We start from the raw sequence: 57,671 nt of genomic DNA on the forward strand, positions 1-57,671 counted from the left end.
GGCATCAGCACTCGATTCGCCCCGTCGACGACGACGGTATCGCGACCCGGTTCATCGCCGATCGGCGACTCGGACACCGCGCTGATGACGTCTCCGTCGATCAGCACATCGCCACCGAGCAAGTCACCGGAGTGACCGTCGAACACGCGAACATTGCGGAATAGCAGACGTTTATCGGAATCCGGGGTTGCCGTCATGAGCCGGACGCTAATCCGCACATCCCCGGCGTGCGGCCGATCCACCCGGCCACACGAGGAATTCACCCCTCCACTTCACCCTCAACCCACTCTCCGCGGAGAACCTTTCCCGAACAGGGACTTTCGGCCCCAGTCAGGACTCCTGATACTCCGCGTGTCGTACAGCGCAGTGTTCTACACTGCCGCCATGCTGATCCGCCCGACCTTGCGCGTGCAGTCCTGGGGATTCGTTGCCGGCGCATTTCTGTTCGCGCTCGGTTCCGCGCCGGGAATTTCGAGTGCGCTGGGAACCGCGGGTGCAAATACTTCGTTCTTCGTCGGCTCGTGGTTCTTCACAGGCGCAGCGTTCGTCCAGCTGATGCTCAGCGGCGCCGCGACCGTGTCGGACAAGCAGGGCATCGGAATTCGTGCCGAATGGCTCTCGGCGCTGGTCCAGTTCCTCGGGACTCTTCTGTTCAATGTGAGCACCGGAGCAGCTCTGCACGCGCACACCGTCAAGGGCGAAGAGCATCTGGTGTGGAACCCGAATCTCGAAGGGTCGCTGTGCTTTCTCGTCTCGAGCGCGCTCGCCGTGCTGATCCTGTGGCGTGCGAAATCCTACTGGTCACCGCGGTCGAAGAACTGGCAGAGCGTATGGCTCAATATGCTCGGGTCCATCGCCTTCGGTGTGTCCGCGGCCGGGTCGTTCGTCCTCGATACCGGCAACACCCTCGACCCGAGCCTCGCCAATATCGGAACCTTCGTCGGTGCGCTGTGTTTCCTTGTTGCGTCGGCCGTCTTCCTCGGCAGGCAGGACGCACCCGAGCCGACGCGATCAGTGGCCACGTGACGACCCGTCGGCCGCCGGGATCAGGTTGCGGCGTCGTCGGGCGAACCGAGGACAGCCCCGGGCCCTTGCTCGAGAAGGACACGGAATGCGTCCTCCTCCAGAATCGGGATGCCCAGATCCGACGCCTTGTCGGCTTTGGATCCCGGATTATCACCGACCACGACGAAGGCGGTCTTCTTCGATACCGAGCCCGCCGCCTTCCCGCCCCGCGCGAGAATCGCTTCCTTTGCCTCGTCGCGTGATAGCCCCGCGAGAGTGCCGGTTACCACGATCGACATTCCCTCCAGGGTGCGCTCGATCGATTCGTCGCGCTCGTCCTCCATGCTGACGCCGGCGTCAGCCCATTTGTCGACGATCGCCACGTGCCAGTCGACGGAGAACCATTCGACGACGGCAGCGGCAATGGTTCCGCCGACACCTTCGACCGCGGCGAGTTCGTCGAGGGATGCCGACCGGATTCGGTCGAGGCTCCCGAACTCGGTGGCCAGGGCTCGGGCCGCGGTGGGCCCCACATGCCGGATCGACAGTGCGACGAGGACGCGCCAGAGCGGTTTCACCTTCGCTTTGGCGAGGTTCTGCAGCAGACGCTCGCCATTCTTGGACAACACACCCTTGCCGGTCTTGAAGATCGATGTGCGCATCAGATCGTCGGCGGTGAGCGAGAACAGGTCGCCTTCGTCTCCGATCGCCTCGGATTCGAGCAAGGCCGTCGCCGCCTCGTACCCGAGAGCTTCGATGTCGAAGGCACCCCGGCCTGCCACATGGAAGACTCGCTCGCGCAGCTGGGCCGGGCAATACTGCTGGTTCGGGCAGCGGAGGTCGACGTCGCCCTCCTTTGCCGGGGCCAGGGGGGTCGAGCATTCGGGGCACTCACTGGGCATCACGAATGGGCGTTCGCTGCCGTCGCGAAGGTCGACCACAGGCCCGAGCACCTCCGGGATCACATCCCCGGCCTTGCGCAGCACGACGGTGTCGCCGATCAGGACACCTTTGCGTCGGACTTCGGACGCATTGTGCAGAGTCGCGAGCGACACCGTGGACCCGGCGACAGTGACCGGCTCCATATACGCGAAAGGCGTCACGCGCCCGGTGCGCCCGACACTGACCCGGACGTCGAGCAACTTGGTGGTGACCTCCTCGGGCGGATACTTGTAGGCGATCGCCCAGCGTGGAGCACGTGATGTCGACCCGAAGCGACGGTGCAGTGCCATCTCGTCGATCTTCACGACGAGACCGTCGATCTCATGTTCGACGTCGTGGCGGTGCTCGCCCCAGTACTTCATCCGTTCGATCACCGCGTCGGCGCCGGTCACCCGCAAGGTATGCGACGAGACGGGCAGCCCCCAGGCCGCGAGCGCATCGTAGGCATCGGATTGGGACTCAGGACGGAACCCTTCGATCCGGCCGAGGCCGTGGCAGATCATGCCGAGTCGGCGCTTCGCCGTCACCGCCGGGTTCTTCTGTCGCAACGACCCCGCAGCCGAGTTCCGGGGGTTGGCGAACGGCGGCTTTCCCTCCGCGACGAGGCTGGCGTTGAGGGCCTGGAAATCTTCGAGCCGGAAGAACACCTCTCCGCGCACCTCGAGGACCGACGGAATCGGATATTCGTCTGTGCCGGTGAGTCGTTCCGGGATGGAGTCGATCGTCATGGCGTTGAGCGTGACCAGTTCGCCGGTGCGTCCATCTCCACGCGTGGCTGCACGAACGAGCCGTCCGTCCTCGTAGACGAGGTTCAGTGCGACGCCGTCGATCTTGACCTCGCACAGGTAGTGCAGGTTCGATCCCGCCTCGGATTCGACGCGGGAAAGCCAGGCGCGCAGTTCGTCCTCGTCGAAGACGTTGTCGAGGCTGAGCATGCGTTCGAGGTGATCGACCGCCGTGAAATCGGTGGCGAAACCGCCACCGACCAGTTGGGTGGGCGAATCAGGGGTGCGAAGGTCGGAGTACTCGTCTTCGAGCGCGTTGAGTTGCCCGAGCAGCTGATCGAACGCACCGTCGGAGATGATCGGGGCGTCGCGCACGTAGTAGCGGAACTGGTGCTCCCGCACTTCCTCTGCGAGCTGCTGCCAGCGCTCGCGCACTTCGGGTGGAGCTGTGTGGGCCACGTCCGTCGGTTCACTCACAGCTTGCAAGCGTAGTCGAGGGGACCGACGAACCTGTCAGAGCGATTCGGGGTCTTCTAAGAATGCTGCGGAGATGTCGCTCGCCAACCGGAGCGCCGTGCGGGCCCAGACGGGGTCGGCGCCGGCGAGACCGCACGCCGGCGACGCCGACACCGACCGTAGCGTCGTGCGCGGGAATCCCAGCCGGTCGATCAACGCGACGGCGGGCTCGGCCAGTTCCCTCCAGGTCGGAGTCTTCTCCGGGGCGACCGTCGGAACGAGGCCCATCAACAAAATGGTGCCCGAGTCGAGCAGTTCTCCCACTGGGTCGAGCTCTGCGCGTGTGAGCTGCGCGAGGTCGAACGAAACGGCTGCTGCGTCGCTGCGCCGGAGCAGGTCTGCGGGAAGCCTGCCCGAGCAGCAATGCACCGCCGCCGGGGAGCCGAGGCCGCCGAGCGTCGTATCGAGAACGTGCTGAATCTCTGGTTCCGGCACGGCAGGTACGGTTTCGAGCATGGTGCGCCCCTGCAGCGTGCCCGCGAGTACCGCGGGCAGGGCAGGCTCATCGATCTGAACGACGACGGAGACGCCCAGACGCCGGTGGAGCTCCGCCGAGTGCCGCGATACACCTTCGGCCAAGGACTCCGACAGGTCGCGAACCGCCCCGCGGTCGACGAGAGCACGTCTACCTGTCGCGAGCTCGGCATGCGCGGCAAGAGTCCACGGGCCGATCGACTGCACCTTGACGGTGCGATCGGCGCCGGCGCCCGCAAGCTCCCACGCTTCCTCGAATGCGTCGAGATCCTGCTTCATCAGGTCTTCGGCGATACGTGCGACTGCACCACGCCCGGCGCGCAGGCGGTAGCCGGTGGTGGTGGTGTCGAGGTGCATGTCGACGAGCAGAGCACTCGCACGACCGATCATGTCGGCACCGAGTCCCCGCGCAGGCAGTTCCACGAGGTGCGGCAGTGCAGGGAGTTCCCCGACGATCACCGCGGCGGCCTCACGAGCGTCGGTGCCCGGCCATGAGCCGATTCCGGTGGCCAGGCCTGCCCAGGGGTTCACGTGTTCCCGCGCTGCCGTCACTGGTCTCCGGTCGCTCGGGTCGCTGCGATGGTGCCGCTCCCGAGGACCATGTCGCCGGCCGGGTCCGGTCGATAGAGAACTGCAGCCTGGCCTGCCGCGACACCGGTCAGGGGTTCGCGAAGCGAAATGTCGATGCCGCCGGCGACGTCTTCGGCGACCGCTGCCGCGAGACCGCCGTGCGCACGGACCTGCACGACGCATTCGATCGGTCCGGCCGGCGCGGAACCCGATGTCCACACTGCCCGTTCGGCCCGGATCGACGACACCTGCAGGCGTTCGGCACTTCCCACCTTCACGGTGCCGGTCTCGGGTTCGATCTCGGTGACGTAGCGAGGGCGGCCGTCGGCACCGGGGCCCGCGATCCCGAGCCCCTTACGCTGGCCGATCGTGAAGCCGTGCACCCCTTCGTGTTCTGCGAGAACGTCACCCGAGTCTGCGTCGACCACAGCACCCGGTCGGACACCGATCCGCGCCCCGAGGAAGGCACGGGTGTCGCCGGACGGAATGAAGCAGATGTCGTGGCTGTCCGGCTTGTTCGCCACCGCCAGGCCACGCTCCGCGGCCTCTGCACGGATCTGCTCCTTCGGGGTGTCTCCAACGGGGAACATCGCACGCGAGAGCTGTCCGGCGGTCAGCACTGCCAGTACATACGACTGGTCCTTGTCTGTGTCGACTGCGCGACGCAGGACACCGTCGGCGAGTTGCGCGTAGTGACCGGTCGCGACCGCATCGAAGCCCAGGGCGACAGCACGATCCGCCAAGGCCGAGAATTTGATCTTCTCGTTGCAGCGCAGGCACGGATTGGGAGTCTGACCTGCCGCGTAGGCGGCAACGAAATCGTCGATCACGTCTTCTTTGAAGCGGTCGGCGAAATCCCATACATAGAACGGGATCCCGAGCACATCAGCGGCGCGGCGTGCATCCCCCGCGTCTTCCTTCGAGCAGCACCCGCGCGAGCCGGTACGCAGCGTGCCCGGCGCCGCGGACAGCGCCAGATGCACGCCGACCACCTCGTGTCCGGCATCGACAGCACGGGCCGCGGCAACCGCCGAATCCACACCGCCGCTCATTGCCGCAAGAATCCTCATTCTCGGTCACCTCCTCGTCCGCCGACGCTCGCCATCCCGGCGGCGCGCGCCCGCTCCACCACCTGCGGCAGCACCGCGAGCAGAGCATCGATATCATCTTGGGTTGTAGTGTGTCCCAACGAGAAACGTAAGGATCCGCGCGATACTGCAGGGTCGCACCCCATCGCTACCAGCACGTGACTCGCCCGCGCCACACCAGCAGTGCATGCCGAACCCGTCGAACATTCGATCCCGGCGGCGTCGAGCAACATCAACAGCGAATCGCCTTCGCACCCGGGGAAGGTGAAATGCGCATTACCCGCCAACCGATCGGCGCCGACAGGCCCGTTGAGCGCCGCGTCCGGAACGACCCGTTCGACACCGGAGATGAGCGCGCCGCGTAGGGATTCGAGTTCTGCGGTGCGCGAAGGCAATTCGGCAGTGGCGTGACGAAGCGCGGTGGCCATGCCCACGATCGACGCGGCGTCCTGCGTCCCGGACCGCACATCTCGTTCGTGGCCGCCACCGTGCGCAAGCGGCACACACGGCACTTGCCTGCCGAGCAGCAGCGCGCCGACGCCCTGAGGACCGCCGAACTTGTGCGCAGCCACCGTCAGGGCCGACAGCCCGCTCCCCGCGAAGTCGACAGGCAGGTGCGCCACCGCCTGGACCGCATCGCTGTGGATCGGGATACCGAAATCTGAGGCCACCGCAGCGAGCCCGGCGATCGGCATCACGGTGCCGACCTCGTTGTTCGCCCACATGACGGTGACGAGTGCGACCTCGTCCGCGTGGGCCTCGAGCTCGTCTCGTAATGTGCGTGGATCCACGCGCCCGACTTCGTCGACGGGCAGCCAGGTCACGTCCGCGCCCTCGTGTTCGACGAGCCATTCGACGGCGTCGAGCACGGCGTGGTGCTCCACGGCGCTCGCGATGATGCGGCGGCGCCGCGCGTCCTGCGCGCGCCGGCCCCAGTAGATGCCCTTGACTGCGAGATTGTCGCCCTCGGTGCCGCCCGAGACGAAGATCACCTCCGACGGACGCGCACCGAGATCCGCCGCGATCGACTCGCGGGCCTCCTCGATACGACGCCTGGCCGCACGGCCGGAACCGTGCAGGGACGATGCGTTTCCGACCGTCGCGAACACTTCCGTCATCGCCTCGATCGCCGCGGGCAGCATGGGCGTGGTCGCGGCGTGGTCGAGATAGACGGTGGTCTTCGAGGTGCCGGACGGACCGGCGGCGGGCAAGGTCATGACCGATCCAGGATAGCCGGTGGATCGGGCGACTGTTGCGGTCACCTGGGTGACGGTGCGCTCACCTCCGTGTCCGCGGTCGGCGTCTGCTCGGGCACTGCTGTCCGGACCAGGTGCGGGGCGCCGTCCCGTCCGGACGACCGTACCGCCCGTTCACACCGGGCAGCGAGGTCGCGACGATCGAAGCCCGGCCACTCGAGCGGTGCAACCGTCACCGACGCGACCAACCCGCGTGAGCGCACGAGCCGGGCGATCGAGGCTCCGATCGTCTCCTCACCCACAAACGCAGGCGCGGCGGTCCGCACGCCGGTGTGGTCCAGGTAAGCGAACCCGATCGGCTGCACCGGGCACTCCGCATCGATGGCGGCCTCGAACAGCGCCGATCGAAACCCCCCGTAGGCGCGACCACACCAGGTCGTCCCCTCGGGGAAGACCGCGACACGCTCACCGGCTTCCAATCGCGTGCGGACGGTGTCGACGACACCGGGCAGAGCACGCAGGCGTTCGCGTTCGATGGGAATCACGCGCATTCGCCGCGCCAGCGACCCGAGGGTGCCCCAGTCCAGCAGGTCGGCGCGAGCCACGAACCCCGCTGGAGAGACGGTCATGATCACCAGCACGTCGACCCACGACACGTGAGGGGCCACGACGAGGAGTCCCCCCTCGTACCCGCGCCTGTCACGAAGGTCCGTGACGGTCACGCGCATTCCCACGCACCGCAGCAGACCGCGGGCGCCCGCGCGCAGGACCGCCTCTCGCGCAGAGGCCGGGGCAAGCCGGGTCGCTGCGAGAATCGGGGCACAGGCGAGGAGCACCACGACGCTGAAGGCACGCATGACGACGGTCGGCCACGCGACGCGACGTGACGCCGAGGGGAGACAACCCTCGCCGCAGGGGCTCGCCGGCATCCACGCGTGCGCGCGTGCGGTCATGCTTCGCTGCTTTCCGCGGCGCTCCGAAGTCTGTCGAGATAGCGGATGTTCGCGTCGTGCAGACTCAGCATTGCGACGAAGTCCGCTACGCCGAAGCCGGGATCGTGTGCGGGTTCACCGCAGATCCGGGCACCGAGTCGTAGATATCCGCGCATGAGCGGCGGAACGGTCACTCGCGCGGGCTCGTCGACTTCGTCGAGGCATCGACCGTCGACGGCCACCGGGTTCAAGGGACGGACCCGTCGTTCCGGCTCGATGCCGTGGCGTTCGAGCACCATGTCGCGCACACCCCGGACGTTTGCTCCCACAGCCTCGCCGGGATGGAGCTGCATCGGCACCGAGACGCAACCGATGACCCGATCGTGGCCCGTCAGCTCCAGGTAGCGAAGAATCCCGGCCCACATGAGCGTCAGGACGGATCCGGAACGGTGGGCTGCATCGACGCACGCGCGACCCATCTCGACGGCACGCAGACCGTAGGGGCCGAGGGCGGTGAGGTCGAATTCGGTGGCGGTGTAGTAGCCGCCTGCCTCGAACGCCGCGCGCGGCGGCAGCATCCGGTAGCAACCGACGAGTTCGCCGGTGCGGCTCTCGTGCGCGAGGAGGTGGTCGCAGAAGTCGTCGAACGGGTCGGCGTCGAGGTCGCTGCCGTCCGCGGGTAGTGCGAAGCCGGGTTCGGCGGCGAACACTCGGCGCCGTAGTCGCTGCGCGGCTTCCCGGTGGTGTGCCTCGGTGGAAATGCTCAGGGAGTATCGCGGACCGGACAGCACCGGAACCGTGGATTCTCGCGTGTGTGACAGCACCGCTGATGTGGTCATGGTGCAGGTGTAGCGCGGCGGTGCGGCACGTCGGCAGCGGTGCGGTGTCTCGTTCGTGAACAGGGTGGAACAACCGCGCGGCCCCACCCCGGGAGTCCGGGATGGGGCCGCGCGGAGTACTACGCGAAGGACCTTCTCAGCCCTTGTGCTTCTTGATTGCCTCGGTCAGCTGCGGTGCGACGTTGAACAGGTCGCCCACGACGCCGTAGTCCGCGATCTCGAAGATCGGGGCCTCTTCGTCCTTGTTGACCGCGACGATGGTCTTCGAGGTCTGCATGCCTGCGCGGTGCTGGATGGCACCGGAGATGCCGAGCGCCACGTACAGCTGCGGCGAGACGGTCTTGCCTGTCTGGCCGACCTGGAACTGGCCCGGGTAGTAGCCGGAGTCGACAGCGGCGCGCGAGGCACCGACTGCGGCACCGAGCGAATCGGCGAGCTCCTCGACGACCGAGAACTTGTCGGCACTGCCGACGCCGCGGCCACCGGAGACGACGATCGACGCCTCGGTGAGCTCGGGGCGGTCGCCACCGACGACAGGCTCACGCGAGGTGACCTTGACAGCGTTCTCTTCCTGCGCCGGAACCTCGACGTCGACGCGCTCTGCCGCACCGGCCTGCGGAGCGGACTCGATGGCACCCGGGCGAACCGAGATGACCGGAACCTCGCCGTTCGCCTTGGCGTCCACGGTGTACGCGCCACCGAAGATCGAGTGGACTGCCGAACCGTCGCCCTTGACGTCGACGACATCGACGAGCAGGCCCGAGCCGATACGAGCGGCGAGACGGCCGGACACCTCCTTGCCCTCGACCGATGCTGCGGTGAGGACGGCTGCGGGGCTGGTGGACTCGACGAGGGCGGCGAGAACGTCGACCTTCGGGGTCACCAGGTAGCCGTCGACGAGGTCTGACTCGGCGGCGTAGACCTTGGCGGCACCGGCCGCGGCGAGCGCTTCCTGCAACTTGTCTGCGGTGCCCGCGGGGCCTGCGACGACGGCGGACGGCTCACCGAGTGCACGTGCGGCGGTGATGAGCTCGACGCTGACCTTCTTCAGTGCACCCTCGGCGTGCTCGACGAGCACGAGTACTTCTGCCATTGCTTGCTTCTCTCCCTAGATATGTCTGCTGTGTGCCGTGGGGCGCGATCAGATGATCTTCTGGCCGACCAGGTACGTGGCGATCTGGTTGCCGCCCTCGCCCTCGTCCGCGACGCGCTCACCCGCGGTGCGCGGGGGCTTCGGCGTGACACCGGTGACGGTGGTGGCAGCGTTGGCGACACCGAAGATCTCCGGGTCGAGACCGATCTCGGCGAGCGTGAGGGTCTGCACTTCCTTCTTCTTCGCGGCCATGATGCCCTTGAAGGACGGGAATCGCGGCTCGTTGATCTTCTCGGTGACCGAGATGATCGCGGGCAGCGGAGCCTCGATGCCGAAGAGGCCCTCGTCGGTCTCGCGCTCGCCGGAAGCCTTGCCGTCGGCGACGGTCAGCTTGCGCAGGTGGGTGAGGTGGGGCAGGCCCAGGTACTCGGCGATGATCGCCGGCACAGCACCCGCCCGACCGTCAGTGGCTTCGTTACCTGCGATGACCAGCTCGACGCCCTCGATCTGACCGAGCGCAGCAGCAAGCGCGTACGAGGTCTGGATGGCGTCCGATCCGTGGAGAGCGGGATCGTTGAGGTGGATGGCCTTGTCAGCACCCATCGACAGCGCCTTGCGGATCGCATCGGTGGCGCGGTCGGGTCCGGCCGTGAGGACGGTCACCTCGCCGCCGTCGCGCTCCTTGATGAGCAGGGCTTCTTCGACGGCCCGCTCGTTGATCTCGTCGAGCACGGCATCGGCTGCTTCACGGTCGAGGGTGAAGTCGCCGTCGGTGAGCTTGCGCTCGGACCACGTGTCGGGGACCTGCTTGATCAAAACGACGATGTTCGTCATGGGTCTACGTCGACCTCCTGTGTGTAGCTGCTTCGGATCGGAGAGGCGATGCCTGAACCGACTACTCGTGCCTTTCGCACGCTGCGTGCGTCAGGTTACCAAACGCTAAGTTACTGGGTGGTAACTTAGCGGAATTCACGGTTCACCATAACTGCAGACGAGGAGCGAGATGGCTGTGATCTGGACCACCGAGTCCGACGCCACACACGGTGGGTCTACTCTCGGGGCGGTGAGCGACTCCACCGTCCGCGCCGACGGCGCGCAACAGCTGCCACTGACCGGCGAACGGACCGTCCCCGGCATCGCCGAAGAGAACTATTGGTTCCGCCGCCACGAAGTGGTCTACCGCGACCTGCTGCCGCGATGCGCCGGCCGCACCGTCCTCGAAGCCGGTGCGGGCGAGGGTTACGGAGCCGACATGATCGCCGACGTCGCCACGCATGTCATCGGGCTCGACTACGACGAGAGCGCTGTCGCGCACATCCGCGCCCGCTACCCGCGCGTCGACATCCGTCAGGGCAACCTCGCAGAGCTCCCCCTCGACGACGCCTCCGTCGACACGATCGTGAATTTCCAAGTCATCGAGCATCTTTGGGACCAGGATCAATTCCTCCGCGAATGCCACCGCGTCCTGACACCCGGAGGCGAGCTGCTCATCAGCACCCCCAACCGCATCACCTTCTCCCCCGGGCGCGACACCCCGCTCAATCCCTTCCACACCCGCGAACTCGATGCCACCGAGCTCACCGAACTCCTCGTGGACGCGGGTTTCCGCGTCGAACTCGTCACCGGCGTCCACCACGGCAGTACTCTGCGCGCACTCGATGCCAAATACGGAGGCTCGTTCATCGATGCGCAGATCGAGCGTGCCCTTGCCGGTGAGCCGTGGCCCGACGAACTCACCACCGACGTCGCGGCCATCACCTCCGACGACTTCGCGCTCTTCTCCGAGAACATCGACGACAGCCTCGACCTGGTCGCGATCGCGGTGAAGGATCCCGCTCCATGAGATCCGAAACCGCACGCGAACCGGGGATGTTCGCCCTGGTCCTCCACTCGCATCTCCCCTGGCTCGCGCACCACGGACGGTGGCCGGTCGGCGAAGAATGGCTGTACCAGTCGTGGGCCGCGACCTACCTTCCCGTTGTCGACGTCCTGCGCCGCCTCGCCGACGAGGGACGTTCACGGCTACTGACCCTCGGCATCACGCCCGTGCTGGCCGCACAACTCGACGATCCGCACAGCCTCACCGGAATGCACCACTGGCTCGGCAACTGGAAGCTGCGCGCACACGAAGCGGCCGGAATGGCCGAACCGTCCTATCGCGCACTCGGCGCCCGTGAGCATCGCGCCGCCGACCGGGCACTCGAGACCTTCGAAACCCAGTGGCGCCACGGCGGATCGCCCGTCATCCGCAGCCTCATCGACGCCGACACCATCGAACTTCTCGGCGGACCGCTCGCACATCCGTTCCAGCCGCTGCTCGATCCCCGGCTCCGGGCGTTCTCGTTGTCCGAAGGGCTGGAGGACGCACGCCAGCGGTGGCAACACACCCCACGCGGAATCTGGGGACCCGAATGCGGATTCACCCCCGGTATGGAAAAAGGTTACGCCGCAGCCGGTGTCGAGCACTTCATGGTCGACGGGCCCGCGCTGCACGGCGACACCGCACTCGGACGGACCGTCCGCGACTCCGAGGTCGTGTGCTTCGGCCGTGATCTGCAGGTCTCCTACCGGGTGTGGTCTCCGAAGTCCGGATACCCCGGGCATTCGGCATACCGCGACTTCCACACCTACTGCCACGACACGGGTCTCAAGCCCTCACGCGTGACCGGACGTTCTGTCGCATCGGAGGACAAAGCCCCCTACGACCCCGACCTCGCATCGGCGGCCCTCGATCGGCACGTCGCGGATTTCGTCGACACCATCCGGAAGCGCCTGCGCAGCGAATCTGCCCGAATCGGCCGCGACGCCCTCGTCGTCGCCGCGTTCGACACCGAACTGTTCGGGCACTGGTGGTACGAAGGACCGATCTTTCTGGAACGACTGCTGCGCGCCCTGCCGGAAGCCGGGATCGAGGTCGGCACCCTCTGCGACGCACGCGACCGCGGATACGTCGGCGGACCGGTCGATCTAGAGGACTCGTCATGGGGATCGGGAAAGGACTGGCGGGTGTGGGCCGGGGATCAGGTCTCCGATCTCGTCCAACTCAACGACGAGGTCGTCGCCACTGCACTCGACACCATCGACAAGTCTCGCGACGCACTCGGATCGAATGCCCCGGCCTTGCGGAACCGCGTGCACGACCAGATTCTGCGTGAAGCACTGATGACCGTTTCGAGCGACTGGGCATTCATGGTCAGCAAGGACACCGCTGCCGGCTACGCGCGCGACCGCGCCCACAAGCACGCCCATGCCACACGTGAGATCGCGGCCGCGGTCGCAGAAGGCCGTGCTGCCGCCGCGACCCGGCTCGCCGACGCATGGAACAGAGCAGACGATCTGTTTCCCGGACTCGACGCGCGGCGCCTTCCCGGACGACACGGAGGTCCCCTGTGACAACGACGATCGCCCGCCGGCTCAAGATCCTCCTTGTGTCATGGGAGTACCCCCCGGTCGTGGTGGGCGGACTCGGCAGGCACGTGCATCATCTGGCGACCGAACTCGCCGCAGCCGGACACGAGGTGGTGGTGCTGTCACGCCGTCCCACGGGCACCGACGCATCGACCCATCCGACGATCACGCACATCTCCGAGGGCGTGCTCGTCGTCGCCGTGGCCGAGGACGTGCCGCACTTCGAGTTCGGCACCGACATGCTCGCCTGGACACTCGCGATGGGCCACGCGATGGTCCGCGCAGGAGTCGGGCTCAGCCGCGGCGGCATCGGCGACGGCTGGCAACCCGACGTCGTGCACGCGCACGACTGGCTCGTCGCGCACCCTGCAATCGCCCTTGCCGAATACTTCGACGTTCCATTGGTTTCCACCCTCCACGCCACCGAAGCAGGCCGGCACAGCGGATGGCTGTCGGGTCGCATCAACCGGCAAGTCCACTCGGTGGAATGGTGGCTGGCCAACGAATCGGATGCGCTCATCACGTGTTCGGCATCGATGCGCGACGAAGTCACCGAGCTGTACGGGCCCTCGCTGCCCAAGATCTCGGTGATCCGCAACGGTATCGATATCACCACGTGGTCCTACCGGGAACGGCAACCCCGGACCGTGCCGGCACAACTGTTGTACGTCGGCCGGCTCGAGTACGAGAAAGGTGTGCAGGACGCGATCGCGGCGTTGCCGAAGATCCGGCGCTCCCATCCGGGCACCACGCTCGTCGTCGCCGGTGAGGGGACCCAGTTCGAGTGGCTGCGTGAACAGGCGCGCCTGCACCGGGTGGCACGGTCGGTGACCTTCGTCGGCAACCTCGACCACACCGAACTGCTCGGCTGGCTGCACGGCGCCGACGCCATCGTCCTGCCGAGCCGCTACGAGCCGTTCGGCATCATCGCCCTCGAAGCAGCAGCAGCGGGCACTCCGCTCGTCGCGTCCACCGCAGGCGGTCTCGGTGAAGCGGTGGTCGACGGCGCGACGGGGTTGTCGTTCCAGCCCGGCGATGTCGCAGGTCTGGTGTCCGCGGTACGCGAGACTCTCGACGATCCGGTCGCAGCGCAGGAGCGGGCATGTGCAGCACGTGAACGACTCACCGACGACTTCGACTGGGGCGTGGTCGCCGAGGAGACCGTCGAGGTCTACGCCGCCGCGAAACGCCGGGTCCGGCATCCGATGGCGCGGCCGACGATCCCACAGCGTCCCCTGCCCGATCGCGGCTGAGCTACCGGCCGTCCTCGTCGACGTGCAGGCCCTTGCGGTAGGTTCGGACTATTTCGGGGACACATCCGATGCGGGCAGCAACGGAGGTTGCCTGTCGAACCACGGGTCGGCCTGCTCGAGTTCACCGGCGAGTGCGAGCAACAGTGCCTCGCCGCCGAGCGGGCCGACGAACTGCACCCCCAGCGGCACTCCGTCACTCGTCCAGTGCAGCGGCACGGAGATGGCCGGACGGCCGGTGATGTTGGCCAGCTGTGTATAGGGGGTGCGGCCGAGGTTGTCGTCGATCACCTTGTCGATCAACCCACTCCAGCGCGCGAGTCGTCCCATCCGGGTCGCCATGAGGGCCGAGCCGAGTGTTCGCATCCACCTCGGCGTTGCCAGTTCGCCGACCCGAGCAGGCGGATACGCCAGTGTCGGTGTGAGCAGCAGGTCGTAGCGTTCGTGGAACGCGGAGAGGTCGCGAATGTAGCCCGCCCAGCGGGCATGTGCGGCAAGATAGTCCGGCGCCGACACCGATCGGCCGAGTTCGGCGAGAAATCGGGTGTCGAACTCGAACCCGTCCGGCCCACACCCGGTGCGGCGCCTGGCCTCGTCGACCTCGAGCGCGAGCGACGCGAACCACATGGTCAGGAAGTCGGCGGCAAGGCGGCGCTCGTCGATTCCGGTCTCTGCAGGTTCCACGCGGTGTCCGAGTTCGTCGAGCAGCACCACCGCGCGATCGACTGCAGCGACGGCCTCGGTATGGACGCCGGTACCGATCGGAGAGTCGGTCGCGTAACCGATCCGTAGACGCCGGGGTGGCGTCTCCAACGCTGCCGCATAGGAACCGGGAATACCAGCGGTGGCATACGGTGCCGCCGGGTATGCCCCGGCCATCACGTCGAGCATCGCGGCCGAGTCGCGGACCGTTCGGCTGATCACACCGTTCGACACGGCGCCGTGCAATGGTTCACCCCCGACCGGTCCCGTGGGTACCACGCCCCGGCCAGGTTTGAGACCGACGAGACCACAGCAGGCCGCTGGGATACGGATCGAGCCGCCGCCGTCGTTGGCACCCGCCACCGGCACCACACCTGCTGCCACCGCCGCTGCGGAGCCACCCGAGGAACCGCCGGGGGTGAGCTCAGGGTTCCACGGATTGCGGGTCGCCCCGTTCACCTCGGGTTCGGTGATGCCCTTCGCACCGAACTCCGGTGTATTGGTCTTGCCGAAGATCACCAGACCGGCACCGATCCAGCGATCCACCACCACGGAGTTCTCCGCCGCCGGCATCTCGGTGAGCGCTCGGGAGCCGCTCCCGTCGGGAGTCCCGATGACATCCTGCATCAGGTCCTTGACCAGGAACGGAACACCTGCGAATGGCCCGGACAAGGGTCCGTCGGCCCGCACGCGGGCGCGCTCGTCGAGCCGTTGCACGACCGTGTTCAACGTCGGATCGACAGCGTCGAGGCGTGCGAGCGCCGTATCGAGCAGCTCGATCTTCGATACCTCACCTCGGGCCACAAGTCCCGCGAGGCCCACCGCGTCGTAACGGCGATACTCGGCATAGTCCACGGTCGTCCCTTCCTGCGAGCCCTGTCAGGACGCAGAGTTCGCGTCGACGGGCGGGTCACCCGCCTTCTTGCGCGCGATGTCCTCCAGTGCGGCGACATAGGCCGCACGATCGGCTGCACCGGCTTCCCATGCGTCCTTCCGGTTCTTCACGACCTTGGCCGGGGACCCCACGGCAATGCCGTAATCGGGGATGTCCCCCTTGACGACAGCGTGTGCTCCCAGGACGCACCCGCGCCCGACCCGGGTGCCGCGCAGCACCGAGACCTTCGCAGCGATCCAGGTGTCAGGACCGATCCGGACGGGGCTCTTCACGATGCCCTGGTCCTTGATCGGATAGGTGATGTCCTCGGTGCGGTGATCGAAGTCGCAGATGTAGCACCAATCGGCGACCAGGGTCGATGCGCCGATCTCGATATCGAGGTAGGTGTTCACCACATTGTCCTTGCCGAACACGACCTTGTCGCCGATCCGCAGTGATCCTTCGTGGCACCGAATGGCGTTGCCGTCGCCGATGTGGACCCACTTGCCGATCTCGAGCCGCGCCAGTTCCGGTGTCGCGTGGATCTCTACATTCTTTCCCAGGAAGACCATGCCGCGCAGCACCACGTGCGGGTTCGAAAGCTTGAACTTCGCCAATCGGTAGTACCGCACCAGGTACCACGGGGTGTACGCCTTGTTGTTCAACACCCACCGCAGCGATGCCGGTGTCAGGAATCGGGCCTGTTCCGGATCACGACGCCGCGAACCACGCCACCTGGTGCTCAACGGTGCACCCCACATGCTCGTCATGGCACGAAGCCTACGGCGTCGAGACACACAGCCTACGGTCTGCCTCGCCCGGAGCGTGTAACACCCGGCCCGATACGCTGGCGTCTCGAATCCGAAAGTCGTGAAGGAGTTGAGCGATGCGGGGTGCCCGGCGAGCTGCGGTGCTGACGGCGACGGCAGCACTTGCGTTGAGCGGGTGCGGTGGCGGCGATTCCGATGGACCATATTCGGCGGGCGCGTGGCCCGGACGCCATTCGGATGGGCGCAACAGCAACACGACCGTCAGCGAGGGGCTCGACGACGTCACGTCGTCGTGGTCGCGGGCGACCGGTGGTGCTGTCGGCTCACCGGCGACGGTGGCACCGAACGGCCAGGTCACCATCACGTCGGCTACAGACGCAGGATGCAACATCTTCTCGTACCAGATGGACAACGGCCGCAAACGCTGGTGTACACGCCTCGGTCCAGGAGTGGCGGACATCAGCCCGGTCGCTGACGATGTCGCCAACGTGTATGTCGGTGAGGCCGGTGGCCTGCTCTCGTTCACCGAGAACGGCCAGCGCCGCTGGCGGATCCCGGTGAGCGGCACTCCCCGCGCCGTGCAGTTCGCCGGTGACGGAAGTCTGGTCGTGATCACACATTTCGGTCAGGTCAACATCGTCGATCCGCAGACCGGAATGCTCCGTGCACCGCTGTTCGATCTGGTCCCGATCCCCGGGGTCGAGGACGGTAGCAATATCCCGCGCCGGGAACCCGACCACGGATTGGCCGGATGCTTCGGTGGCTCCCCGGATTGCCCCGTCGCGACCACCCCCGCCGTCGACCGGGACACCGGCCGCATCTTCACGACGGTGTGGCGTCCCGGCGCCGACCGGGCCGCGCTGGTCGCTCTGCGGTACCCGGGGGGCGAGGCCCCCATCGTCACCGAGGAATGGTCGAACGTCGATCTTCCTGGCGGCGCCACGACAAGTCCGGCGCTCTCGGCCGATGGCACCACGGTGTACGTCCACGACGGCGAAGGTGCATTGTGGGCGATCGACGCCGAGACCGGACAGGCTCGATGGAGTCACGACCTCGGATACACGCCGGCGACCGGTCCTGCCGTCACCGATGACGGCCTGCTCGTGCTGTCGCCCGGTGGCCCCGGCGCGCTCACCGCCCTGCGCGACACCGGCGACGGCGCGGAGGCCGCCTGGGAGCGCGACGACGTCCGGCAGGCCGGTGTCCCGGCACTCACAGCGAACGGTCGCGGCTACACGATCATTTCGGGCGACGACGGCCTCACGGCGCTCGTGTTCGACGTGACCGACGGACGGACTCTCGACGAGGAGATACTCCCCGAGACGACCGGGTTCTCTGTTGGGACGGCTGTCGGTCCGGACGGTCAGCTCGTCGCCGCGACCGTGAACGGTGAGTTGTACGTGCTGGACGGCGCCGAGGACTGAGCCGCACCCTGCGGACAGCAGGGTGTCAGCGGCTCGCGCGGCACACGAAAGCCACAGGCGTCCGGCCCACCCGGGTGAGCACAATGCTCAGGGCGTCGGTGCCTCGTAGCTTCAGTCGCGGGCGCAGCTGGGCGGGGTCGACGTCGACCCCGCGCACCAGGATCTCGGCCGAACCACAGTCGAGTCGAGCGAGTGCCTGCCGCAGGTTCTTCTCGGAGTACTTCAGCTGCTCGAGTACCCGGAAACCGCGCACACCGTCAGGAAGCACATCACCGGTGAGATAGGCGATGCGCGGGTCTAGTTGCCACAGACCGTGTCTCGCGGCGTAATGCCGCACGAGGCCTGCACGCACGATCGCGCCGTCCGGGTCGATGATCCATTCGCCGGGAGCCTGCGCGGGGATCTCGTCGTCCATCGCATCGGTGATCTCGACATCCGCCCCGTCCGACCTCAGAACGGTGGCGCGACGACGGATTCCCGTCTCGGTCAGGCCTGGCGAGTAGAGGCAGGCCTCACGGACACCCGAGTCGAGCGAGACGACCTCGACCTCGCCGTCCCATGCAAGTTTGTCGAAATCGAGTCCGGGAGCGCACTTCACGGCGAGATCGCGACCGGAGTAGACGTCGAGCAGGTCCGGAAGCGGAGGCTGCAGCGCGGCCGGATCGTGGGTACGCTTGCCACCGGACCTGCGCGCCGGATCGGCGATCACCGTGGTTCCGCGTGTCACCGGTCGCAACGCATCGGCCCGAACCACATGGGCGCCGGGAACATTGTGGACCGCCATCGCGAGACGCACCCCGTCGAGATCGCTCCCGACAACGGTGTCGGCCACACCGACCAACGCGGCCAGTTCTGCCCCCACCGAACAGGTCACATCGTGAACCTGCCGACCTGCGAGGCGACGCGCTCGGTGCGCTGCGACCGGCGACGGGGTCGCCTGTTGCACCGCGTCATCGGTAAGTAACCACCCCTGCGCGCCTCGCAGCTTGGTTGCGGCCTTGCGACGCGCCATCACCGTCTCGACCAGAGGCGCCGCGCGGTCACCGAAACGCGTACGAACCCAGTCGATATCCGACAGACGCGTACGCGTCGACAGCTCCCGGGCGTCGACATCGGACAGTGCTGCAACGCCGTGATCCGACGTCAGATACTCGACGTCGGTGAGCGTGAACTCGTAGCCCAACTACTTGCCGGGCTTCACGCCGGTGATCATCACGTTGTAGAAGAAGTTGCGTGGCACCACATGTTTGAGCACGTTCTCGTCGACCCAGCTGAGGGTCTTCCAGCCACCGAATGCGAACTTGGCCCAGTTCCAGCCGAGCTTCTCCTCGGGGACCGCCGCTTCGAACGTGCGAACCGGCCAACCGAGCAGTGCAGCCGCGAATTCTTCGCTCGAAGCTGCGACCTCGACCGCACCCGCCGAAGTGGCGAGCTTCTCGAGATCCGCGGGGTCGAACGTGTGCAGGTCGACGACCGCTTCGAGCGCCGCGGCACGCGAGGACTCGTCGAGTTCGGTCTGCGGGCGGCGCCAGTCGCTCAGGAACGGCAGCTTCGTGATGGTGGTGGTCGCCTCCCAGGTGATGCGACCGAGCCACCGCGCGTAGAAGTTGCCGACGGTGCTGGGCTCGCCCGCGAAGACGAAACGTCCGCCCGGCTTGAGCACACGCAGCACCTCACGCAGCGACTGTTCGACGTCGGGGATGTGATGCAGGACCGCGTGGCCGACGACGAGATCGAAGGTGTCGTCCTCGTAGGGAATGGTTTCGGCATCGGCAACCCGGCCGTCGACGTCGAGGCCCAGGTTCTCCGCGTTGCGCAGCGCGACCTTGACCATGCCGGGCGACAGGTCGGTCACAGACCCGCTCTTCGCGACCCCGCCCTGCATGAGATTGAGCAGGAAGAAGCCGGTGCCGCACCCGAGTTCCAGGGCGCGCTCGTACGGCAGCTGCTGCTCACCGGCCGCGAGATCGAAGCGACCGCGAGCGTAGTCGATGCACCGTTCGTCGTAGGAGATCGACCACTTCTCGTCGTAGGTCTCGGCTTCCCAGTCGTGATAGAGCACCTGAGCGAGCTTGGAGTCCTCGAGAGCAGCCGCGACCTGTTCGGCGGTGGCGTGCGGGTTCGGCGCGGGATCGGTCCCGTCGGTCCTGCTTGCAGTCATGACGCAGATCCTACCCGGCAGTAAGCACTCGACAAGTGTCCCGTCCCGACGACTATTTGCCCAGGAATTCGGCCTTGCCCGGCCCGTTCTCGATGAACGACTGCATGCCGATCGTACGGTCCTCGGTGGCGAACAGGCCCGCGAAAACATGCTGCTCGATCTTCAGGCCGGTGTCGAGATCGGTATCCAGTCCCTGGTCGATCGCGGCCTTCGCGGCTGCGAGTGCACGGCTCGCGCCCGTGGTGAACTGCGAGGCCCATGTGCGTGCGGCGTCGTACACGGCGTCGGGTGCGACCACCTCGTCGACGAGCCCGATCGACAGGGCCTCGTCGGCGCCGACGAAGCGACCGGTGAAGACGATGTCCTTGGCCTTCGAGGGTCCGACGAGACGCGCCAGTCGCTGGGTTCCACCGCCGCCCGGGATGATTCCGAGCAGCACCTCGGGGGTGCCGACCTTGACGTTGTCGCCGGCGATACGGCGATCCGCGCCGAGTGCGAGTTCGAGTCCGCCGCCGAGTGCGTACCCGGTGAGCGCCGCGACCGTCGGCTTCGGGATGTCGGCGACAGAACCAAGAGCGGACTGCAGATCCTCGACGATCTTGCTCATCTGCACGTAACTCAGGTCGGCCATTTCCTTGATGTCGGCACCGGCGGCGAAGACCTTCTCGCCGCCGTACACGATCACGGCCTTGACGTCGTCGCGCACGGTGGCTTCGCGCGCGGCGTCCCGGATTTCCTCCTGGACCTGCCGGTTCAGGGCATTCATCGGGGGGCGGTCCAGTCGGATCGTGCCGATGCCGTCGGAAACCTCGAGTGTCACGAATTCAGCCATGCGCCCCAGCCTAGAGGTCGTCGCAGGAGGCGTCCCGATGAGCCGAGGCAGATGTCGTCCTCGGCGAGCCGAGTCAGATGTCACTGCGATTTGCCCAGGGGTGCGGGCCGCCTCCCTCGTAGTAGCCCTCATCGCCGTCGAACGCGATATGGATTCCGGCGTCGGTCCGGCTCATGACAGGCAGGATCGTGGGAATTTCCGGCTCGGCCGCCAGGATCTCGGCGACCGTCGCGTACTTCGACAGTCCGATGAGCTGAGACCAGGTGGGGGGAAGCAGCACCGACCGCCCGGATTTCCAGTGCTCGAGCGCCTCTGCGGGAGTCTGCCAGAGCACTCGCTCCGCCTCGCTGGTCTCACCGTCGGCGTTCTGCCCGTCCGGCGCGGCAGCCACGAAGAAATGCGTGTCGTAACGCCGACGCTCCCCCAACGGGGTGACCCAGCGCGCCCACGGGCGCAGCAGGTCTGCGCGCAGGACAAGCCCTTCCCGGGTGAGGAAATCACCGAACGACAGTTCGCGTGTTTCGAGTTGCGCGCGTGCCTGCGCGTGAGAGGCGGTGTCGGCAATCACCGAATCGGGGTCCTTGCCCGCCAGGAGCACACCGCACTCTTCGAAGGTCTCACGAACCGCGGCGAGCACAAGTGCCTGCGCCCTCGACTGCGTGACGTCGAAGCGTCGCGCCCACCAGTCGACATCGGGCCCTGTCCACCGCAGCGACACCTCGCTGTCACTGCGGTCGACGCCGCCGCCGGGAAAGACGGTCATACCGCCTGCGAAATCCATCCCTACGACACGCTGCAGGAGGAAGACCTCGATGCCCCGTGCCGAGTCCCGGACGAGCATGACGGTGGAGGCGTCCTTGACCGGCACGGAGGTGGGATCGAAGACGCTTGCCGAGCGTTCGTTAGCCATTCTCGGAGCCTAATCGATCAGTCCGGCTCGACCCGTCCCGGTCTCAGCCCCGCCGGTGTCTCCCCGGCTCGCTCGTGCGGCGAGCAAAGAAGCGGTCGTCGGCCTTGTCCAAAGTGATCGACTGGCTGAAGGCAGCGCTCAGATTCTCCGCGGTGATCACATCGTCGATCAGGCCCTGCGCGACCACACCGCCCTCCTTGAGCAGCATCGCGTGGGTGAATCCCGGCGGGATCTCCTCGACATGGTGGGTGATCAGGACCGTCGCAGGCGCGTCCGGGTCGGCGGCGAGTGTCGCGAGCCGCGCCACCAGTTCCTCACGGCCGCCGAGGTCCAGGCCCGCAGCAGGTTCGTCGAGCAGTAGCAGTTCCGGATCGGTCATGAGCGCCCTGGCGATCAGCACCCGCTTGCGCTCCCCCTCGGAGAGGGTTCCGTAGGTGCGCTGCGCCAAGTGTTCGGCGCCGAGGCTCTCGAGCATCTCGACCGCGCGGGTGTGGTCGACGTCGTCGTACTTCTCCCGCCACCGGCCGAGCACACCGTATCCGGCGGAGATCACCAGATCGACCACCAACTCATCACGAGGGACGCGATTGGCGAGCGCGGACGACGACAGTCCGATGCGAGGCCGAAGTTCCGAGAGGTCGGTGCGGCCGAACGTCTCGGCCAGCAGGTGCGCGATACCGGACGTCGGGAAGTCCTCGGCAGCCGCGACACGCAGCAACGACGTCTTACCCGCGCCGTTCGGACCGAGCACCACCCAACGCTCGTCGAGTTCCACCTTCCAGGTCACGGGGCCGACGAGGACATTTCCTCCTCGCCGCACCAAAACATCTTCGAATTCGATGAGCAGATCGGGATCAGGTTGTGCCACGCCGTCCATCTTCGCTCACGTCCCTACTCGGGACACGGCAGGATCTCCTTCGTGTCGTCATCCACTCGTGTGCATGCCTCCGCCGATCGCACGGCCGAGGCCGATCGATCACCGTTTCCCCTCGGCGCAACACCGGGCGACAGGGGTACTCACTTCGCTGTCCACGCTCCGCATTGCGACCGCCTGCAGGTCTGCCTGATCGACGACGACGATCGGGAACGCCGCGTCGACCTGCCCGACCGCACATTCGGTATCTGGCACGGCACGATCCCCGATGTCGGTGCCGGCTGTAGGTACGGCTATCGCGCGCACGGGCCCTGGAACCCCCGCGACGGCCTGCGAACCAATCCGCACAAGATCCTGCTCGACCCGTGGGGCCGACAGGTCACCGGAAGCGATGTCGGCGACACCGCGCGATTGCTCGCGTACGACGACGAGCCGTTCGGCTCGATGTCCTGTGTCGATTCGCTCGGGCACACGCCCCTGTCCGTCGTCACCCCGGCTGCCTCGTCCGAGACGGCACAGCATCGCCGACCGTCCATCCCGTGGGAGGATACCGTCATCTACGAATTGCACGTCGGTTCGTATACGGCCGCGCATCCCGGCGTACCGAACGCGCTTCGAGGTACCTATCTCGGATTGGCGGACCCGGCGGTGATCGGCCACCTCGTACACCTGGGTGTCACCGCGGTCGAACTCCTGCCAGTGCATGCATTCGTCACCGAACCTCCGGTGCGGGCCAGGGGAATGCGCAATCACTGGGGGTATTCGACCGCGTCGTTCTTCGCACCACACCCCGGTTATGCCGCGGTACCCGGCAACGAGATCGCAGAGTTCCGCACGATGGTCACGGCGCTGCACGACGCCGGGATCGAGGTGATCCTCGACGTCGTCTTCAACCACACGTGCGAGTGGTCGGTCGCGGGACCGAGCCTGTCGTGGCGCGGGCTCGATGCTCCCGGGTACTACCTTCTGAACGACAACGGCCACGATATCGATCTGACCGGCTGCGGCAACACCGTCGATGGCACGTCGCCGATCACGGTGCGGATGATCTGCGACAGCCTGCGCTATTGGGCAACGGACATGGGCGTGGACGGTTTCCGGTTCGATCTCGCGAGTGCCCTGGGCCGCCGACTCGGCGGCGCGTTCGACGCTCGCGCAGCTTTGTTCACCGCCATCACCACCGACCCAGTGCTCACCGAATGCAAACTCATCGCGGAACCGTGGGACGCGACGTCCGAGGGTTATCAACTCGGCCGGTTCGGTGTCCAATGGTCCGAGTGGAACGACCGCTACCGCGACGCTACCCGACGCTTCTGGGCGCGACGTTCCGGAGTGCGTGAGATCGCTTCTCGCCTGACGGGGTCGGAGGAACTGTATCGGCGCTCCGGCCGCCGGCCGTCGGCGTCGATCAATTTCGTCACCGCGCACGACGGGTTCACTGTCGCCGACGCAGTCTCGTTCACACGCAAACACAATGCCGCGAACGGTGAGGACGGCCGGGACGGTTCCGACCACAACGAGTCGGTGAACCACGGCATCGAAGGGCCGACCGACAATCTCGCGATCCTCACCGCGCGCGCTCGACACGTCCGCGCCTTGCTCGCCACATTGCTGCTTTCGGCGGGCACTCCCCTGCTCCTCGCGGGCGACGAGTTCGGCCACACCCAGCGCGGCAACAACAACGCGTACTGTGTCCCCGCCGGGACGCCGGTATCCGAGGCGTGGCCGCTCGACTGGGAACGCGCCGACCACGCACGCATCGAGTTCGTCCGTTTCCTGTTGGAACTGCGGCGCAGAGTGCCCGTGCTCCGGCAACGTCGATTCTTCGAAGGCCGTGCCCGCACGGTCGGTTATCCCGATCTCGTGTGGTTCGGGGGCGATGGCAACGAACTGCAGAATGCCGACTGGCACGACGACGACCGTCACACAGTGCAGGCGTGGCTGGACGGATCGGGGCTGGAAACGGTGACGTCGACGGGCAGACCTCTTCCGGACACCAGCGGCCTGTTCGTCCTGCACGCCGGCGACTCGATGGCGGTGACGTTGGCGAGCCCCGAGTGGTACCACGGCGACATCCGGTGTGTGTTCGATTCTTCCGCGGCCGATGGCCGTCCGATCGATTCGGCCGCGTACCGCGTGGGGTCGTCGTTCTCGCTGACAGGACCGACCGTACTGGTGTTCCGGGCCGCGAACTGACCAGCGCGGCGGCGAGTGTTTCGCGTCAGGACGCTGACCCGTCAGGACACGGTGGCGATCACGGTCATCGAGCCCGGTTCGACCTCGGTGAAGCCGGCGTCGCGCACCGCGACGCCTGCCCCTTCCTCGACTCCGACTGCGAGCTCACCCCACCGGCCCGGGTCGGCGTCACGAACCGCACACCGAAAGCCGGTCGCCGCCCATGCGCGCGCCGAGTCGACGTCGAGGGCCCCGGCCAGCAGCATCGAGGCATGGCCGACCTGAGCCGCGGCTTTTCCGACCGTCATTCCGAGTGCCGCGTTCACCCACAGCACAGGCACCCCCGCGGGAGCATCGACGGGATCGTCGTGAGGCAGATCCGTACCACCGATCTGCAGTCGCGCGATACGAGGATCGAGGTCGCCCACCGGGCCGGGGACGAGCGCGCGGGCCTGCGCTCCACCACGGTCGACGGTCACCCCATCGATCTCCTGCACGGCACGCCAGTGCACTCCGCGGGCGCGACGGCTCACCTTGCGAATCCGGGCATCGTTCCACGAAAGGAACGCCTCCTGCCACTCGCCCGGTCCACCGTCTTCTCCGGCGCCGACCCGAGGGTCCAGGCACAGCGCCACTGTCGCGACGGCCGCGGCCTCGAGCAATGCGCTGCGGGCAGGAGGCTCGGCTTTCGGGATGTGCAGGACGAGGGGCATCGCGAGCACTGCAGACGGATCGTCCGGGTCGTCGCGGTGTCCGTAGCCGCCCGCGAGTACCCCGTGCCTGGATCGGAATCCGGGATCGGCGAAAACCGGGTGCGGCTCAGGCACCGTGCTCGAGTGGGACACGCCGGAGCGTTCCGTCGCCGCGGTCTGCTGCCTCGATCTCCTCCCGCGTCACGCCGAGGACGAACAGGACCGCGTCGAGATACGGGTAGGACAGCGCGGTGTCGGCGACCTCACGCAGCGCGGGCTTCGCGTTGAAGGCGATACCGAGACCGGCTGCGCTGAGCATGTCGATGTCGTTCGCGCCGTCGCCCACCGCCACGGTCTGCTCGATCGGGACGCCGGCGTCGTCGGCGAACTCCCGGAGCGCGCGTGCTTTCGCCGCCCGGTCCACGACGTCGCCGATGACCCTGCCGGTGAGCTTTCCGTCGACGATCTCCAGTGTGTTGGCCCGCACGAAGTCGAGTTCGAGGTCGTGCGCGAGGCCTTCGATGACCTGACGGAAGCCACCCGAGACGACTCCGCAGCGGAATCCGAGACGACGCAGCGTCCGGATGGTAGTGCGTGCACCGGGCGTCAGTTCGATCTGCTCGGCCACCTCGTCGATCACGCTGGCGGGCAAGCCCGCGAGGGTGGCCACTCGCTGCTCGAGCGATTCGGTGAAATCGAGTTCCCCACGCATCGCGGCCTCGGTGACGGCACGGACCTTGTCCTCGACACCGGCATGTGCGGCGAGCATCTCGATGACCTCACCTTGGACGAGCGTCGAATCAACATCGAACACGATCAGGCGCTTCGATCGGCGGGCGAGCCCACCACGCTCCACGGCGATATCGACGTCCAGACCCGCCGCGAGTTCCGCCAGTGCCTTGCGCAGGGCTTCGTCGGCGACGGCGCCCTGGTCGGTGGCGGTGACCATCAACTCGAGGCCGGTGAGCGGGTAATCGGCGATGCCGCGGATCGAGTCGATGTTCGCTCCGAGGGAGGCGAGCGTACGACCGACGGAGCGCATGGCGCGGGCGCTGACGGGGCTACCGAGCACGACAACCGCATGGGTGGAGACAGCGCGGCCGTTCACCGGCCGGGCGCCGACCTCGACATCGGCGTTCATACCGATGGTGGCCATGGCGGCCTCGACCTCGTCCTGCAGGGCCTCGGGATCACCGGGGCACACCACTACGACGCCGAGCGTGAGCCGCCCCTTGATGACAACCTGCTCGACATCGAGCAGGTCCACGTCGTGGCGGCTCAACGCGGCGAACAGCACCGAGGTCACACCGGGATGGTCCGGGCCCGTCACCGTCACGAGCACAGTGGTCTCAGACGCCACTACGTCTCCGATCTTCGTCAGTCGAATCGTGCACGGCCGAAACACGTGCGCGTCCATTGTTGCAGTCGCGTGTGTCCCTGACGTGCGGGGGTTGGGCCCCTGCGAATCGCCTCGGGCCACAGAAGGCGAAGACCCCGCCCGTGGGGGGCGGGGTCTTCGTCAAAGCTCTTTCAGGGATGGCGCGTCTAGTCTTCGCCGGCACGCGGGTGGTCGCCGGGAGTGCGGTCCGCACCCTCGAGCACGTTCACGTTGTGCTTGTGGCTACCCGGTCCGACATGCGCTTCGGCGCGCATCCGCTCCACCATGTGCGGGTAGTGCAGTTCGAATGCGGGACGCTCCGAGCGAATGCGCGGCAGCTCCGTGAAGTTGTGGCGCGGCGGCGGGCAGGTGGTGGCCCACTCGAGCGAGTTGCCGTAGCCCCACGGATCGTCGACCGTGACGACCTGGCCGTAGCGGTAGCTCTTGAAGACGTTCCACATGAACGGCAGTGTCGAGGCACCGAGGACGAAGGCACCGATCGTCGACACGATGTTCAGATTGGTGAAACCGTCGGTCGGGAGGTAGTCCGCGTAGCGACGGGGCATGCCCTCGTTGCCGAGCCAGTGCTGCACCAGGAATGTCAGGTGGAAGCCGACGAAGGTAAGCCAGAAATGCCACTTTCCGAGACGCTCGTCCATCATCCGGCCGGTCATCTTCGGGAACCAGAAGTAGATGCCTGCGTAGGTGGCGAACACGACGGTACCGAACACGACGTAGTGGAAGTGCGCGACGACGAAGTAGGTGTCGTGCAGGTGGAAGTCCAGCGGAGGGCTCGCGAGGATGACGCCGGACAGACCGCCGAACAGGAAGGTGATCAGGAAGCCGACCGAGAACAACATCGGTGTCTCGAACGTCATCTGACCTCGCCACATGGTGCCGATCCAGTTGAAGAACTTCACGCCCGTCGGCACAGCGATCAGGAACGTCATGAACGAGAAGTACGGGAGCAGCACCGCGCCGGTTGCGTACATGTGGTGAGCCCACACGGCGATGGAGAGCGCAGCGATGCCGATCGTCGCGTAGACGAGGCCGGTGTAACCGAAGATCGGCTTGCGGCTGAAGACCGGGAAGATCTCGGAGACGATGCCGAAGAACGGCAGCGCGATGACGTAGACCTCGGGGTGGCCGAAGAACCAGAACAGGTGCTGCCACAAGAGGACACCACCGGTGGCCGGGTCGTAGATGTGACCACCGAGGTGACGGTCGACGAACAGGCCCATGAAAGCGGCGGTCAGCAGCGGGAAGACCAGCAGGATCAGGATGCTGGTGATCAGGATGTTCCAGGTGAAGATCGGCATCCGGAACATCGTCATACCGGGAGCACGGAGGCACACGACGGTGGTGATGAAGTTGACGCCACCGAGGATGGTGCCCAGGCCCATGACACCGAGGCCGAGGATCCAGAAGTCCGCGCCGACACCCGGGGAGTGCAGCTCACTGGTGAGCGGCGTGTATGCCGTCCAGCCGAAGTCGGCAGCGCCGCCGGGGGTCACGAAACCGAGCATCACGATCGTCGCGCCGAACAGGTACAGCCAGTAGCTGAACGCGTTCAGACGCGGGAACGCCACGTCGGGCGCACCGATCTGCAGCGGCAGGATGTAGTTCGCGAACGCGAACACGACCGGCGTCGCGTACATGAGCAGCATGATCGTGCCGTGCATGGTGAACAGCTGGTTGAACTGCTCGTTCGACAGGAACTGCAGGCCCGGAACCGCGAGTTCGGTGCGCATCAGGAGGGCCATGAGGCCACCGATGAGGAAGAACGAAACCGAGGTGATCAAGTACATGATCCCCAGATCCTTGGGATCTGTGGTGGTGATCATCTTGTAGATGAACGAACCCTTTGGTCCCTGCCGCGGCGGGTATGGCCTTGCTGCAGCTATCTCTGGGACTGGCTGGGGCGCTACGGCAGTCACTAATCCTCCTGAATGCGCGCTCGACTCGGGCTGGAGGCGAACGGTCTCTCTGGCTTGCGCTCATCGAATCGTAGACCGTGCGCGCACCACTCGTTAACCGGGTCCTACTCGCTGTCGTACTCGGCCGCCACACTACCGCTGAACCCGCGATTCGCACACGAGCGAATCGCCGCGTCCAGCACGTCACACACCCCGAGTGACGCACATCACTTCGCGGAGAAGTGCCCGCGTAGAGCAACGTTCTCGACGCGGCCCACTGTGGCAGGATCGCCGGGGCCGATCTGCACAAGCGATAACCTGATTCGTCCCCTCTAGAGGAAGTGGTGGAATTGCCCGCGCACCGTGTCCGCATCGTCGCTCTCGCCGCCGCCACGGCCGCGCTCACGGTCGCCGGCTGTTCGGCTCCGGCCGACGACCCGGCCTCCGAGATCGTGCGCACCACCACCCGCATCGCCGGCGCCGCCGTGGTGGGTATCGAACGCGACACGACGACGGCGTGCGCGCTGCCGAGCCCCACCGACCCGGGCCTACCCGCCGGCGGCACGCACGGAGTCATCCACACCGCCGGCGTATCCGAGGTCCCGAACGATCCGCAGCGGATCGTGGTCCTCGACACAGCGTCACTTGACGCCGTGTGTGCACTGGGACTGTGGGAACGCGTCGTCGGTGTGAGCATCGCCGCGGACGAACGTCCCGAATACCTCGGCACGGGTGTCTCGGAGATTCCCGCGATCGGTTCGGCCGGCTCCCCCGATCTCGCTGCGATCGAGCAGGCCCGACCGGATCTCATCATCGGCGCAGCGGCCGACACGGGACTCTACGACTCGTTGTCGTCCGTCGCACCGACCGTCGTCGTCGGATCCGACCAGGTGTTCTGGCGGCAGCAGTTCGAGCGCGTCGGCGAGTCGCTGGGCCGTTCCGAAGCGGCACGCAGGGTGCTCGAGGAGTACTCCGTCGCAGCGACCGAACTCGGACGCGAACTCACCTCGTCGCAGACACAAGCGTCTCTCGTGCGCTTCACCGGCGACGAACCCACCATCGACGGCACCGCGTCGTTCGCCGGTCAGGTCCTCGCCGACCTCGGGGCAGAGAGGCCTGCACCGCAGCGGTTCGGGGTCGAGGACGGCCGCGCCTTCCGACAACTCGACACAGAGGACCCATCGCCCGCTGACGGAGATGTGATTTTCGTCCGATTCGCCGGACAGAACGGCCTCGATCGGGGTACGGAGTACATGAAGCGGGACGAGTGGCTCGATCTCGGTGCCGTCACCGACAACCGGCTGTTCTCCGTCTCGGACGAGGTGTGGTCCACGCCCGGCCCGGTCGCGGCCCACGCAGTACTGACAGATCTGAGGCACACACTCAATGGCTATTCGAACTGACAACACTGCAGGTGTCCGCCGGATCGGCATCACTCTCGCGGGCGCACTCACACTGGGCACACTGGCTGTCGCGCCGGTAGCCGCCCAGCCTGCCGACCGGCCGGACATCGAGGTATTCGCCGCCGACGGTACGACTCCTCTCGGCGACGCTCCCGTCCACGAAGGCGACACGGTGGTCGTCCGCGGTACCGGGTTCGACCCCGAGGCCAACCGCACCGGCGGGCTGCCGCTACCGGTGCCGCCCGGTGTTCCGCACGGCACCTTCGTCTCGTTCGGCGGTTTCTCCGAGCACTGGCGCCCGTCCGAGGACGCCCCCACCGAGAGTCGCGCCACGGTGCGCTCCACCAACGCGTGGGTGTTGTCGGAACGTGCATTGAACCAGGTTCCGGATCGACCGTTCGACATGCGCCGCACGGTGCGGCAGCAGTGGGTTCCGCTCGCCGACGACGGATCGTTCACGGCCACGATCACCATCGACGCGCCCGAGACCGTTCCCGACGATGCCCGGTACGGCATCTACACCTTCGGCGCGGCCGATGCGGTCAACGCCGAGCAGGAGTTGTCGGTCCCGGTGAACTTCGACCCCTCCCCCGGCCCGAACGCTCCGGTTGCGCCGTCCCAGGACCTCGTGTGGGGATTCGCCCCCGGCTACAACGATCTCGTCACGGGAACCACCCAGGGCTCGGTCGTGGGCCGCGACGGCGCCTCGGTTCGAGACGACGGAACGATGACCTTCGAGCTCTCCGAGGCGCGGATGGACAAGAACACCGGCCTCGGACGCATCGAGTACCGCGGCACGGTCGTGTCGTTCACGCGCTTCCATCTGCTCGAGATCGCCCTCGCGAATCCTTGGATCGAGTTCACTGCCGACGGCACCTACCTGACCGCGGAATCATCGACCGGCGATCAGGTCGGCAGCGACTCGATGAGCCGCATCACACTGGCCCGCCTCGATACACCCGCCGAGGGCGGACGCACCCAGTGGAGCAATGTGCCCGCCCGGTTCACGGTGCCCCTGCAGCCGACCGTCCTGCTGCCCTACTCGGGGCAGACCGCGTCCCCTGTGTCGTTCCACTTCTGACGTGCTGGGACGGACTCATGCCCATCCCTGATTTCGTCGCTGCCCTCCGCACTCACGTCGGCCATGATCCGCTGTGGTTGTCCGGGGTGAGCGCAATTGTGCTCGGCGACGACGGCCGTGTCCTGCTCACCCGCCGCGCCGACAACGGCAAGTGGGCGGTGGTGTCGGGCATCCTCGAGCCCGGTGAGGAACCGGCCGCGGCGGCAGTCCGCGAAGTGGCGGAGGAAACGGGGGTCGACGCCGAGGTGCTCCGGCTCACGAGCGTCGACGTCACCGAGCCGATCACCTATCCCAACGGGGACGTCGCGCAATATCTGGACGTGTCGTTCGTGATGCGCGCGACCGGCGGAGCGGCCCGGGTCGCCGACGACGAGAATCTCGAGGTGGCGTGGTTCGCACCCGACGAGCTGCCCACACCGCTCACGACCACGTCGGCGCTACGGTTGGAGAGGGCGCTCGCCGGCCGTCCCGAGGCCTGGTTCCGGAGCCCCTGACCCGCCCCGAACATCGCTGCGGCCGAACGCCGTCCGAAAAGAACGACATTCGGCCGCAGTCATACGGTCGAACCGGATGTGGCAGCCGGATCAGAAGTCCCAGTCGTCGTCCTCCGTGACGACGGCCTTGCCGATCACATACGAGCTTCCCGACCCCGAGAAGAAGTCGTGGTTCTCGTCGGCGTTCGGGGACAGTGCCGACAGAATCGCCGGGTTGACGTCGGCCTCGTCCTTCGGGAACAACGCCTCGTAGCCGAGGTTCATCAGCGCCTTGTTGGCGTTGTAGCGCAGGAACTTCTTGACGTCCTCGGTGAGACCGACCTCGTCGTACAGATCCGAGGTGTAGTGGGTCTCGTTGTCGTACAGCTCGAGCAACAGGTCGAAGACCCAGTCCTTGAGTTCGTCACGCTCGGCCTGCGAAACCTGTTCGAGGCCCTTCTGGTACTTGTAACCGATGTAGTAGCCGTGCACGGCCTCATCGCGGATGATCAGACGGATCACGTCGGCGGTGTTGGTGAGCTTCGCGCGCGATGACCAGTACATCGGAAGATAGAAACCCGAGTAGAACAGGAACGACTCGAGCAGCGTCGAGGCCGCCTTCCGCTTGAGCGGATCGTCCCCCTGGTAGTAATCGAGGATGATCTGGGCCTTGCGCTGCAGGTGCTCGTTCTCCTCCGACCACCGGAACGCATCATCGATCTGACGGGTCGAGCACAGCGTGGAGAAGATCTGCGAGTAGCTCTTGGCGTGCACGGACTCCATGAAAGCGATGTTGGTCAGCACCGCCTCCTCATGCGGCGTGACCGCGTCGGGGATCAGCGACACGGCACCGACGGTGCCCTGGATCGTGTCGAGCAGGGTCAGGCCGGTGAACACCCGCATGGTGAGCTGCTGCTCGTATTCGGTGAGCGTGCCCCACGACGGAATGTCGTTGGACACCGGCACCTTCTCGGGCAGCCAGAAGTTGCCGGTGAGGCGATCCCACACCTCGGAGTCCTTCTCGTCGGGGACGCGGTTCCAGTTGATCGCGGAGACGCGATCGATCAGCTTGACGCGTGTGCCGTCGGCCGGCGTGTGCGCTGCTGTAGTCATCGGTTACCTACCTGAATTGTGTGCTGGTGCAAGGACTGTCTCGACAGAGGTCACAACATGCAGGACACGCAGTTCTCCACCTCGGTCCCTTCGAGCGCCATCTGACGAAGCCGGATGTAGTACAACGTCTTGATTCCCTTGCGCCACGCGTAGATCTGAGCCTTGTTCACGTCTCGTGTGGTGACGGTGTCCTTGAAGAACAGTGTCAGCGACAGACCTTGATCGACGTGCTGTGTGGCCGCCGCGTAGGTGTCGATGATCTTCTCGTACCCGATCTCGTACGCGTCCTGGTAGTAGTCCAGGTTGTCGTTGGTCAGGTACGGCGCGGGATAGTAGACGCGACCGATCTTGCCTTCCTTGCGGATCTCGACCTTCGACGCCACCGGGTGGATAGAGCTGGTGGAGTTGTTGATGTACGAGATCGATCCGGTCGGCGGGACGGCCTGCAGATTCTGGTTGTAGATGCCGTGCTCCTGTACCGACGCCTTCAGCTCGCGCCAGTCGCTCTGGGTGGGGATGGTCACGCCTGCGTCGGCGAACAGGGCGCGCACGCGATCCGTCTCCGGCTCCCAGGCCTGCTCGGTGTACTTGTCGAAGAACTCACCCGACGCGTACTTCGACTCCGGGAACCCCTTGAAATGGGTGCCGCGTTCGATGGCGATCCGGTTCGATGCGCGCAGCGCGTGGAACAGCACCGTATAGAAGTAGATGTTCGTGAAGTCGATACCCTCGGCCGAACCGTAGTAGATGCGCTCGCGCGCCAGGTAGCCGTGCAGGTTCATCTGGCCGAGGCCGATGGCGTGGGACTCGTTGTTGCCCTTCTCGATCGACGGCACCGACGCGATGCTCGTCTGATCGGAGACCGCCGTCAGGCCGCGGATCGCGACCTCGATGGTCTGCGAGAAGTCGGGCGAGTCCATGGTCTTCGCGATGTTGAGCGAGCCGAGGTTGCAAGAGATGTCCTTGCCCACATGGCTGTAGGACAGGTCGTCGTTGAACTCCGACGGCGTCGAGACCTGAAGGATCTCGGAGCACAGATTCGAGTGGGTGATCTTGCCCGCGATGGGATTCGCCCGGTTGACGGTGTCCTCGAACATCACATACGGGTAGCCGGATTCGAACTGCAGTTCTGCGACCGTCTGGAAGAACTCGCGGGCCTTGATCTTCGACTTGCGGATGCGCTTGTCGTCGACCATCTCGTAGTACTTCTCAGTTACGTCGATATCGGCGAACGGCTTGCCGTAGACCCGCTCGACGTCGTACGGCGAGAACAGGTACATGTCCTCGTTCCGCTTCGCCAGTTCGAAGGTGATGTCGGGGATCACGACGCCGAGCGACAGCGTCTTGATGCGGATCTTCTCGTCGGCGTTCTCACGCTTGGTGTCGAGGAAGCGGTAGATGTCGGGGTGATGGGCGTGCAGATACACCGCACCGGCACCCTGACGTGCGCCGAGCTGATTGGCGTACGAGAACGAATCCTCGAGCAGCTTCATGATCGGGATGACGCCCGAGGACTGGTTCTCGATCTTCTTGATCGGCGCGCCGTGCTCACGAATATTGGTGAGCAGCAATGCAACTCCACCACCGCGCTTCGACAGCTGCAGTGCCGAGTTGATCGAGCGACCGATCGACTCCATGTTGTCCTCGATACGAAGGAGGAAGCAACTCACCGGCTCGCCGCGCTGCTTCTTTCCGGAGTTGAGGAACGTGGGGGTCGCCGGCTGGAATCGACCGGAGATGATCTCGTCGACGAGGTGACGGGCAAGGATCTCGTCGCCGTCGGCGAGGGTCAGCGCAACCATGCAGACGCGGTCCTCGAACCGCTCGAGGTAGCGCTTGCCGTCGAAGGTCTTGAGCGTGTACGAGGTGTAGTACTTGAACGCACCGAGGAACGTCGGGAAACGGAACTTCTTCGAGTATGCCTGCTGGAACAGTGATTTGACGAAGTCGCGCGAGTACTTGTCCAGAACCTCCGGCTCGTAGTACTTCTCCTCGACGAGATAGTCGAGCTTCTCGTCGATGTTGTGGAAGAACACGGTGTTCTGATTGACGTGCTGCAGGAAGTACTGGCGCGCAGCGGCCACGTCCTTGTCGAACTGGATCTCGCCGTTCGGACCGTACAGGTTCAACATCGCGTTGAGTGCGTGGTAGTCGAGCGACTCGTCTGCCGCGGAGCTCGTGGTCCGAGCGGGATCGGTAATGGTCACAGTGCTGCCCCTACATATCGGAAGGTATGAAAATCAGCCGCGCCGCCGGCGGGCGCGCGGTCCTCGAGAACTGCGGGTCGAGACCCGCCTGTAGCGTTATGCGGTCTGAAGGCTCTGACCCCAGAATTGCGCGAGACCATCACGGACACGCTCCACGTCGTCGGCTGTGCCCATCAGTTCGAACCGATACAGATACGGCACCTTGCACTTTCGCGAAACGATGTCGCCCGCGAAACAGAATGATTCGCCGAAGTTGGTGTTCCCCGCCGCGATCACACCGCGAATAAGACTCCGGTTGTGCTCGTGGTTCAAGAAGCGGATCACCTGTTTCGGCACGAAATTCGTGTCGCGGCCGGTGACGGTGGTGCCGCCTCCGTAAGTGGGCAGGATCAACACGTACGGATCTCGGACCTCGAACGTGCCTTCACGGTCATGCAGCGGGATCCGGACGGCCGGAATCCCGAGTTTCTGCACGAACCTGTGGGTGTTCTCGGATGCGCTCGAGAAGTACACCAGAGACGTCCGCGGGGTAGACCCCTGCGAGGTCATCGGTACTCACCAACTTTTCGGTCGATTACGAAGTCCGGCTCGGCATACGATGCCGCACTGCTGCAGCGATCCGAGTGGAATCAGGCTGCGACCGCGAGAGCCTTGATGCGATCCGGACGGAACCCGGACCAGTGATCCTCGCCGGCCACCACGACAGGCGCCTGGAGGTAGCCCAGCGCCATCACATAATCGCGGGCTTCGGGGTCCTCGGAGATGTCGACGACCGAGTAGTCGATACCGGCCTTGTCGAGGGCGCGATAGGTGGCATTGCACTGGACGCAAGCAGGCTTGGTGTAGACGGTGATGCTCATGAAAACCCCTCTTTCACACGGCCCTGACCGGCCGGACGACTGACTGCTGCGCGACGGAGGAACGCCCATCGAACCGACTCGATCCCACTTCCCCGAGAGATCGATCACGTTGTGGGCCTCCAACGGTCTAGACACTACACCTTGTGCCCGACGGATACATAGAACCCAGGATGTTGTGAGTTACATTCTTGATATTCGCAGGTCGCCTGACTTTCTCGCCTCCGGATCAGGTGCTCGGGCGGCGTGTCGGCACCCGCCTTTCACGGGCGTTTCCGCACAGTGTGACGCGACCCACCGACAAGTGCGGTGGGTCGCGTCACCATTGCGATCAGGGCAGCGCCTCGAACACGTCCTCGAGACGTGCGGGCAGATCTCTCACCCGAACTCCCGTCGCGTGCCACAACGCGTTGACGACAGCAGCTGCACTCCCGACGATGCCGATCTCCCCGACACCTCGCGACCCCGTTGGTGTGGCTCGCATATCGTCCTCATCGAGCCACCCGGCGTCGATGTTGCCGATGTCGGCGTGCGTGGGCACGTGATACTCCGCCAGATCATGATTCACGACGTGCCCGAAACGATCGTCACGAACGCTTTCCTCGAAAAGCGCCATCGAGATGCCGAAGCACATTCCCCCGATGAACTGCGAGCGGGCCGTACGTGGATTGATCACCCGCCCCACGGAGAACATTCCCAGCATTCTCGGCACCCTGATCTCACCGGTGTCGGAATCGACGTGGACCTCCACGAAATGTGCGCCGAACGACTGAGCTCGGTGATGCTCGAGTTCTCGATTCTCGCCTGCGGTCGCTGTCACTTCGGCGCCGGCTTCAGGTCGGTCTCCGAATCGTTTCCGGAATTCCTCGGCAGCCGTGACGATCGCGGTGCCCCACGACGAGGTACCCGACGAACCTCCGGCGACGGTCGCGTTGGGCAACGCGCTGTCGCCGATCTCGACGCGCACGTTCTCCACGTCGCAGCCGAGCGCGTCCGCGGCAATGAGGGTCAAGGCCGTCCACGCACCTGTCCCCAGGTCCGCTGCAGCGATCCGCACAACGAACCGGTCGTCGCCTTCGTGATGGATCGTTGCTTCCGAGCCGGGATTCACCATGTGCGGATATGTGGCGACCGCGACACCCGTGCCGGTGAGCCACGGCCCGTGACGCCGAAGCCCCGGTTCGCGATCGTCCGGATCCCATCCGAACCGTCGTGCACCCTCCTGGAGGCACTCGACCAGCCTCCGCGACGACCACGGCTTCCCGGTCTCCGGGTCCACCTCGGGTTCGTTGCGAATCCGCAGGTCGATCGGGTCGATTCCGCACGCGGTCGCGAGTTCGTCCATCGCAACTTCCCCGGCGTACATACCGGGCGCCTCACCGGGAGCCCGCATCCAGAACGGCGCGGGCACGTCCAACGCCACCGCCCGGTGGGTGGTCCTCAGGTTCGGTACCCGGTACAGGCTCCTGGCCGACACCGCGGCCTGCTCGACGAACTCCGCGACGTGCGACGACTGCGTGTATGCCTCGTGGACCATTCCCTCGATCCTGCCGTCGCGATCGGCCGCGATACGCACATGTGACGACGTCGGGGCTCGATAGCCGACGTAGCCGAACATGTCCTGCCGTGAGACCGCGAACTTCACCGCGCGTCCCGGCAGCGCGCGTGCGGCCATGGCAGCGAGCACGTCGTGCGCATGGGGCGCGCCCTTCGATCCGAATCCCCCACCGATGTACGGGCAGATCACGCGGATCTTCGCGGGGTCGATTCCCAGAACGGGCGCGAGTGCGTCCACCACTCCATGCGGGTGCTGAGTCGAATCGTAGAGCGTCAATTCGTCGTGTTCCCACAACGCCACCACCGTGTGTGGTTCGAGCGGATTGTTGTGTTCCTCGGGGGTCGAATACCACTGGTCAACAACGATGTCGGCAGCACCGAACGCAGCGCCGACGTCGCCGCGTTCGCTGTCTGCGGGATAACCGCCATTGGCTTTCTCCGGCGCATACATCGCGGGATGATCGTGCCGGAATCCCACGTCATGCGGCTGCGGCGCGTAGTCGATGCTCAACAGATCGCACGCCTGCCTGGCCACTTCGGGTGTCTCCGCGATCACAGCCGCAACCATCTGCCCCCGATACAGGACATCCGGGCTCTGAAGGACGACGTACTCGCCTTCTGCTTCGGCTGTCAGACGCGGGGCATCGAAAGGAGTGAGCACGGCCAGCACCCCGGGAACCGCCCGTGCCGCTGCCGTGTCGATGCTCCGCACACGGCCGCGGGCGATCGTCGCGGTCGCAGGTACGAGATACGCGGGATCGGAAACGTGATGCTCGTATGCGTACGGCGCGGTTCCCGTCACCTTTCTCGATCCGTCCACCCGTGCAGTCGACGTGCCGATGGCACGGTTTTCGAGGCGACTCATGCGGACTCCTCCCCAGAGATGCGGTGGGCGAGGTCGCGCAGGACAGCGACAACGGTGCGCCGCAGCAACGTCACCTTGAAGGCGTTCCCGTCGACCGGCCGGGCGGCGGCGAGTTCGGCGTCTGCTGCCGCGGTGAACGCCTCGTCACTGGGGGACTGCCCGAGCAGCGTCTCCTCGGCACGGTGTGCACGCCATGGCCTGTGCGACACTCCACCGAACGCGAGTCGGCAGCCACTGATCGCACCGTCGCTCACGGTCAGTTCGGCCGCGACCGACACCAGGGCGAACGCAAACGCTGCGCGATCTCGCACTTTGCGGTAGGCAGAGGCGCTACCCTGCGGTGCGGGAATATGGACGCCCACGACGAGGTCGTCGCGGGCGAGAGTGGTGTCCAGTTCGGGTGTGTCCCCGGGCAGTCGGTACAACTCTTCGATCGGGACGGCCCGTTCACCTTCCGGACCGAGGACGACGGCTTCGGCGTCGAGAGCGAGCATCGCCACCGCCATGTCGGACGGGTGGGTCGCGACGCATCGATCGGACGCCCCGAACAGCGCGTGATACCGCGTGTAGCCGCCGAGGGCCGAACATCCGCTGCCGGGTTCGCGCTTGTTACACGGCGTCGACAGGTCGCGGAAGTACACACACCGGGTGCGCTGCAGAAGGTTGCCTCCCGTGGTCGCCGAATTCCTCAGCTGCGGCGAAGCGCCCGAGAGCAACGCACGGGCCAGCATCGGATAGCGCTGCCGCACCACCGGATGCGCGGCGAGATCGCTGTTCCGCACGTTGGCGCCGATGCGGACACCACCATCCGCAGCCTCGACGATGTCGTCGAGCGGCAGTCGCGAGATATCGACCAGTAGGCCGGGTGTCTCGACTCCGAGTTTCAGGTTGTCGACGAGATTGGTCCCTCCTGCAAGAAATGTGGCATCGGGGTTGTCGTGGACGCGCGCGACCGCACCGGCGGGGTCCGCAGCCCGTTCGTAGCGCAGCAGCTTCATCACTCGCGCCCTCCGGTCGATACGCCCGGTCTTTCGCCCGCGACTTCGGCGATCGCAGCAACGATGTTCGGATACGCCCCGCACCGGCACAGGTTTCCGCTCATTCGCTCGCGGATCTCGTTGCCGTCGAGAGCGACAGTCGAGGCGAGATCCTCGGTGATGTAGCTGGGATCTCCGTGCGCAGCCTCGTCGAGCATCCCGACTGCAGAACAGATCTGGCCGGGCGTGCAGTACCCGCACTGGAACGCATCGTCGTCGATGAACCGCTGCTGAAGTGGATGCAACTCGCCGTCAGAGGACAGTCCGGAGGCGGTGACGATATGCGCCCCCTCGTGGGAGACCGCGAGCGCGAGACATGTCACGGCACGGCGGCCGTCGAGCAGTACAGTGCACGACCCGCACTGACCGTGATCGCACCCTTTCTTCGCAGAGATGACGTCGAGGCGATCGCGAAGCGCGTCGAGAACAGTGGTACGTACATCGACCCTGACGAGCCGTTCTGCGCCGTCGACGTGGAGCGTTATGTCGCGCTCGTACCCGTTCGAGGCAGAGGCCGATACGTTTTCCGTTGCCATGAGCGAACCTTCCGAACCGTGGGCTGTGCACTGGGCATTCCCGTCGGCGACTCGATCCAATCGTTCGCTGGCGGAATCGTGGATATCGAGCCATGGCAACCCCTCGACTTAGGTAACGCTGCCCTAACCGTAGGATTGCAATGCCGGTCTCGGCATCAGCACGCAGGAGGAAGATCTTGTCCACAACATTGCACCGCCGCAGTAGTCGCGGCGCCCGTCTGGTGGCAGCCGCCGGCGCCCTGGCTCTCGGAGTCACCATGACGGCGTGCTCGTCCGCTCCCGAGTCGAATGAGGACGCTTCGACGCCTGCCACCCAATCGAGCGGGGAATGGCCGCGCACCGTGGAGACCGCCGAGGGTCCCGTCACCCTCGACACCCAACCCGAGCGGATCGTGTCGACGAGCGTGACCCTGACCGGCACCCTGCTCGCCCTCGATGCACCGCTGTACGGCACCGCCGCGCAGCCGCCGAGCACAGTGACCGACGAGAACGGCCTGTTCACACAATGGGCCGATATCGCAGCCGACCGCGACGTCGAGACCCTCTACCAGGGCGAGCCCAATATCGAGGCGATCACCGCAGCGGCACCGGATCTCATCGTCGTCTCGTCCAGCGGTGCCGATTCCACACTCGATCAGGTCGAACTTCTCTCCCGGATTGCACCGACTCTCGTCTACGACTACTCGGACAAGTCGTGGCAGGACCTGACCATGCAGATGGCCGAGGCCGTCGGCGCAGAGGAGCGGGCTGACGAGCTTCTTGACGAGTTCGACACCAAGGTCGACGAAGCGAAGACCGCGATCGCACCCGCAATCGCCGAAGAGAACACGGTGAGCATCCTCACCTACAACTCCCCAGAGGATTCCCGGGTCTTCACCGGCGAGTCCGCTCAGGGCCGCCTCGCCACCCGGCTGGGTTTCGAGATCGCGTCCGTTCCCGAGACGGCAGGAGCAGCCGCTGCGGGACGCTCGGACATCATCGCCGTGGCGACCGAGAACCTGTCGCTGGCGCTGACCGGAGGGAACACGTTCATCATCAACGCCCTACCGGAGGACGCCGATCGCTTGAAGGCCGATCCCACTCTGGCCGAGACGAAGTCGGTCCGGAACGACTCGGTGCACGCCCTCGGCTACGACAGCTTCCGCCTCGACTACTACAGCGCCACCAACGTCATCGATCGCATCGTCGACGCGCTCGGCTGACTGTGAGCACCCCGGCGTCGACGCGCTCCGATATCGACATGGAAACGGGCCGGAAACCTCTGAGGTTTCCGGCCCGTGCCCATGCGACAGTCGTGATCAGGCGCTGGCGAGAGCTGCCTTCGCATCGGCGAGTGCGACCACCACGGCAGAAATCTGATCGGCGGTCTGGGCGTGCTCCTTGGCATGCGCCTCGCCGAACTTACCGAACGTCTCTCCGATCGTGAGCGATCCACCCTCGATGACCTTGCCACCGGCGATGCCGGCAGCCTTCGTCGTGTCTTCGAGAGCCCATTTGCCTGCATTCTGGCTCGGTGACTGGCTCACAACCGCGACCGGCTTACCTGTCATCGCACCCACACCGTACGGCCGGGAGAGCCAATCGATGGCGTTCTTGAGAACGGCGGAGATGGTGCCGTTGTACTCGGGCGTGACGAGCAGGAACGCGTCCGCGTCCGCGGCAGCATCGCGCAGCGCAACAGCAGCAGCCGGAACGGTGTCACCGTCGAGATCTTCGTTGTAGAAGGGGACGTCTGCGAGGCCCTCGTACACGGTGACCTCGACTTCGTCGGGGGAAACTGCGACGGCGGTCTCCGCAAGCTGGCGGGTGACAGCTGCGGTACGCAGGCTGCCGACGAGGGCGAGAACTCGGGTCTGGGCCATGTTCGAAATCCTTGGGTTCTGGGACGGACGTCCGGGGCGAGGCAACTACACGAGCATAAACGGACCGCGGTCCACTTATCTTCCCCATCCGCTAAAGTGTGACCTTGTGAACATTCCGGTCCCTCTCGCCGACGAGAGCATCGAGCGATGTGACGCCGCGCGCAACCGGCAACGGCTCCTCGACGCCGCAGCGCTGCTCGTCGCCGAGCGTGGACCCGACGCGGTGACCATGGATGCTGTTGCAGCTCGCGCCGGCGTCGGCAAGGGCACGGTGTTCCGTCGGTTCGGCTCACGCGCGGGCCTCATGGCCGCACTCCTCGACCACAGCGAATCCGCATTCCAGCACGCCTGCATGCACGGTCCTCCCCCACTCGGGCCCGACGCCGAGCCGATTGCGCGACTGATCGCATTCGGGCGAGCACGCATCGAACTCGTCGAAGTCCAGGGAGAACTGCTCCGCGCAGCGGAGAGTTCGACCGAGACCCGTCACGGCAACGCCCCCCGGCAGGTTTCGCTCATCCACATCGAGATGCTGCTGCGCACGATCGGGATGGGCAGCCGCTCCCGCTTGCTCGCCCACTCACTGCTGGCAGCACTGGACCCCGGCCTGATCCTGTACCAGTGGCACGAACTCGGCTATCCACTGGGACAGCTCGCCGACAACTGGGCCGACCTCGCGCACAGGGTCGTCACCGGCGACGGCATTGCGGGTACAGAGCTCCCCGGATGAGCGCCATCGGGTTCGGATGGTTTCCGCCGCTCCAGCTGGACGCGGTCCCTGCAGCGTGGGGAAATGAGTAGCGTGAGGGGATGAATCGAGTCCTCGGCGTCCTCACACTCTGTTCCGTGGCAGTCGCTGTCTCCGCCTGCAGCACCGGCGCATCCGATCCCTCCGGATCCGGTTCTGCCGACGATCTCACCGGTCGCACGTTCATCTCGACCGAGGTGAACGGCAGCCCGATTCCCGGCGGTGGGCCACTCGTCGTGGAATTCCCGGAACCCGGCCGACTCGCCGCGACCGCAGGGTGCAACCGCTTCGCCGGTGCGGCCGATCTCGCGGACAGCACCCTGCGTGCGCCTGATCTTGCGAGCACGATGATGGCGTGCCCGCCCCCTCGCGACGGAGCCGACGGATGGCTGAGTTCCCTCGTCGCCGCGTCTCCGCGGTGGAGCCTCGACGGCGATGCGCTCACCCTCACCGGCGACGGGACGACGGTCTTTCTCACCGACAAGAAGGTCGTCGACCCCGACCGGCCGATCAGCGGAACCGAATGGTTCGTCACAACCATGCGCACCTCCGACGCGGTCATGTCGTCGGCGGCGCTGGATGAGACCGCCCCCGAACTGGTGGTCACCGAGGACGGACAGGTCTCGGGCAGCACCGGATGCAACCGCTTCACCGGAACCGCCGAAGTCGGCGATGGCACCCTCGTGTTCGGTCCGCTGGCGACCACTCGCGCCGCCTGCACCGACGCGGCGCTCACCGAGATCGAGAACCACGTCCTCGCGGTCCTCTCGGGTGAAACGACCTATGTGATCGACGGGGCGGAGATGACGCTCACCGCGTCGAATGGTGTCGATGGGCTGGGCTACCGCGCCCGCTAGGCCGCCGAGTCGTCAGAACCGCTCCTCGAGCCACTGCGCGAGGGCCCGTCCGGCGACGTCGATCTGGTTCGGCCAGTCCATTGCCGAGTCGTCGGCGTGGTCGCTGACGTACTTCACCAACCGCGCTCGCGCCCCCATATGGCACGCAGCGGACGCGACCGCGAACCCTTCCATGTCGACGAGATCAGCACGCGCTGCCAACGCGTCACGAACCTCTGCGTCGGAGACGAAAGTGTCGCCCGTCGCGAGGACGGTACCGTCACCCTCATCGACCGAGAGGGCATCCGCGACCGGATGCCCGAGACTGCGCAGTACCTTGCTGCTGATGTCGTGATTGATCACTGTCGACGGCACGTAGAGTCCGCCGTGATGACCGTGCAGTGCACCCGCCGTGCCGATGTTGACGACGAGTGGCCGTGCGCCTTCGGGGTAGCGCGCAAGCGCCGCAGTGACCGCAACTGCCGCGGTGACCTTCCCGATGCCGGTGATGAGGACGTCGTATCGGTCGGCCACATGCGCCGCTTCGGCCTTCGTCGCGGACACGACGAGAATCCCCTTCATACGCTGCCCTTCCCGGTCCGATCCGTTGCGCGCGCACCACCCGGTGCAGCAACAACCAGTTTGCAGCACCGTATCGCGGCGCATCGCACGGCGGCGACATGCCCGCTAGAGTTCCCGCATGGAGAATCTTCGCGATCGCATTATCGATGAACTCGGAGTCCGGCCCACCATCGACCCGAAGGCCGAAATCGACACGCGTGTGCGGTTTCTCGCAGACTATCTGCGCAGCACTCCGGCGAGAGGCCTTGTGCTCGGAGTCAGCGGAGGGCAGGACAGCACCTTGGCGGGCCGCCTTGCGCAGCTCGCAGTCGAGGCATTGCGTGCAGACGGGCACGAAGCCGAGTTCGTCGCAGTTCGCCTCCCCTACGGTGAGCAGGCCGACGAACACGATGCGCGGATCGCGCTCGATTTCATCGAGCCCGACCGCGATTTCCGCATCAACGTCAAACCCGGAGCGGACGCGAGTGCCGCAGAAGCAGCACAGGGCATTCGCGAACTCCTCGGAGACACCGCCACCCTCCGCGACTTCGTCCGCGGCAATATCAAGGCCCGCGAGCGAATGATTCTGCAGTACGCTATCGCGGGCGAGCTCGGGCACCTGGTGATCGGTACCGACCACGCGGCGGAAGCCGTCACCGGTTTCTTCACGAAGTTCGGGGACGGCGGTGCGGACGTCACACCGCTCACGGGCCTGACGAAGAGGCAGGGCGCGGCGCTCCTGCGTGAGCTCGGAGCGCCGGACAGCACGTGGCAGAAGGTTCCGACCGCGGATCTCGAAGACGACAAGCCCGCCCTACCCGACGAGGTCGCGCTCGGTATGACCTACGCCGAGATCGACGACTACCTCGAAGGCAAGGACGTCACGGCGGAACTAGCGGAGAAAGTCGAGCGTGTGTTCCTTGCGACGAGGCACAAGCGCACCGTACCGGTCGCTCCGCTCGACACCTGGTGGCGCTGAGCGCTACCCGCCGGCGAAGGGTGGCAGCACGTCCACCTTCGCTCCCGCGGGGAAGCTCAGATCGCGGGTGAGTTCGCCACCACCTGCTTCCGGCTCGACCAGGTAGGCAGCAACCGACAGGACCCGTTCCATGTCGGCGCCGTGGCGTGCGATCAGTGCCGCACGCAGCGCCGCCAGGTCGGACCCGACGGCGAGGTCGACCGTCTCCTTCTCCCGTCCCGCAGCGTCCGCTGCTGCCGCGAAGTACCGCACCTCGATCCCGGTCGTCTGATCAGCCACCGATAGCTCCCATACTGCGTTCCGGCGGAACGAAACCCGCCGCGTCGATGCCGTGTCCGGCCCACTTGTTCCACATCGCGCCGCGCCACAACGCGGCAAGCTCGTCGTCGGTCGCACCACCACGGATCGCCGCCCGCAGATCGGTCTCCCGATCGCTGAACAGACACGACCGGACGGTGCCCTCGGCCGTCAGACGGGTGCGGTCGCAGTCCGAACAGAACGACCGGGTGACCGACGCGATGATCCCCACCGTCGCCGGTCCACCGTCGACGAACCAGCGTTCCGCGGGAGCCGACGGGTCCTCTCGCGCAGTCTCGGTGAGGGTGAACCGGGCACCGAGTACCTCGAGCAGACGCGCAGCGGTGATCATGTTCGTCCGCGCCCATTCGTGGTCGGCGTCGAGGGGCATCTCCTCGATGAACCGCAGTTCGACGCCCTCGTCGAGGCACCAGCGCAGCAGGTCGGCGGCGCCGTCGAGGGTCTCGGGCATCAGGACCGCGTTGACCTTGACCCTGGCCAAACCCACCTGCGCGGCCGCGCGGATGCCCGCGAGGACCGAATCGAGGCGGTCGCGTCGGGTCAGCCGGGCGAAGTGATCGCGGTCGATGGTGTCGAGGGAGATGTTGATGCGGGACAGTCCGGCGTCGCGCAGGCCTCGGGCGCGGTGGGCGAGTCCGACGGCGTTGCTGGTCAGGGCCAGTGGTACGTGGGGGGCGACGCGGCGGCAGCCGGCGATGATGTCTTCGAGGTCGCGGCGCATGAGGGGTTCGCCGCCGGTGAACCGTACTTCGCGTACGCCGAGGTGGCCGGTGGCGATGTCGACGAGGCGCACGATTTCGTCGGCGGTGAGCAGTTGCTCACGGGGGATCGGGGGAAGGCCTTCTTCGGGCATGCAGTAGGTGCAGCGCAGGGAACATTTTTCGGTGAGGGAGACACGGAGGTCTCGTGCGACACGCCCGAAGCGGTCGAGGAGTTCGGGTACGTCGGGGCGATCGGATACGTGGTCCGTCGCGGCGCGCACGGACGGCATTCCCACATCCACTGCTGTCACAGAATCACCGGCCTCATGCCGCCAGTATGCCTATCGAACGCGCCCGGCGGAATGAATGCCACGAACGGCACCGGTACGGTAGTCGCCATGGCAGGCGGCAGGCGGTCCGTGGAGGAACATGCACAGCACGTAGCGGAGCTTCTCGAACCGCTCCGGTCGATACCTTCTGTCCAGGTGCCCCTTGCACGGTCGCTGGGCCGGACACTGGCCGAACCGGTCCATGCACCGATCTCGCTTCCTCCGTTCCGGAACTCTCAGATGGATGGTTACGCCGTCGACGCGGCGTCGGTCGCCTCCGTGCCCGTCACTCTGACCGTGCAGGCCGTCGTCGCCGCCGGAGACGCGGTCTCCACCCTGGCCGGAGGCGCCGCACTCAAGATCATGACCGGTGCTCCGATCCCCGAGTGTGCCGATGCGGTCGTTCCGGTCGAGGACACCGAGACGGACGACGCGGCGGGTACCGTCACCGTGCATCGCACTGCCGCCCCCGGCACGTACGTGCGCGAGACCGGCAGCGATGTGCACGCCGGGGAGCTTCTGCTCCCCGCAGGCACGGTTCTCGCGGCCCGGCACATCTCGGTCCTCGCCGCAGTCGGCCTGACCGACGTGCCTGTTCGGGGCCGTCCCCGTGTCGCGGTGATCTCCACCGGCAGTGAGCTCGTCACCCCTGGCGAAGCACTCGGGCCCGGGAAGATCTACAACTCGAACGGTCCCGCTCTCGCGGCGAGCGCCGCCGCGAACGGCGCCGAGGTCGCCTCGATCGCGCACTGCGAGGACGATCCCGAGGAGTTCGCTGCCATGATCGCCCACGCAGTGGCCGTCGCCGATGTCGTCTTCACCTCCGGCGGCATCTCGAAGGGCGATTTCGAGGTCGTCAAGGACACCCTCGAGCCTCGCGGCGGCACCTTCGTGTCGGTGGCAATGCAACCCGGCGGACCGCAGGGCACCGCCGTCGTCGATGGCGTACCGATCCTGACGTTCCCCGGTAACCCTGTGAGCGCACTGGTCTCGTTCGAGATCTTCGCCCGTCCGCTCCTGCGCGACATCGCGGGGCTGCCTGCAATCGCGTCCGGCACACGGCCGCTCGTGAGCGGACTCGAGTCCATCCCGGGCCGTCGTCAGTTCCTGCGCGCCCGTCTCGATGGCGACAATGTGGTGCCGCTACCCGGACACGGTTCTCACCTGGTTGCCGGACTGGCCAGCGCCGATGCGCTCATCGACATCGACCCCGACACCACCACCCTCGTATCCGGAGATCTCGTGAAAGTGCTTCCCCTGTGAGCGAATTGAGCCACCTCGACGATCAAGGCCGCGCGCGCATGGTCGACGTCTCGACGAAGAGCGATACGCATCGAGTCGCCGTCGCTGCAGGCGAGTTGGCGACCACCGCCGAGGTGATCGCGCTCGTCCGCGCCGACGACATGCCGAAGGCAGACGTACTGGCCACCGCCCGCCTCGCAGGCATCGGCGCCGCCAAGCGCACGTGGGAACTGATTCCCCTGTGCCACCAGCTTGCCCTGTCGACGGTGAAAGTGACGTTCGGTTTCACCGACACGACAATCACGATCGAGGCGGTCGCAAAGACCACCGGCCCGACCGGGGTCGAAATGGAGGCACTCACCGCTGTGGCCGTCGCCGGACTAACCCTGCACGACATGGTCAAAGCGGTCGACCCCGCAGCGGTACTCAACGGGGTACGTCTGGTGTCGAAGGAGGGCGGCAAGCGTGGACGATGGGTTCGTGACGATGCTCCTGACCAGAACGACGCATCAGTGCCCGCGACCGAATCGGCATCAGCGCGTTCCGCTGTCGTCGTAGTGTCCTCGACCGGTGTCGCCGCGGGCACGCGCGACGACAAGACCGGTCCGACCATCGAACAGTGGCTCACCGCACGCGGGTTCTCCGTACGAGGACCACTGATCTACGCCGACGCGCAGATCTCCTCGGGCCTCGCCGACGCCCTCACCGGCAGTCCCGCGCTGGTCATCACCACCGGCGGCACCGGAGCATCCCCCACCGACAGGACACCCGAGGCGACCCTCGCGGTACTCGACCGCGAGCTGCCCGGTGTCGCCGATTCGATCCGTCGCCGCGGGCTCGACGTCACTCCGCACGCGGTCCTCTCCCGCGGCGTCGCCGGGCTTGCCGGACACACGGTCGTGGTGAATCTGCCCGGCTCGCCGGGCGGAGTGAAGGACGGGCTCGCCGCACTCGACCCGATCCTCGATCATCTGTTGGCGCAAGTATCCGGAGGCGGAGCCCATGAGTGAGATGTTGGCACGAATTTCCTCGGAGCCGTTGGATTCCGCTGCGGTGGAGGCCGCAGTCGCCGGACCCGAGTACGGCGCGGTGGTGGTGTTCACCGGTGTGGTGCGCAACCACGACGGTGGCCAGGCAGTGGCGGCCCTCGAGTACATGTCGCACCCCGATGCCGAGGCATTCCTGCGCCGGGTCTGCGACGAGATGGCGGCGGAGTCCGGTCTTCCGGTAGCTGCGGTCCATCGAGTGGGCGAACTCACCATCGGCGATCTCGCGCTCGTCGCGGCAGTGGCTTCGCCACACCGCAAGGAGGCTTTCGCAACGTGCGCCGAACTCGTCGAACGCATCAAACATCAAGTGCCCATTTGGAAAAGGCAGCAATTCGCCGACGGAGTATCCGAGTGGGTCGGCGTCTGCTGACCGCCTCCTCTCCCCGCGCGAACGGCACCTCCGCCCTCCCGAGTCGAGCAAAGACACCGTCCGCTCCACTGCGCGGACGTGGCTCGGCAACCGGTGGGGTAGGCTGACCCAGTTCGGGTGTCACGACGACATCCACCGTCGTGGGATACCGGCGGCCCGGGATCGTGCCCGGCCCGCAAGCGCACTTCATCGGCCTTCCTCGCGGCGATCACACCGCACCATCTCGGGACCGGTCCCGTATGCGTGCACACACGCCGCAGTGAAAGGCAGCGCTGTTCTATGACCACATCCTTTTCCGATCTCGGGGTTCCCCGTCCTCTCGTCGCCGCACTGAGCGACTCGGGCATCACCAGTCCGTTCCCTATCCAGGCGGATACCCTTCCCGATTCGCTCGCGGGTCGCGACGTCCTCGGCCGCGGCCGCACGGGCAGCGGCAAGACCCTCGCCTTCTCCATCCCACTGACTGCTCGCCTCACCGGAGGTTCGACGCGCGCTGCCGGACGCCCCCGCGGCCTGGTGCTCGCCCCCACCCGCGAACTCGCAACCCAGATCGCCGCTGTGGTCGAGCCTCTCGCCCACACCGCCGGCCTGCGGGTCACCACGATCTTCGGTGGCGTGTCCCAGAACCGTCAGGTCGAAGCCCTCCGACGCGGCGTCGACATCGTCATCGCCTGCCCGGGCCGCCTCGAGGACCTGATGCGTCAGGGCTTCGTGAGCCTCGATGCGGTCGAGCTCACCGTCCTCGACGAGGCGGATCACATGGCCGACCTCGGATTCCTGCCCGGCGTCACCCGTATCCTGAACGCCACCGCAAAAGACGGACAGCGACTGCTGTTCTCGGCGACGCTGGACAATGGTGTCGACAAGCTCGTCAAGAAGTTCCTGAGCAACCCGATCCTCCATTCCGTCGACGAGGCCAACTCTCCCGTCGCCGCGATGACCCACCATGTGTTCGACGTCGCAGGCGTCGATGCGAAGAAGGACCTCGTGCGCACCCTCGCGTCGGGGACGGGACGCCGAATCCTGTTCATGCGCACCAAACATCAGGCTCGCAAGCTCGCCAAGCAGCTCACCGACTCCGGTATCCCCGCGGTGGACCTGCACGGCAACCTGTCGCAGAACGCGCGCGACCGCAACCTGGCTGCATTCTCGTCGGGTGAGGCGCGTGTCCTGGTCGCAACGGACGTCGCGGCGCGCGGCGTGCACGTCGACGACGTACAACTGGTCGTGCACGTGGATCCCCCTGCCGAGCACAAGGCCTACCTGCACCGGTCCGGACGGACCGCGCGTGCAGGCAGCGCAGGCGATGTGGTGACCCTCGTGCTACCGGATCAGCGCAAGGACCTCGCGACCATCATGCGCAAGGCGTCGATCAACGTCACTCCGGTGAAGTCCACCGCCAGTTCCGAGCACGTCCTCGCGCTTGTCGGCGAGATCGCGCCGCACGTGCCGCCGGCTCCGAAGCAGGCCGCGACGTCCGGTTCCAACCGACCGGCGCGATCCGGCGGTGCACGCCGCGCCGGCGGGTCCCGGCAGGGCGCCGGTGTACGCGAAGGTGGGGCACGCCAGGGCGGTTCGGGCCGGCAGGGCTCGGGTGCACGCACTGGCTCCGCTGCACGCCAGGGCAGCACGGGTGGCCGTCGTACAGCGGCCGGTCAGGGTGGCGGCGCAGGGAGCGGCCAGCGTCGGGCACCACGCCGCAGCGCAGCTGCACGTTAGGCACCGCAGCGCAGCTGCACGATGAAAGACCCTCGCGGGAAGGTGCTTCAGCGTGGCGTGAACCGGTGGACGGCGTACATCGCGTCCGCCGACACCGGTTCGCCCGCCACACATCGATCCAGCTGCTCGCGAACGGCGTCAGCATCCAGATCGGCCCCGATGACGACGAGCCGGGTGGCTCCCCGGGCGTCGTCGCCGCGACCGGGTGGCTCGAATCGGATATGGTCGCCGACCGTCTGCAACAGATATCGGGTCGAGCGCAGTCCCGCGGTGACCGTCACGTACCCCTTGATCCGGAATACTCCGGCGGGCTGATTCTCCAGGAGATCTACGAGTGCGCGCGGATGCAAGGGCGCGTCGCTTTCGAAGGTGATGGAATCGTATCCGTCGTGCAGGTGCCGATGGTCGTGCTCATCGTGTTCGCGCAGAAGGTCGTCGAGGGTGAGCTGTTCGCCGGCTCGCGGTTCGGCGCGTTCGGAGAAATCGAACAGCAGACCCGGGTCGATCCGACCGCGCTCGGTCGAGACCACCGCCGCGCGTGCATTGAGTCCACACAGGCGACCGAGCAGATCGTCGTGGGTGTCGGTGTCGACGCGATCGGTCTTGTTGAGCAGAATCAGGTCGGCCATCGCAACGTGCTGGTCTAGTTCGGGATGCCGCTCCCGCGTGGTGTCGAACTCGTATGCGTCGACGACGAGCACCAGTCCCCCGTAGGTGATGTGCTCGTTCTCCGAGCTCACGATGAGCCGGATCATATTGCGCGGTTCCGCCAGCCCACTCGCCTCGACGACGATGACGTCGAGATCGGATTTCGGGTGCGCAAGTTTGTCGAGCATCGCGTCCATGTCGCTGACATCGACCGCGCAACACAGACATCCGTTGCTGAGCGACACCATCGAGTCGACCTGACCGGCAACCATCATCGAGTCGATGTTGACCGAACCGAAGTCGTTGACTATCACCCCGATTCGGGCGCCCCGCGTATTGCGCAGCAGATGGTTGAGCAATGTGGTCTTACCCGACCCGAGGAAACCGGCGACAACGACGACCGGAATCTTCCGTTTCGCCATGTGTTCCTCCTCGACCGTCGTTCGCCCGGGCAACCCATGCTAGGACGTGCCGCCGTCGGCCGAGTCACCCACCCTCGACGTGCCGTGCGCGGTTCCGGTAGCAGGCGCTACCGGAACCGTGCACGGGTGGTGTCAGCTGCCTCGCTTGATCCACTCCTCGAGATGCGGCGATTCGGTACCGATGGTGGTGCCGTCGCCGTGCCCGGTGTGCACTGTCGTCTCGGCAGGCAGAGCGAACAGCTTGTCGCGGATCGAGCCGATGATCGTCGGGAAGTCCGAGAAGGAGCGTCCGGTCGCGCCGGGGCCACCCGAGAACAGGGTGTCGCCGGTGAACAGTTCCCCGGCCTCCGGCACGTACAGGCAGGTCGAGCCCGGTGAATGGCCCGGCGTCGCGATCGCCTGGATATCGGTACCCGCAACAGCGATCCGCTGGCCGTCCTCGAGCGTCCCGTGCGCGACCCCCGGATGGGACATCTCCCACAGCATGTTGTCGGCCGGGTTCAGCAGGATCGGCGCGTCGAGGCGCTCCGAGAGTTCCGGCGCAACGGTGATGTGGTCGTTGTGCGCGTGCGTGCACACGATCGCCACGACCTTGCGACCATCGACGGCGTCGATGATGGGCTGTGCGCTGTGCGCAGCATCGATCACCACCACCTCGTCGTCGTTGCCGACGAGCCAGATGTTGTTGTCGACCTCCCATTCACCGCCGTCGAGCGCGAACACACCCGATGTGACGACCCGGTCGATTCTGATGGGGCTCGTCGCGCTCACAACACCACCACCGAACGCAGGACTTCACCGCGGTGCATCGTGTCGAACGCCTTTTCGACGTCGTCGATGCCGATGCGCTCGGTGACGAACTTCTCGAGCGGAAGCCGCCCCTGCTGGTAGAGGTCGACGTAGGTCGGGAAGTCGCGCTCGGGCAGGCAGTCGCCGTACCACGAGCTCTTGAGCGACCCGCCGTGCGAGAAGAAGTCGATCAGCGGCATCTCGAGGGTCATGTCGGGGGTCGGTACACCGACCAGGACGACCGTGCCTGCCAGGTCGCGGGCGTAGAACGCCTGTTTGTATGTCTCGGGACGGCCGACCGCGTCGATGACCACATCGGCGCCGAATCCTCCGGTGATCTCCTGGATGCGTTCGACCGCGTCGACGTTCGTCGAGTTGATCACGTGGGTGGCGCCGAGGTCGGTGGCCCACTCGAGCTTCTTGTCGTCGCGATCGACGGCGATGATCGTGCCTGCGCCTGCGAGACGTGCCCCCATGATTGCGGCGTCGCCGACACCGCCGCAGCCGATGACGGCGACGGACTGGCCTCGGGTGACGCCGCCGGTGTTGACGGCAGCACCCAAGCCCGCCATCACGCCACAGCCGAGCAGCCCGACGACGGCGGGATCGGCAGTCGGGTCGACCTTGGTGCACTGGCCTGCGTGTACCAAGGTCTTGTCGGCGAACGCGCCGATACCGAGGGCGGGGCTCAGTTCGGTTCCGTCTTCGAGGGTCATCTTCTGAGTGGCGTTGAAGGTATCGAAGCAGTACTGGGGTTGGCCTCGTTTGCACGCGCGACACCGACCGCACACGGCGCGCCAGTTCAGTACGACAAAATCGCCCACCTCCACCGAGTCGACGCCGTCACCGACCGATTCGACGACACCCGCCGCCTCGTGACCGAGCAGGAACGGGAACTCGTCGTTGATGCCGCCTTCACGGTAGTGCAGGTCGGTGTGGCACACGCCGCACGCGGCGATCGCGACAACAACCTCACCCGGTCCCGGATCCGGAATGACGATGGGCACGACCTCGACGGGCGCACCCTTCGCACGTGCAACAACTCCCCGGACTGTCTGCGACATGGTGGTGTCTCCTTCGTGACGGTGTACGGAGCCTGATCGGCCTCCGCCACGACCCTATCGACCCACCCGGCTCTCCGAACCTGATCGAAGGACGGGACCCACCTGTCCGAACGACCAGCCGCTGCTATCGGCGAAGATTCGTCGATATGTAACGCGGCAGTAAGTTTCCGCGACGTGTGTGGTGACCCGCTCGTAATTCCCGCCCGGATTCTTCCGAATGGTGAGATCGGAATGGTAATTGCCCATGGCAACTCATAACTCGTCGTCCCGACGCCGGATTCTCGCCGGCGTCATGGCTCCTGTCACGCTCGGCGTCGCGGCCATCGTCGCGATCGCAGTGGCACAGCCGAACGTGCCCACCACCGCAGACCCGGCACTCGTCGTGTCGACACAGGACTGCTACGACATGGTGACCATCTCGCTCGGCGGCAGAGGCGACGCGCCGCGTGACCAGAGCAAGATGCTGGTCACGCCGGACGGGACCACGCTGCCCGCAGCGCTGTCGGACGATTACCACAGCCATTGGGTGGACCCGGTCGTCAACGCACCGCGGAACACGGTGGGCGACGAGTCCTACGCAGCCGTCTATGTCGACTACCCGGCTCATATGGACTCATATGAGGAGGCCGTCAACGGCGGCGTGGAGAACACGAAGACGATCATCCAGGCCATCCAGGTTTCGTGCCCCGACACGAAGTTCGCGATCGTCGGGTACAGCCAGGGCGCTGATGTCGCGCGTCGGGCCGCCCAGGAGATCGGCAACCAGAAGCCGAACGAGGACGGGTCGTACGACATCATCGATCCCGATTCGGTCGTCGGCGTGGTGATCCTCGCCGATGCCGGGCGCGGCGCAGGTGAGGGGCCGTTCCCGGGGGCGGAGAACGAGTACAGTAATCCCGACGGATTCGACCGCAAGTACCAGGACGGGCAGCACAGCGCCTCCGGAAGCGGCGCACTGCCGGATACCGGCGGCGGATTCGGTGCGCTCGACGGCAAGGTCGCGTCGTTCTGCTCCGAAGGCGACCTGACGTGCTCGGCGCCCGAGAACATCGCGCTCCTGCAGCTCGCGATCAACGTCGGCAGGCAGCTCAACATCGATGCGTTGCAGCGTGACGGGCTCACTCCGGAAACTGGTATGAACGTCGCCCAGGTTCTCAGCGGCGTGGCACTGGCTGCCCTCGCCGACATTTCTGCGAACGACGAGTGGATGCAATCGGACGAGACCTTCCTCGATGTGCTGATCAAGGTGTCGGACCCGGCCTATGTTCCGAACGATCCTGCGGTGAAGAATGTTTCGGCCAGCGGCGCCGATGGTACCGAGGGGCCGATCCCGGCCGACCGTCTCGCGAACCTTGCGTACCTCCCGGAGAAACTGTTCAAGGAGGTCGTCGGTTTCATCGAGGACAACCAGAACACTCTCCAGGTGGCGCTGAGCGATCCGTACCAGCAGACCCTCGGCCCCGGCACCGGGCACCACTTCGACTACTGGCGCGACAACGGCGAAGGCAAGCCGATGACCTCCGCCGAGTACGCGGCTGCATGGCTGACCCACCTCGCCGAGCAGGCGAAGAACGGCGAGTCGGTGAAGACAGATGTCGACCCGAACACCGCGAAGCTCGGTATCGCGAGCGATGAGGTTCTTGCGGTCGAGGCCACCTCGACCACGCCCACCACATCGTCGACCGCGGTTCCTGCAACCGACAGCACCGTCCCGACCGACGGCACCGTCCCGACCGACGGCACCGCGCCGGCGCCGGGGGCAGTGGTCCCCGCACCGGTCCAGGGCACCGCGCCTGCCGGCGGCACCGCACCGGTGGATCCGCTCGCCGTACCCGCTCCCGGCGCGACCCCACCGGCCGGGGGGCTCGACATCCCGGCACCCGGGCTGACCCCGTCACCCACAGCGGCCACACCCGCACCGCCTGCGGGTGACGGCAGCGTGACCTCACCCGAGCAGCAGGTCTCGGGATCCACTGCAACAACGAAGGCACCGCAGCCGACCACCACCACCACGTCGGTGCGGGAACCCGCAGCAGCCTGACCTACGACCCGGGAATCAGAGTCCGAGTCACGAACTCGACGTCAGCCCGCGGCTTTGACACCGGCTTCCGCACCGAGTGCCGCTGCCTCACCGCGGGTACTGACGTCGAGTTTTCTCATGAGGCTCGCGACGTGGAACTTGACCGTGGACTCGCTGACTCCCAACCGCTCTGCGATCACCCGGTTGCGTCGGCCCGCGACGAGGTGCTCGAGAACCTCGATCTCGCGAGCGCCGAGTCCTGCCAGAGCATCGGTCGCGGCTCCACCGGGTGTCGGTATCGGAAGGTCCAGGGGCAACGTCGCACTCACGCGACAGCCCCACCCGTCGGTCGACTCGGATTCGATCGTGCCGCCCATGGTTTCGACCCGGTCGCGTAGCTGACGTTCGAGTTCGGCCGCGTCGACCTCGCCTCGCCCGTCGTCACGGATATCGATGCCGAGTTGCGCGCCGTCGCAGCTCCACGCAACCCTGATACGCCTGACCTCGCTCTGCGCCGACATGGCGAGGACCGCTCCGCGAGCCAACGCGCGGGCAGCGTGCGCGACCTCTCCGGGCAGCGCTCGTCCGTGGACGGGTGGACTCACCATTTCCAATTCGAGGTCGCGGTGACGGACGAGAGAGCGCAATTCACCGTGCATCCGGGCGAACGCTGTCGTTACCGCCTCTTCGGCCAGCTCGCGGTGCGCGTCGACGGCCGAGCGCAGTGCGATCAATGCTCCCGTCGCGGTTTCGCGTGCCGTGGTGCGGGCACGGCTGTCGTCGAGATCCTTCGAACGCAGGGTCGCCAGGATCGTTTCCAGGGTGACCGCGTGCGCTTCCGTGAGTTCGGCGACGGTACGCGCACGCTCTGCCGACGCTGCCCTCGATTCCGCGAGATAGGCGGGGCTCGCGCTGTGTACCTGTAGCTGGATCCCGGTCGCGACGATCGTGAACAGCGACCGCACGAGCTCGAGAGAAGCAGCGGAGGTCCGCGCTCCGCGTGGTACCAGGACGAGAAGGGTCTCGGTGCGATCCAGTATCACGCACACGTCCCGGTCTCGCCCCGCAACGCGCGCCGGACTGCGGCGGATCTCCCCCGCCGTCAATTCGGTACGGATGCGGTCGAGCTCCGCAATCGTGACCCGCTCGACGATTGTGGGATCGCCCGCGACCTTGCGCGGCCGTCCGGTGCATTCACGTGTGAACACCACGAGTGCGCTGTGCGGAACGAGGGTATCGATCAACACCGAGAAGCGCTGGCCGATCTCTGTCAGCGGGCCCACCAGTACGTCCCTCATGTCGGTGATCAGGATGTCGGGACGAGGCGGTGCAGTACTCACGGACCCACGATATCGGCCGGTATCATCCGATTCATCCCATGTCGCGGGTAGGAGGTGTTCGGGTATGGGCGCTGGGATCACTCCGAGCACCGACAACAGGCCCGGCACCGTGCCGCACCTGCTCCTCGACCGGGTACGCCGCACCCCCGACGCGGAGGCCTACACGTACCCGGACGGTGACGACTGGCGCTCCGCCACATGGGCAGATGTGCATGCCGCGGTCGTGCCGCTGGCAGCGGGGTTGATCGCCCGCGGGGTCGTCGCCGGTACGAGGGTCGCGATATGCGCCGCCACGAGCTTCTCCGCGATCCTCGCCGATCTCGCCATCGCGTGTGCCGGCGCCGTCACGGTCCCGATCTATCCGGCTACGCGGGACGACGAAACCCGTACGCAGATCCATCGGGCCCGCGCTGTGCTCACCTTCGCCGACCGGCCGGTTCTCAGCAGTCCCGTTCAACGACTCGATCGGCTCGACGATCTCGCCGCGGAAGGCCGCGCGCTGCTGTCCTCCGACCCCGAAGCGGTGCCCCGCCGGATCGCGGCACTGACCGCGGACGATCCGGCGTGGCTCATCTATACGGCGTGCGACGACGGCCGGACCAAAGGCGCGTGCCTGACCCAGCGCGCCGCGACCTACGGCGCCGGCGCGGTGGCACAGACCGGCATCGTCTCCCCAGCAGACCGTCAGCTGCTGTGGCTTCCCCTCGCGCACGTGTTCGGTCGTACATTGCTGCTGATGGGGATACAGGTCGGCTTCCCCACCGCAGTGGACGGTCGCGCAGACCGCGTAGCAGACAAC

The 57,671-nt window shown here is 66.3% G+C and carries 53 protein-coding genes (2 of these 53 cut by a window edge); 19 read left to right on the plus strand and 34 right to left on the minus strand.

Annotation, left to right across the window (positions count from 1 at the left end; translation table 11 throughout):
- On the minus strand, positions 1-197 hold the 5' end (the start) of the coding sequence (locus ACSYG9_RS26465; RefSeq protein WP_440125222.1) for an amidohydrolase family protein. Its footprint begins 1,084 nt before the window's first position; 197 of the gene's 1,281 nt are visible here — the first part of the coding sequence; its start codon is at positions 195-197; its stop codon lies beyond the left edge, outside the window.
- A 187-nt stretch (positions 198-384) separates the two neighbouring features.
- Between ACSYG9_RS26465 and ACSYG9_RS26470 the strand changes: the two genes are divergently transcribed.
- Positions 385-1,026: a hypothetical protein gene (locus tag ACSYG9_RS26470; protein WP_440125223.1), complete on the plus strand. Its 642-nt coding sequence runs from the start codon at positions 385-387 to the stop codon at positions 1,024-1,026.
- A 20-nt stretch (positions 1,027-1,046) separates the two neighbouring features.
- Here the strand turns inward: ACSYG9_RS26470 and ligA are convergent, their stop codons facing one another.
- From ligA to ACSYG9_RS26510, 8 genes are all read right to left on the minus strand, one after another.
- The gene (gene ligA / locus ACSYG9_RS26475) at positions 1,047-3,149 is read right to left on the minus strand and encodes an NAD-dependent DNA ligase LigA (protein WP_440125224.1); all 2,103 of its coding nucleotides are present in this window, start codon (positions 3,147-3,149) and stop codon (positions 1,047-1,049) included.
- A gap of 36 nt (positions 3,150-3,185) precedes the next feature.
- The gene (locus ACSYG9_RS26480) at positions 3,186-4,214 is read right to left on the minus strand and encodes a methionine synthase (RefSeq protein ID WP_440125225.1); all 1,029 of its coding nucleotides are present in this window, start codon (positions 4,212-4,214) and stop codon (positions 3,186-3,188) included.
- Positions 4,211-5,302 (minus strand): tRNA 2-thiouridine(34) synthase MnmA, encoded by a 1,092-nt coding sequence (gene mnmA, locus ACSYG9_RS26485; RefSeq protein ID WP_440125226.1) that lies wholly within the window; start codon positions 5,300-5,302, stop codon positions 4,211-4,213. The genes ACSYG9_RS26480 and mnmA overlap by 4 nt, the downstream gene beginning before the upstream one ends.
- Complete coding sequence (locus ACSYG9_RS26490) at positions 5,299-6,537, minus strand: aminotransferase class V-fold PLP-dependent enzyme (RefSeq protein WP_440127825.1); 1,239 nt, start codon at positions 6,535-6,537, stop codon at positions 5,299-5,301. Before ACSYG9_RS26490 ends, mnmA begins: the two co-directional genes overlap by 4 nt.
- A gap of 41 nt (positions 6,538-6,578) precedes the next feature.
- The gene (locus ACSYG9_RS26495; protein WP_440125227.1) at positions 6,579-7,469 is read right to left on the minus strand and encodes a 1-acyl-sn-glycerol-3-phosphate acyltransferase; all 891 of its coding nucleotides are present in this window, start codon (positions 7,467-7,469) and stop codon (positions 6,579-6,581) included.
- Positions 7,466-8,287: a GNAT family N-acetyltransferase gene (locus ACSYG9_RS26500; RefSeq protein WP_454840530.1), complete on the minus strand. Its 822-nt coding sequence runs from the start codon at positions 8,285-8,287 to the stop codon at positions 7,466-7,468. Before ACSYG9_RS26500 ends, ACSYG9_RS26495 begins: the two co-directional genes overlap by 4 nt.
- A 136-nt stretch (positions 8,288-8,423) precedes the next feature.
- Entirely contained in the window at positions 8,424-9,380 is a 957-nt protein-coding gene (locus tag ACSYG9_RS26505) for an FAD-binding protein (protein WP_440125229.1), read from the minus strand.
- A gap of 48 nt (positions 9,381-9,428) precedes the next feature.
- Positions 9,429-10,214 (minus strand): electron transfer flavoprotein subunit beta/FixA family protein, encoded by a 786-nt coding sequence (locus ACSYG9_RS26510; protein ID WP_440125230.1) that lies wholly within the window; start codon positions 10,212-10,214, stop codon positions 9,429-9,431.
- A gap of 175 nt (positions 10,215-10,389) precedes the next feature.
- On the opposite strand from ACSYG9_RS26510, the gene ACSYG9_RS26515 reads away from it, so the two are divergent.
- From ACSYG9_RS26515 to ACSYG9_RS26525, 3 genes are read left to right on the plus strand one after another with little or no spacing between them, the layout of a single operon-like run.
- Complete coding sequence (locus ACSYG9_RS26515; RefSeq protein WP_454843048.1) at positions 10,390-11,223, plus strand: class I SAM-dependent methyltransferase; 834 nt, start codon at positions 10,390-10,392, stop codon at positions 11,221-11,223.
- Positions 11,220-12,773: a 1,4-alpha-glucan branching protein domain-containing protein gene (locus tag ACSYG9_RS26520; protein ID WP_454840532.1), complete on the plus strand. Its 1,554-nt coding sequence runs from the start codon at positions 11,220-11,222 to the stop codon at positions 12,771-12,773. Before ACSYG9_RS26515 ends, ACSYG9_RS26520 begins: the two co-directional genes overlap by 4 nt.
- Positions 12,770-14,041 carry a glycosyltransferase family 4 protein gene (locus tag ACSYG9_RS26525; protein WP_454840534.1) on the plus strand — a complete coding sequence of 424 codons (1,272 nt, stop codon included), beginning with the start codon at positions 12,770-12,772 and terminating at the stop codon, positions 14,039-14,041. The genes ACSYG9_RS26520 and ACSYG9_RS26525 overlap by 4 nt, the downstream gene beginning before the upstream one ends.
- A gap of 48 nt (positions 14,042-14,089) precedes the next feature.
- On the opposite strand, the gene ACSYG9_RS26530 is transcribed toward ACSYG9_RS26525, so the two are convergent.
- A complete protein-coding gene (locus ACSYG9_RS26530; RefSeq protein WP_440125233.1) occupies positions 14,090-15,595 on the minus strand; it encodes an amidase family protein in 1,506 nt (501 codons plus the stop codon).
- 24 nt (positions 15,596-15,619) lie between these two features.
- On the minus strand, positions 15,620-16,384 hold the full coding sequence (locus tag ACSYG9_RS26535; protein ID WP_440125234.1) for an acyltransferase: 765 nt from the start codon (positions 16,382-16,384) through the stop codon (positions 15,620-15,622).
- 116 nt (positions 16,385-16,500) lie between these two features.
- Between ACSYG9_RS26535 and ACSYG9_RS26540 the strand changes: the two genes are divergently transcribed.
- Positions 16,501-17,808, plus strand: a complete 1,308-nt coding sequence (locus ACSYG9_RS26540) for an outer membrane protein assembly factor BamB family protein (RefSeq protein WP_454840537.1) — start codon at positions 16,501-16,503, stop codon at positions 17,806-17,808.
- A gap of 25 nt (positions 17,809-17,833) precedes the next feature.
- On the opposite strand, the gene ACSYG9_RS26545 is transcribed toward ACSYG9_RS26540, so the two are convergent.
- The 5 genes from ACSYG9_RS26545 to ACSYG9_RS26565 form a co-directional block, all read right to left on the minus strand.
- Entirely contained in the window at positions 17,834-18,991 is a 1,158-nt protein-coding gene (locus ACSYG9_RS26545; protein ID WP_440125236.1) for a THUMP-like domain-containing protein, read from the minus strand.
- Positions 18,992-19,969: a class I SAM-dependent methyltransferase gene (locus tag ACSYG9_RS26550; RefSeq protein WP_440125237.1), complete on the minus strand. Its 978-nt coding sequence runs from the start codon at positions 19,967-19,969 to the stop codon at positions 18,992-18,994. It abuts the gene before it with no gap.
- A 52-nt stretch (positions 19,970-20,021) separates the two neighbouring features.
- On the minus strand, positions 20,022-20,801 hold the full coding sequence (locus tag ACSYG9_RS26555; protein ID WP_440125238.1) for an enoyl-CoA hydratase-related protein: 780 nt from the start codon (positions 20,799-20,801) through the stop codon (positions 20,022-20,024).
- A 73-nt stretch (positions 20,802-20,874) separates the two neighbouring features.
- Complete coding sequence (locus ACSYG9_RS26560; RefSeq protein ID WP_440125239.1) at positions 20,875-21,711, minus strand: NUDIX hydrolase; 837 nt, start codon at positions 21,709-21,711, stop codon at positions 20,875-20,877.
- A gap of 43 nt (positions 21,712-21,754) precedes the next feature.
- Positions 21,755-22,588, minus strand: coding sequence for an ABC transporter ATP-binding protein (locus ACSYG9_RS26565; RefSeq protein WP_454840540.1), 834 nt, complete (start codon positions 22,586-22,588; stop codon positions 21,755-21,757).
- 42 nt (positions 22,589-22,630) lie between these two features.
- Here ACSYG9_RS26565 and glgX point away from each other — a divergent pair, with 42 nt between their 5' ends.
- Positions 22,631-24,781, plus strand: coding sequence for a glycogen debranching protein GlgX (gene glgX, locus ACSYG9_RS26570; RefSeq protein ID WP_454840542.1), 2,151 nt, complete (start codon positions 22,631-22,633; stop codon positions 24,779-24,781).
- A 41-nt stretch (positions 24,782-24,822) separates the two neighbouring features.
- On the opposite strand, the gene ACSYG9_RS26575 is transcribed toward glgX, so the two are convergent.
- The 3 genes from ACSYG9_RS26575 to ctaD all read right to left on the minus strand — a co-directional run bounded on the left by ACSYG9_RS26575 (position 24,823) and on the right by ctaD (position 28,767).
- A complete protein-coding gene (locus tag ACSYG9_RS26575; protein WP_440125242.1) occupies positions 24,823-25,587 on the minus strand; it encodes a peptidyl-tRNA hydrolase in 765 nt (254 codons plus the stop codon).
- Positions 25,580-26,869, minus strand: coding sequence for a phosphoserine phosphatase SerB (gene serB, locus ACSYG9_RS26580; RefSeq protein ID WP_440125243.1), 1,290 nt, complete (start codon positions 26,867-26,869; stop codon positions 25,580-25,582). The genes ACSYG9_RS26575 and serB overlap by 8 nt, the downstream gene beginning before the upstream one ends.
- 128 nt (positions 26,870-26,997) lie before the next feature.
- Positions 26,998-28,767 carry an aa3-type cytochrome oxidase subunit I gene (gene ctaD, locus ACSYG9_RS26585; protein ID WP_440125244.1) on the minus strand — a complete coding sequence of 590 codons (1,770 nt, stop codon included), beginning with the start codon at positions 28,765-28,767 and terminating at the stop codon, positions 26,998-27,000.
- A 323-nt stretch (positions 28,768-29,090) separates the two neighbouring features.
- Here ctaD and ACSYG9_RS26590 point away from each other — a divergent pair, with 323 nt between their 5' ends.
- Genes ACSYG9_RS26590 through ACSYG9_RS26600 form a run of 3 tightly spaced genes read left to right on the plus strand, consistent with a single transcriptional unit; the run spans position 29,091 to position 31,724 of the window.
- Complete coding sequence (locus ACSYG9_RS26590; RefSeq protein ID WP_454840544.1) at positions 29,091-30,149, plus strand: iron-siderophore ABC transporter substrate-binding protein; 1,059 nt, start codon at positions 29,091-29,093, stop codon at positions 30,147-30,149.
- Positions 30,133-31,230 (plus strand): HtaA domain-containing protein, encoded by a 1,098-nt coding sequence (locus ACSYG9_RS26595; protein WP_440125246.1) that lies wholly within the window; start codon positions 30,133-30,135, stop codon positions 31,228-31,230. The genes ACSYG9_RS26590 and ACSYG9_RS26595 overlap by 17 nt, the downstream gene beginning before the upstream one ends.
- Positions 31,231-31,247: 17 nt before the next feature.
- A complete protein-coding gene (locus ACSYG9_RS26600) occupies positions 31,248-31,724 on the plus strand; it encodes an NUDIX hydrolase (protein WP_454840546.1) in 477 nt (158 codons plus the stop codon).
- A 90-nt stretch (positions 31,725-31,814) separates the two neighbouring features.
- Here ACSYG9_RS26600 and nrdF read toward each other — a convergent pair whose 3' ends face one another.
- The 7 genes from nrdF to ACSYG9_RS26635 form a co-directional block, all read right to left on the minus strand.
- Complete coding sequence (gene nrdF, locus ACSYG9_RS26605; protein ID WP_440125249.1) at positions 31,815-32,816, minus strand: class 1b ribonucleoside-diphosphate reductase subunit beta; 1,002 nt, start codon at positions 32,814-32,816, stop codon at positions 31,815-31,817.
- 50 nt (positions 32,817-32,866) lie between these two features.
- Positions 32,867-34,948, minus strand: a complete 2,082-nt coding sequence (gene nrdE, locus ACSYG9_RS26610; protein WP_440127827.1) for a class 1b ribonucleoside-diphosphate reductase subunit alpha — start codon at positions 34,946-34,948, stop codon at positions 32,867-32,869.
- A 171-nt stretch (positions 34,949-35,119) separates the two neighbouring features.
- The gene (nrdI, locus tag ACSYG9_RS26615) at positions 35,120-35,572 is read right to left on the minus strand and encodes a class Ib ribonucleoside-diphosphate reductase assembly flavoprotein NrdI (protein ID WP_440125250.1); all 453 of its coding nucleotides are present in this window, start codon (positions 35,570-35,572) and stop codon (positions 35,120-35,122) included.
- Between the two features lie 80 nt (positions 35,573-35,652).
- Positions 35,653-35,883, minus strand: coding sequence for a redoxin NrdH (locus ACSYG9_RS26620; RefSeq protein WP_169686011.1), 231 nt, complete (start codon positions 35,881-35,883; stop codon positions 35,653-35,655).
- 328 nt (positions 35,884-36,211) lie between these two features.
- Positions 36,212-38,302, minus strand: a complete 2,091-nt coding sequence (locus ACSYG9_RS26625) for a molybdopterin cofactor-binding domain-containing protein (protein WP_440125251.1) — start codon at positions 38,300-38,302, stop codon at positions 36,212-36,214.
- Entirely contained in the window at positions 38,299-39,300 is a 1,002-nt protein-coding gene (locus ACSYG9_RS26630) for an FAD binding domain-containing protein (RefSeq protein WP_454843049.1), read from the minus strand. The genes ACSYG9_RS26625 and ACSYG9_RS26630 overlap by 4 nt, the downstream gene beginning before the upstream one ends.
- Complete coding sequence (locus ACSYG9_RS26635) at positions 39,300-39,875, minus strand: 2Fe-2S iron-sulfur cluster-binding protein (RefSeq protein WP_440125252.1); 576 nt, start codon at positions 39,873-39,875, stop codon at positions 39,300-39,302. The genes ACSYG9_RS26630 and ACSYG9_RS26635 overlap by 1 nt, the downstream gene beginning before the upstream one ends.
- Positions 39,876-40,051: 176 nt before the next feature.
- On the opposite strand from ACSYG9_RS26635, the gene fepB reads away from it, so the two are divergent.
- The gene (fepB, locus tag ACSYG9_RS26640; protein WP_440125253.1) at positions 40,052-41,077 is read left to right on the plus strand and encodes a Fe2+-enterobactin ABC transporter substrate-binding protein; all 1,026 of its coding nucleotides are present in this window, start codon (positions 40,052-40,054) and stop codon (positions 41,075-41,077) included.
- 96 nt (positions 41,078-41,173) lie between these two features.
- Here the strand turns inward: fepB and ACSYG9_RS26645 are convergent, their stop codons facing one another.
- Complete coding sequence (locus ACSYG9_RS26645) at positions 41,174-41,737, minus strand: NAD(P)H-dependent oxidoreductase (protein ID WP_440125254.1); 564 nt, start codon at positions 41,735-41,737, stop codon at positions 41,174-41,176.
- Positions 41,738-41,843: 106 nt separating this feature from the next.
- Between ACSYG9_RS26645 and ACSYG9_RS26650 the strand changes: the two genes are divergently transcribed.
- Positions 41,844-42,467 (plus strand): TetR family transcriptional regulator, encoded by a 624-nt coding sequence (locus tag ACSYG9_RS26650; RefSeq protein ID WP_440125255.1) that lies wholly within the window; start codon positions 41,844-41,846, stop codon positions 42,465-42,467.
- A gap of 116 nt (positions 42,468-42,583) precedes the next feature.
- Positions 42,584-43,342 carry an META domain-containing protein gene (locus ACSYG9_RS26655; protein WP_440125256.1) on the plus strand — a complete coding sequence of 253 codons (759 nt, stop codon included), beginning with the start codon at positions 42,584-42,586 and terminating at the stop codon, positions 43,340-43,342.
- Between the two features lie 12 nt (positions 43,343-43,354).
- Here ACSYG9_RS26655 and ACSYG9_RS26660 read toward each other — a convergent pair whose 3' ends face one another.
- Positions 43,355-43,903, minus strand: coding sequence for a nucleosidase (locus ACSYG9_RS26660; protein ID WP_440125257.1), 549 nt, complete (start codon positions 43,901-43,903; stop codon positions 43,355-43,357).
- Between the two features lie 118 nt (positions 43,904-44,021).
- Here ACSYG9_RS26660 and nadE point away from each other — a divergent pair, with 118 nt between their 5' ends.
- Positions 44,022-44,861, plus strand: a complete 840-nt coding sequence (gene nadE / locus ACSYG9_RS26665) for an ammonia-dependent NAD(+) synthetase (RefSeq protein WP_440125258.1) — start codon at positions 44,022-44,024, stop codon at positions 44,859-44,861.
- Between the two features lie 3 nt (positions 44,862-44,864).
- On the opposite strand, the gene ACSYG9_RS26670 is transcribed toward nadE, so the two are convergent.
- Together ACSYG9_RS26670 and moaA are read right to left on the minus strand one after the other, a co-directional pair.
- The gene (locus ACSYG9_RS26670) at positions 44,865-45,140 is read right to left on the minus strand and encodes a MoaD/ThiS family protein (RefSeq protein ID WP_440125259.1); all 276 of its coding nucleotides are present in this window, start codon (positions 45,138-45,140) and stop codon (positions 44,865-44,867) included.
- A complete protein-coding gene (moaA, locus tag ACSYG9_RS26675; RefSeq protein WP_440125260.1) occupies positions 45,133-46,191 on the minus strand; it encodes a GTP 3',8-cyclase MoaA in 1,059 nt (352 codons plus the stop codon). The genes ACSYG9_RS26670 and moaA overlap by 8 nt, the downstream gene beginning before the upstream one ends.
- 87 nt (positions 46,192-46,278) lie before the next feature.
- On the opposite strand from moaA, the gene ACSYG9_RS26680 reads away from it, so the two are divergent.
- The 4 genes from ACSYG9_RS26680 to ACSYG9_RS26695 all read left to right on the plus strand — a co-directional run bounded on the left by ACSYG9_RS26680 (position 46,279) and on the right by ACSYG9_RS26695 (position 50,589).
- Entirely contained in the window at positions 46,279-47,472 is a 1,194-nt protein-coding gene (locus ACSYG9_RS26680; RefSeq protein ID WP_454840552.1) for a molybdopterin molybdotransferase MoeA, read from the plus strand.
- Positions 47,469-48,461 (plus strand): bifunctional molybdenum cofactor biosynthesis protein MoaC/MoaB, encoded by a 993-nt coding sequence (moaCB, locus tag ACSYG9_RS26685; RefSeq protein ID WP_440125262.1) that lies wholly within the window; start codon positions 47,469-47,471, stop codon positions 48,459-48,461. The genes ACSYG9_RS26680 and moaCB overlap by 4 nt, the downstream gene beginning before the upstream one ends.
- On the plus strand, positions 48,454-48,870 hold the full coding sequence (locus tag ACSYG9_RS26690; protein WP_454840554.1) for a molybdenum cofactor biosynthesis protein MoaE: 417 nt from the start codon (positions 48,454-48,456) through the stop codon (positions 48,868-48,870). The genes moaCB and ACSYG9_RS26690 overlap by 8 nt, the downstream gene beginning before the upstream one ends.
- Before the next feature lie 279 nt (positions 48,871-49,149).
- Positions 49,150-50,589, plus strand: a complete 1,440-nt coding sequence (locus ACSYG9_RS26695; RefSeq protein ID WP_454840556.1) for a DEAD/DEAH box helicase — start codon at positions 49,150-49,152, stop codon at positions 50,587-50,589.
- A gap of 47 nt (positions 50,590-50,636) precedes the next feature.
- Here ACSYG9_RS26695 and ACSYG9_RS26700 read toward each other — a convergent pair whose 3' ends face one another.
- The 3 genes from ACSYG9_RS26700 to ACSYG9_RS26710 all read right to left on the minus strand — a co-directional run bounded on the left by ACSYG9_RS26700 (position 50,637) and on the right by ACSYG9_RS26710 (position 53,512).
- Entirely contained in the window at positions 50,637-51,659 is a 1,023-nt protein-coding gene (locus ACSYG9_RS26700) for a GTP-binding protein (protein WP_440125265.1), read from the minus strand.
- Positions 51,660-51,791: 132 nt separating this feature from the next.
- The gene (locus tag ACSYG9_RS26705; protein ID WP_440125266.1) at positions 51,792-52,430 is read right to left on the minus strand and encodes an MBL fold metallo-hydrolase; all 639 of its coding nucleotides are present in this window, start codon (positions 52,428-52,430) and stop codon (positions 51,792-51,794) included.
- The gene (locus tag ACSYG9_RS26710; protein ID WP_440125267.1) at positions 52,427-53,512 is read right to left on the minus strand and encodes an S-(hydroxymethyl)mycothiol dehydrogenase; all 1,086 of its coding nucleotides are present in this window, start codon (positions 53,510-53,512) and stop codon (positions 52,427-52,429) included. The genes ACSYG9_RS26705 and ACSYG9_RS26710 overlap by 4 nt, the downstream gene beginning before the upstream one ends.
- A 244-nt stretch (positions 53,513-53,756) precedes the next feature.
- Between ACSYG9_RS26710 and ACSYG9_RS26715 the strand changes: the two genes are divergently transcribed.
- Positions 53,757-55,553 (plus strand): cutinase family protein, encoded by a 1,797-nt coding sequence (locus ACSYG9_RS26715; RefSeq protein ID WP_440125268.1) that lies wholly within the window; start codon positions 53,757-53,759, stop codon positions 55,551-55,553.
- Between the two features lie 41 nt (positions 55,554-55,594).
- Here the strand turns inward: ACSYG9_RS26715 and ACSYG9_RS26720 are convergent, their stop codons facing one another.
- Positions 55,595-56,872, minus strand: coding sequence for a LuxR C-terminal-related transcriptional regulator (locus tag ACSYG9_RS26720; RefSeq protein ID WP_440125269.1), 1,278 nt, complete (start codon positions 56,870-56,872; stop codon positions 55,595-55,597).
- A gap of 64 nt (positions 56,873-56,936) precedes the next feature.
- Here ACSYG9_RS26720 and ACSYG9_RS26725 point away from each other — a divergent pair, with 64 nt between their 5' ends.
- A protein-coding gene (locus ACSYG9_RS26725; RefSeq protein WP_440125270.1) for an AMP-binding protein crosses the window boundary here: on the plus strand, positions 56,937-57,671 show its beginning. Its footprint extends 795 nt past the window's final position; only the first 735 of its 1,530 coding nucleotides appear in the window; it begins with the start codon at positions 56,937-56,939; the stop codon falls past the right edge of the window.

This window comes from Rhodococcus sp. SJ-2, from assembly GCF_053750035.1.

Excerpts from the sequence above, each read along its gene's own strand:
- ACSYG9_RS26470 (WP_440125223.1), top strand. The coding sequence starts at position 385 with ATGCTGATCCGCCCGACCTTGCGCGTGCAGTCCTGGGGATTCGTTGCC.
- mnmA (WP_440125226.1), bottom strand. The coding sequence starts at position 5,302 with ATGAGGATTCTTGCGGCAATGAGCGGCGGTGTGGATTCGGCGGTTGCC.
- ACSYG9_RS26490 (WP_440127825.1), bottom strand. The coding sequence starts at position 6,537 with ATGACCTTGCCCGCCGCCGGTCCGTCCGGCACCTCGAAGACCACCGTC.
- ACSYG9_RS26495 (WP_440125227.1), bottom strand. The coding sequence starts at position 7,469 with ATGACCGCACGCGCGCACGCGTGGATGCCGGCGAGCCCCTGCGGCGAG.
- ACSYG9_RS26500 (WP_454840530.1), bottom strand. The coding sequence starts at position 8,287 with ATGACCACATCAGCGGTGCTGTCACACACGCGAGAATCCACGGTTCCG.
- ACSYG9_RS26505 (WP_440125229.1), bottom strand. The coding sequence starts at position 9,380 with ATGGCAGAAGTACTCGTGCTCGTCGAGCACGCCGAGGGTGCACTGAAG.
- ACSYG9_RS26510 (WP_440125230.1), bottom strand. The coding sequence starts at position 10,214 with ATGACGAACATCGTCGTTTTGATCAAGCAGGTCCCCGACACGTGGTCC.
- ACSYG9_RS26520 (WP_454840532.1), top strand. The coding sequence starts at position 11,220 with ATGAGATCCGAAACCGCACGCGAACCGGGGATGTTCGCCCTGGTCCTC.
- ACSYG9_RS26535 (WP_440125234.1), bottom strand. The coding sequence starts at position 16,384 with ATGACGAGCATGTGGGGTGCACCGTTGAGCACCAGGTGGCGTGGTTCG.
- ACSYG9_RS26540 (WP_454840537.1), top strand. The coding sequence starts at position 16,501 with ATGCGGGGTGCCCGGCGAGCTGCGGTGCTGACGGCGACGGCAGCACTT.
- ACSYG9_RS26550 (WP_440125237.1), bottom strand. The coding sequence starts at position 19,969 with ATGACTGCAAGCAGGACCGACGGGACCGATCCCGCGCCGAACCCGCAC.
- ACSYG9_RS26555 (WP_440125238.1), bottom strand. The coding sequence starts at position 20,801 with ATGGCTGAATTCGTGACACTCGAGGTTTCCGACGGCATCGGCACGATC.
- ACSYG9_RS26560 (WP_440125239.1), bottom strand. The coding sequence starts at position 21,711 with ATGGCTAACGAACGCTCGGCAAGCGTCTTCGATCCCACCTCCGTGCCG.
- ACSYG9_RS26565 (WP_454840540.1), bottom strand. The coding sequence starts at position 22,588 with ATGGACGGCGTGGCACAACCTGATCCCGATCTGCTCATCGAATTCGAA.
- serB (WP_440125243.1), bottom strand. The coding sequence starts at position 26,869 with ATGGACGCGCACGTGTTTCGGCCGTGCACGATTCGACTGACGAAGATC.
- ACSYG9_RS26595 (WP_440125246.1), top strand. The coding sequence starts at position 30,133 with ATGGCTATTCGAACTGACAACACTGCAGGTGTCCGCCGGATCGGCATC.
- ACSYG9_RS26600 (WP_454840546.1), top strand. The coding sequence starts at position 31,248 with ATGCCCATCCCTGATTTCGTCGCTGCCCTCCGCACTCACGTCGGCCAT.
- nrdF (WP_440125249.1), bottom strand. The coding sequence starts at position 32,816 with ATGACTACAGCAGCGCACACGCCGGCCGACGGCACACGCGTCAAGCTG.
- nrdE (WP_440127827.1), bottom strand. The coding sequence starts at position 34,948 with ATGTTGAACCTGTACGGTCCGAACGGCGAGATCCAGTTCGACAAGGAC.
- nrdI (WP_440125250.1), bottom strand. The coding sequence starts at position 35,572 with ATGACCTCGCAGGGGTCTACCCCGCGGACGTCTCTGGTGTACTTCTCG.
- ACSYG9_RS26620 (WP_169686011.1), bottom strand. The coding sequence starts at position 35,883 with ATGAGCATCACCGTCTACACCAAGCCTGCTTGCGTCCAGTGCAATGCC.
- ACSYG9_RS26625 (WP_440125251.1), bottom strand. The coding sequence starts at position 38,302 with ATGAGTCGCCTCGAAAACCGTGCCATCGGCACGTCGACTGCACGGGTG.
- ACSYG9_RS26630 (WP_454843049.1), bottom strand. The coding sequence starts at position 39,300 with ATGAAGCTGCTGCGCTACGAACGGGCTGCGGACCCCGCCGGTGCGGTC.
- ACSYG9_RS26635 (WP_440125252.1), bottom strand. The coding sequence starts at position 39,875 with ATGGCAACGGAAAACGTATCGGCCTCTGCCTCGAACGGGTACGAGCGC.
- ACSYG9_RS26645 (WP_440125254.1), bottom strand. The coding sequence starts at position 41,737 with ATGGCCCAGACCCGAGTTCTCGCCCTCGTCGGCAGCCTGCGTACCGCA.
- ACSYG9_RS26660 (WP_440125257.1), bottom strand. The coding sequence starts at position 43,903 with ATGAAGGGGATTCTCGTCGTGTCCGCGACGAAGGCCGAAGCGGCGCAT.
- nadE (WP_440125258.1), top strand. The coding sequence starts at position 44,022 with ATGGAGAATCTTCGCGATCGCATTATCGATGAACTCGGAGTCCGGCCC.
- ACSYG9_RS26680 (WP_454840552.1), top strand. The coding sequence starts at position 46,279 with ATGGCAGGCGGCAGGCGGTCCGTGGAGGAACATGCACAGCACGTAGCG.
- ACSYG9_RS26690 (WP_454840554.1), top strand. The coding sequence starts at position 48,454 with ATGAGTGAGATGTTGGCACGAATTTCCTCGGAGCCGTTGGATTCCGCT.
- ACSYG9_RS26695 (WP_454840556.1), top strand. The coding sequence starts at position 49,150 with ATGACCACATCCTTTTCCGATCTCGGGGTTCCCCGTCCTCTCGTCGCC.
- ACSYG9_RS26700 (WP_440125265.1), bottom strand. The coding sequence starts at position 51,659 with ATGGCGAAACGGAAGATTCCGGTCGTCGTTGTCGCCGGTTTCCTCGGG.
- ACSYG9_RS26710 (WP_440125267.1), bottom strand. The coding sequence starts at position 53,512 with ATGTCGCAGACAGTCCGGGGAGTTGTTGCACGTGCGAAGGGTGCGCCC.
- ACSYG9_RS26715 (WP_440125268.1), top strand. The coding sequence starts at position 53,757 with ATGGCAACTCATAACTCGTCGTCCCGACGCCGGATTCTCGCCGGCGTC.